Raw genomic sequence first — 57,671 nt, 5'->3', positions numbered from 1 at the left:
CTCCGGGCACCGCTCCGCGCGGCCTTCGCCGGTGGTGCCCTCTCCGAGGGCTGTTCCCCCCGCCGTAGCCTCTCGCGTCCCGCCGTCAGGAGCGCCCGCATGGTCCGCCCGTACCGGGGACCGTGTCTGGTCCCTATTCCCCGTCCGTGGCCCGGTCCGCGTCCGTGTGTCCTCCCGGGCGGGAGACGGATCGCTGCGGGGCTCGGGTTCGGCGAGCCAGCGGGGGCGGCGTCCGCCGGGGATGCCCATCACGTGCGCCCGCCAGAGCGCGTGGCGTCGGGCGGCGTCCTGCGCGCCCTGCTCGAACCAGGGCCGGAACACCTCCTGCGCCAGGCGGGCTGCGGCCTCGCTCTGTTCGGAGCCGGGATCGGGCAGATCGTGGAGGAGTTCCGCGAGCCGGAAGGCGTGGTCCAGCGCGAGGGACAGGCCGCGGCCGTGGAGGGGATCGGTGACGCAGGCTGCGTCACCGACCGGGAACAGGCCGCTGACCGGGTTGCCGCGGGGGCCGCGGGCCTGGCCGAGCAGCGTGTTGGGGGGCGTCACCATGGTCCGCAGCGCGCTGACGGGCTCGGCGACACCGGGCGCCGTCCAGGGCGCCACGAACGGCGAGAGCCGGGTCACCGCCTCGAACGCGCCCGGTGCCAGCAGTTCCCGGGTGCAGGGGTCGTCGGTGAGGAAGCCGAGGCTGACGGCGAAGGTGCGGTCCTCCGCAGGGTGCACCACGGCCGCGTAGTGCTCCCAGATGCCGCCGGCGGCGTTGCCGCGGTTGAGCGGGCCGGGGCGGGTGTCGCCGGCCAGCCGGTAGAAGCGGGTCAGGGCGCGCAGGCCGGTCGGGGCCGAACGGCGGGGGACCGGCGCCATCCCGGCGGCCGTCAGCCATCCGCGGGAGGCCGCCGCGCGCCCGGTGGCGTCCACCACTACCTGGGCGGGGATCCGCTCGCCGCGCGTGGTGACGACTCCGGTGACCCTGGCCGCCGCCGTTGTCGCCAGCAGCCCGCAGGCCGCCTGGCCGTGGTGCACCACCACGCGCGGGTGCGCGGTGACCGTGCGGTGCAGCACCCGCTCGAAGGTGGTGCGGCGTACCGCGAGTGCCACCAGTTCGTCGTCTGCCGGGATGCGGTGCAGGCCGGGTGGGGCCGCCTGGGTGAGGTCCAGCAGGTGGGCGCCGGTGTCGAGGGCCGCGGCCAGCACGGCGGGCGCGTGCTGGCGCAGGGCGCGCACCCCCAGCGAGGTCAGGGTGTGCGAGTGGCGGTTCTGCGGCACCGGACGCCGCTCCCAAGCGTCCGGGTCGTCGCCGGGCGCCGCGCAGTGCTCCAGCACCCGTACCTGGTAGCCGCGTTCGGCCAGCGCCCATGCCGCGGCCAGGCCCGCCACACTGCCGCCCGCGACCAGGGCGGTCGGTGCGGTCCGCGTGGTCATATCCGATGCCCGTGGACGAAGAACACCCGGCGCGCTGCGCGCACCGACCGGTCGGGGACCGGGTCCGGCCAGCGGCCGAAGTCGGCCCCGGGCTCTCCGGGTTGGGTGGCGGTCACCGCGAACCCGTGCCGGGCGAACAGCGCTTCGGGCTCGTCGGTGCCGAACAGCCAGGGGCAGCCCCAGCCGGCGAACACCTCCAGCAGGCCCCGCATGTCCGGCCGGGTCAGCGCGGCCGAGTTCACCAGGTCGGCGGCGATCACACTGCCGGGCGCGGCGATGGCCGCTACCCGGTCCAGGATGCTGTGGGCGTCCGCCTCGGGGACGTAGTAGAGCAGCCCCTCCAGCAGCCAGGCGGACGGCGCCGCCGCGTCGTAGCCGGCGGCCGCGAGGCGGTCCTCCCAGTGGTCGTCGGTCAGGTCCACCGGGACGGTGCGGTGTGTCACCGTCGGCCGGATGCCCTCCAGCCGGGCGGACTTGAAGGCCAGTACCGCTGGCCGGTCCACCTCGAAGTAGCGGATGCCCGACGGCCAGGACAGCCGGTACGCACGCGAGTCCATGCCGGCCGGGGCCAGCACGACCTGCCCGATCCGCGGTTTGGCCGCGGCCGCGAGCAGCAGGTCGTCGAAGAAGCGGGTGCGTATGGCGTTGTAGTCGGGTGTGCTGGGGAGGGTGCGCGGCCGGTCCGGGGGGAAGGTGGCCGCCCGTACCTCCGCCAGCAGTTCGGGACCGATCCCGCCCACGAGCTGTGCCGCGTACGGGTCTTCGTAGAGCCGGTCGGGCCGCTGTGTCTCGGCGGCCCGCAGGGCGGCGGTGAGCAGGGCTGTCCGTTCCACCGCGGTGGTCAGGTCGGTCATGCGCGTGCTCCGTTCTCGTCCAGGGATGCTGGGGAGGAGGCCGCGGTCGGGAAGGGTGGCGGAGCGTCGGGGCCGCCCGGACCGCCTGCGCCGCCCGCCGCGGCGGCCGCCTCGCGGGCGGCGTCGGCCAGGCGCTGCCAGCCGGCCGGATCCTGGCGGAACAGCCGGTCCTTGACCTGGGTGGGGCGCACTCCCGCGGCCACCGCGGCGTGCCAGTCGCGCTGGAAGGTGCCGGGGGCGACGGTCCGGGCGTCGGGCGGCCCCAGCCGGCCGGCGGCGCGGGCCGCCGAGTAGTCCTTGCTGTGGCGGTGCAGCGCGCGGTCGGTCTCGTCGGCGAACCTTCCGCACTCGGTCGCCGACCAGCGGCCGAGCGGTTCGGCCACGAGGCGGTAGCGGGGAGTGCCGTCGTCGCCGTCCTCCACCCGGCATGCGGCGTTGCGCACCGCGAGGCCGGTGGTCTCCAGCGACCGGCTCAGCGCCCGGATCAGCTGGGCGTCGCGCAGCCGTTCCCCGACGGCGTCGCTGCGGGTGCCGCGTCCGGCGTACGCCAGCCGCGGGCCGCCGCCGTGCCGGTCGACGACGCGCACCACGTCCCCCACCGCGTACCGGTAGAGGCCGCCGATGTGGCTGAAGACCACGTGGTAGTCCTGGCCGGTCTCCAGCTCGTGCGGCAGCAGCGTCGCGCTGTCGTCCGCCAGGTCCTGATCCGCGGGGAGGAACTCGTAGAGGCTCGCGGTCGGTACCAGGGTGCCGGCGCTGTGGTGCCGGTCCAGGGCGACCGCGACCGGGCCCTCGGAGGCGGCGGACGGCGCCGGGAGCGCGGCCACCCCCACACCGAACTCCTCGCGCAGCGCGGGCAGGTACAGCGTCGCCGCGCCGGTCGTCCAGCAGAACAGCGCGGCCAGCCGGGGCCACACATGGGCGGGGCGCAACCGCCCGAAATGGTTGCGCAGGCTCTCCAGTTCTGCGGCCCGGCGTGGATCGGGGGTGGCGCACCGCACCCCGCCGACTGTGCCGTCGCGGACCTCCTTGAGGATGCGCGGCAGCCAGGCGTCCAACTGGTACGGCACGGCCGCCACCATGGCGGGGTTGATGCCGATGACGCAGCGCACGTCGTGCTGCACGGCTAACCGCAGCCGCAGGTACATCTTCTCGATGTGGTCCTGCGGCGCCACCTCGACCGGCAGCGTCGTCCATGGCGCACCGGTGCCCAGCTCGGCGGCGAGCGGCTCGCCGAACTGCGCGCCGAAGTCGACCTGGCTGGCGCCGATGTGGGGGCGGCCGCCGGCGGGGGCCGGGCTCGTGGTGAGCGGGTCGTACTTGAGGTTCAGCACCGCGTCGGGCGCGTCGAGCACCTGCGGGAAGTGCTCCAGCAGTGGCGCCCATGCGGCGTAGTAGAACGGAAGGAAGGTGGTGCGCATGAAGGCGCGGGTGACCGGGATGCGCTTGTGCGCGCCGGTGGAACCGCTGCTGGTGAAGTACAGCACCGGGTCGTCGGTGGTCAGTACCTGCAGTTCGCCTGCGGTGACCCGGTCGATCCACGGTGACAGGCCGGTGAAGTCGCGGACCGGCACGGCCCGCCGGAAGTCGTCCACGGTACGCAGCCGGCCGAAGTCGTGCTCGCGGCCGAAGGCGGTGCCGGCGTTGTACTCCAACAGGTCGCGCAGCACCTGGCGTTGGGCTCCCGCCAGGTCGTTGGCCCGTTCGCGGAGGCGCTCGCGCTCGGCGAGGACCCGGTCGCGGTAGGCGTTGCCGTGCCCGGGGAGGGCCCATGGGGACGCGGGTGAGTGGTGGGTGGGGGCGGGGGATGGCAGGACCGGTCGGGTGGGTGACGTCATGACGCCAGCACCTCCCTGACGGCCTGCACGGTGCGCGTCACGCTCTCGTACTCCTCGATGTGGGTGACCGGCAGCGTCCGCACCTCTTCGAGCATCAGCTCGCGCAGTCGTGTCTGGTAGCCGCGGTAGCCGGGCCAGGTGGGTCGGGAGCCGTCGTACTCCAGGGGGTTGAGTCGTTCGCCGTTGCCGCTGCGGCGCCAGCCGGACCGCGGGCTGGTGTTGAGGAAGACCACCCGGCCGGGCTGCGGGAAGGACCGCCACCAGGCGAACATCGGGTTGTCCGGAACACCTGCCAGCCGGCATTTGGCGAGGATCTTGTAGTAGTAGGAGTCCATCAGCACCGGCTTGCCGTCGGGTCGGTCGGCGAGCTGGTCGCGCAGGTGGAGCACCGCTGTCTGGAGCAGCCCGGCAAGGAACTCCGCCGAGTAGGTCCGCCCGAGGGCGGGCAGCACGTCGTCCATGACGTGCCTGCGGAGCTGGGTGATCAGGCCGTGCTCGGGGGCCAGGAGCCCGGTGTCGGTGGAGAGTGTCCGCCAGGCCGTTTGGCTGCGGGCGATCTCGGCCATGACGGAGGACTTGCCTGTTCCGTCGGAACCGAGCAGGACCACGAAGTCGTGGGGCAAAGTGCTTCCCTCCGCTCTGGGGCGGCCGCGCCCAATGCGGGGGCAGCCCGGTGGAGACCGAGGACGAACGTGCGGGGAGAACGTGGGCGTGCGGGCGTGGCCCGCGGATGCGAGTGCGGGCAGCCTGTGCGGGAGACGGTGCACGGGGTGGCGCGGGAAATGGGCGGCGTAAGGGCACTTGGCGGACTCGCGGGCGAATCGCGTTCGGCCGAAACGGGGGAACTCGCCCGAGGAGCCGGGCTGCGCACGGGGGAGGGCGCAGCCCGGCTCGCGGCGCAAACCCTGCCGCCTTTCCAGGCTACGCACGGAGGTGACACCCGTTCAAGTGTTTGCGGGCGAAAACCGTAGAACAGCCGGGCGCTCATTGTTTGACGCGGGTCCAGATATGAGGCCGGCAGGTGCGCAGTCCAGTGAATATCCACCCGTCTCGAAATTTTCCGGAATCAGGCTTTCCTGAAAATTGTTGACGCCGGTTGCGCTGCTTGCGTGTTACGGCCCCGTATCGTGCGCCGATACTTTCAGAAATCTCTCGACACACGCGCGTTCGATGTTCTACGTTCTCCGCAAAACATATTCGCGGAGGTCCAGCACGGCGTGCCACTCATGGGAGTGCGACGCCCGGGCAATCCGACGACAAGGAGTCCCAGGTGCGCGGCATCATCCTCGCGGGCGGGTCCGGTACCCGCCTCCGACCGATCACGACCGTCTCGTCCAAGCAACTCCTGCCCGTCTACGACAAGCCGATGGTGTACTACCCCCTGTCGGTGCTCATGCTGGCCGGGATCCGGGAGATCCTGCTGATCAGCAACCCCGAACACCTCGACACCTACGAGCAGTTACTCGGTGACGGCAGCCGTCTGGGGCTGCGCATCGAGTACGCCGCGCAGGACAGGCCGCGCGGCCTCGCCGACGCGCTGCGCGTCGGCCGGGAGTTCATCGGGGACGAGCAGATCGCGCTCATCCTCGGCGACAACATCTTCTACGGCCACGCGCTGGCCGAACTGCTCGGCCGGGAGCGCGACCGGCTGGAGGGCTGCACGCTCTTCGGCTACCCCGTCGCCGACCCCGAGCGGTACGGCGTGGCCGTCACCGACGACGACGGCCGTATCGTCGAACTGGAGGAGAAGCCGGCCGCCCCGCGCTCCAACCTCGCGGTCACCGGCCTTTACCTCTACGACAACGAAGCGGTGGAGATCGCCACCCGGCTCAGGCCGTCGGCCCGCGGCGAGTTGGAGATTACCGACCTGAACAAGGAGTTCATGGCCCAGGGGCGGGCCCGGCTGGTCAACCTGGGCCGCGGAAGCGCCTGGTTCGACACCGGAACCCACGAAAGCCTTCTGGACGCCGCGATGTTCGTCCAGATCCTGGAGAAGCGGCAGGGAATCCGGCTGGCCTGTATCGAAGAGGTCGCCTACCGCATGGGGTTCATCGACACGGAGCGGCTGAACCTGCTTGGCAAGGAGATGTCCGCCTCCTCCGGGTCCGGGTACGGGCAGTACCTGATGGAGCTGACCCGCACCTGAGCGGGGTCGGCCGGCCGCCGCGACGGCTTCCGGGCCGGTACGGCGCCCGCCCGCGGGGCGCGTCCGGCGGGGGCGCCCGCGCCCACCGACTCCAGCAGCCCGGGCCACCGGGTGTGGATGTCGTCGTAGCGCAGCCCGACCCGCCTGCGGGTCTGCCGGACCTCGACGAAGAGCAGTCCAGCCTCCCGCAGCACTTTCACATGATGGGAAAGCGTGGATTTCGCCACCGGATAGCTGAGTTCGTGCCAACCTTTGGCGCCCTCGGCTGCGAGCCTGCGGACGATGTGCAGGCGGGTGGAGTCGGCGAGGGCACGCAGCACCTGCTCCAATTGCAGGGTCTCCCTGGACGGATGAAGGATCTGGCGCAAGAGGTACCTCCAGGCATTTCTGCCGTCATTCACTACCGATAAGCGTAGTGTCGGATTTCGTCCCGGTGCAAGAACCCGGCAGGAAGTAGTGCGGTTATTCGTGACTTTCGTTTATCGCGGACGCGCCTCGGGTGCGCCGCGGTGAAGCGGTTCACGTTCATAAGAGAAATTCAGGAGGAACGATGATCATCGACTGCCATCAGCATGTGGTGCTGCCAGTCGCCGACCAGTTGGCGCTCATGGACGAGGCCGGCATCGACAAGGCCGTCCTGCTGTCCACGCTGCCGCATGTCGAGCGGGCGACCGACCTGGAGTCGTTCCGGGCGGAGATGGCCGTGCTCGGCCGGGTGCTGGCCGGGGAATCCTCGGGGCGCCAGGTGCCGAGCCAGGAACTGGCCGCCTCGGTGGCCGCCGGCGGCGGGCGGTTCGTCGCCTTCGGCAAGGTCCCGGTCGGGCTCAGCCAGCAGGACACGGAGAAGGCCCTCCAGGAGGAGGTCATCGATCCCGGGTACGCCGGTGTCGGCGAGCTGACGTTCGCCGGCGACGGCGCGGCCGCCCTGGAGTCCGTCTTTCGTGCTGCCGCCGACGCGCCGGGCGGCCCCCTGCCGCTGCTGGTGCACGGATTCCTGCCGCAGACGCTCGCCGACCTGCGCACCACCGCCGACCTGGCCGCCCGCCACCCGCGGGTACCGGTGATCATCGGGGTACTGGGCGGCCTGCACTGGCTGGAGACGATCGACCTGCTCAAGGAGGTACCCAACCTGTATCTCGACCTCGGCTCGTCCTTCGTCAGCCTCGCACCGAGGCTCGCCGTCGCCGAGGTCCCGGAGCGGTGCCTGTTCGGCTCCAACACCCCGTTCGCGGACGCGTACACCAACCGCGTCCTGGTGGAGCGGGTGATCCCCGACGCCGGGGTCCGCCGGCGCGTGATGGGGGAGAACCTGGCGGAACTGCTCGGCATCGCCTGAGTCCCCGGCACCCTCCGACCGTCCCGGGCCGGGACCCGCGCCGATGTGCGGGTCCCGGCCCGGGACACGGGCCAGGCCGATGTACCGGACCCCGTCCGGGAGGCGAGCGGGGGGTGCCGGGCCCGGGAGGTGAGCCCGGCCGGCATCCGCGTAGCTACGCTTCGGCGGGGGAGAGCAGGTCGCCGTCGGCGCCGGCGGGTGCCCGCGCCAGATGGCCGTCCCCCGAGGCGGCCGCCCCGGCGCTGTCGCCGCGAGCGTGCCGTACCACCGCCTCGGCCGCGTCGGCGGTTGCGGCGCGCAAACGCGGCAGCCCGTCCGCTTCCTCACCCATGATCATCCGCCGCACCTGCGGCACCACCAGCGGCCAGCCGACCAGACCGGTCAGGATGAGCAGCAACGAGGGCCCGTCGAGCGGACCCGCCGCCTGGTCGGGCAGCCCGGCCGCGAGCCCCGCCGCCTTGTCGCCGTAGTGGCGCGCGCGGTTCTCCTCGTCCGGCACCGCGCGGTCAGTGAACTCCAGGGCCTCCCACATGAGCAGCCGCAGGACCTCGGGGTGCGCCAGGTGGTAGCCGAAGAGCCGGTCCACGTAGCCGGCGACGTCGTCCGTCTCGACCGGGACCGACTCGGCCAGCTCGCCCAGCGACCGTTCGAGCACCGTCGCGAAGAGTCGCTCCTTGTCGCCGAAGTACTGGTAGATCGCCTGCTTGTTGGCGCGCGCGGCCTGCGCTATGCGGTCGACGCGGGCGCCCGCCACCCCGTACCTGGCGAATTCCTGCAGAGCCGCCTGATAGATCCGGCCCCGCGTCGCCTCGGAGCTGTTGGACATCGTTCGGGCCTCCTGATCTTCGTTGTACCTGCCGAGGATGCCACATTCGATCAAATAAACCAACCGTTTGCTTAAACCAACTGGTTGGTGTAATCCTGGAGCCATGGCTGCTTCCGACAGCGATCCACCGGACACCCCCCTCCGTTCGCCCGGGTTGCCCACCCGCCGACTGGGCCGGGCCGGCCCCGAGCTCCCCGTACTGGGCCTGGGCACCTGGCGCCGCTTCGATCTCCCGCCGCGCCGCGAGCACCTCGCCCACCAGATCGTCGAGCACGCCCTCGACCTGGGGGTCCGCGCCTTCGACACGGCGCCGGTGTACGGCCGCGCCGAGCAGGTGCTGGCCAACGCGCTGCGCTCACGCCGCGCCGAGGCGTTCGTCGCCACCAAGATCTGGGCCGGCGACGCGGGGGAGGGCCGACGGCAACTCGACCGGCAGCTCCAGCTCTTCGGCGGCCGAGTCGACCTGCTCCAGATCCACCACCTGATCGGCTGGCGCAACCATCTGGACTGGCTTGCCGAGGCCCGCGAGCAGGGCCTCATCCGCCTGATCGGCGTCTCGTTCTGGCAGGACGGTGCCTTCGGCGGCGGCACCACCTCCGACCTCAGGGCGGCCATCCGCAGCGGCGTCATCGACGTGGTGCAGGTGCCGGTCAACCCACTGGAGCGGCGGATGGAGGACCGGGTGCTGCCGCTGGCCAAGGAGCACGGCACCGGCGTCATCGCCATGCGGCCGTTCGCCGAGGGAGCGCTGCTGCCCGGACCGCCCCCCGACCGGCTGGCGGAGACCGGCAGCCCCGACTACGCCCACGCACTGCTGCGCTGGACCCTCGGCGACCCCCGCGTACACCTGGCCATCCCCGCCACCCTCGACCCCGCCCATCTGGACGCCAACGCCGCGGCCGTCCGCGCCGCCCCGCTCACCGGCGAGCAGCGCCATGCGGTCGCCCGGCTGGCCCGGCGCTCGGGTTGACCAAGGGCGGCGGCCCCGCCCCAAGCCAGCGCCCCAACCCCCGCCCCACACGCAGCTTCACGGCGCAGCTCCCACCCCGTCCCCGCCACAGAAGGAATGTGCGATGTCCGAGACCTCACCCCCGCTGTCCGTCGCGACAGCCCCGGCGTCGGCGGCGCCACACCCCGTACGGCCACTGGTGTTCACCGCCATGGCGGTGTGCTCCGGTGCGACAGTCGCCAACGTCTACCTCGCGCAGCCGCTGCTCCAACTGCTCGCCGACTCCCTCGGCGTGTCCAAGTCGTCCGCGGGCGTCGTCGTCACCTGCGCCCAGTTCGGCTACGCGGCGGGCATCCTGCTGCTGGTGCCGCTGGGGGACTCCCGCCGCCGCCGGCCCCTGCTCACCGCGATGCTGGCCGTCACCACCGTCGCGCTGCTGTGCGCCGCCGCGGCCCCAGACCTGGCGCTCCTGGCCTCCGCAGTCGCCCTGGTCGGCGCCGCGACCGTGATCCCCCAGGTCCTGGTGCCGCTCGCCTCCGAACTGGCCCCGCCCGAGCGGCGAGCCGGTGTGGTCGCCAACGTGCAGATCGGCCTGATGACCGGCATCGTCGGCTCACGGGTCATCGGCGGCGCCCTCGGCCAGGCGCTCGGCTGGCGTTCCGTATACCTGCTGGCGGCCCTACTGACCGCCGCGACCGGCGCGTTCACCGTCGCCCTGCTGCCGAAGGAGCCTGCGCGCCCCCGGGTGCCCTACCTCCAACTGCTCGGCTCGCTGCCCCGCCTGCTCGGCAGTTCGGCGGCGCTGCGCCAGTCCTGCTTCGTGCACGGCGCGCTCTTCGGCGCATACAACGCCACCTGGACCACTCTGGTGCTGCTGCTCAGCGGCGACCACTACGGCTACGGCAGCGCGACCGCCGGACTCTTCGGCCTGGTCGGGCTGGCCGGCGCGTTCGCCGCGCCCTGGGCCGGGCGGTTCATCGACCGCCGCAGCCCGCTGCCGATCATCACCGGCGCCGTGGTGCTGATGCTGGCAGCCGCCGGTCTGTACGCGATCGGCGGCAGCGTGCTGGCCGCTGTCGTGGTGGCCATCGCGCTGGCCAACATCGCCGTCCAGTGGAGCCAGATCGCCAACCAGGCCCGGATCTTCGCCTTCCTGCCGGATTCCCGCAGCCGCGCCAACACGGTCTACATGGTCACCGTGTTCCTCAGCGGCGCCATCACGGCTGCTCTGGCCAGCGCCTGCTACGGCGCCTACGGCTGGCACGGCGTCTGCGCGCTCCAGGCCGCGCTGGCCACCGCCGCACTGCTCGGCCTTCCCTTCGCCCGGCGGCACGACCAGGGCGCCGCCGTCACCTAATGCCCCACACCCGCGTTGCCACCCGAGGAGCACGATGAACCGCAACCGCCGGAGCCACGTCCCGCACCCCGGAGACAGCACGAGCGCGCTGCCCAGTCCCAGCGCCGAGACGGAACGCCTGACCGGACTCCTCAAGGCACTCAGCGATCCCGTCCGGATGGGCATCGTGCGGGCGCTATCCCGCCACGAGAACCGCGAGGCGTGCGTGAGTGACCTGATCACCGCGTTCCCCCAGTCCGGACCCACCATCAGCCACCACCTGAAGGTGCTGCACACCGTCCGGCTCATCGACCGGCGCCGCGAGGGCACCTGGCTCTTCTATCGGCTCAGTGACGAGACGCTCAGCGAGGTCGCGTCCCTTCTCGGAGACATCGGCATCACGCGGGACCGTTCCGCTGTTCCCGATAGGGAATCCCGGCTCCAGCTCGCCGGACGGATATAGGAATCAATTTCAAGACCGGTCTATTTAGATGAATTCCGTTTTGACGGCGGAACCTGTTGTCGTAAATCATTCACGAGTCGGCCAGGAGGAATAACCGATGGCGAACGACATCCCGATAGGCCGGCGGTCCCTGCTGGGTGCGGGAGCGGCCGTGATGGCCGTCCCCCTCCTCGCGGGCACCGCCAGCGCACACTCCGGCGCGGTTCCCCCGCAGTCCGCGCCAGGCGCAGAACAGCGCCAGAGCCACGGCCACGAATCGGGCCACGACCACCACCACGAAACGAGGAGCACTGTGAGCTTTCCCGCCATGCCCAAGTCCGTCCTGCAGTTCTTCAACGCCTCCCAAGTCGCCGACGCCGACGCCTGGGCCGACGCCTTCGCCGCCGACGGCGTCTTCCACGACCCGGTCGGCCAGGCGCCGATGCAGGGCCGCGAGGAGATCCGCACCCGCATCAAGGCCGTGCTGACCGGATTCGACCCCTTCCTCGGGATCACCCCCGTGGAGGCATACACCGTCGGCGACCTCGTCGCCGTCTCATGGCGGGGCGCGGCCGTTCACACCAGCGGCAAGCCGGTCAACTGGTCGGGCATCAACGTCTACCAGCTCAATGACAAGGGCCTGATCAAGGAAGCGTGGGCGTACTTCAGCCTCGCCGCCTTCCAGGCGCAACTGGCCTGACGGGCTGCAGAAAGCCCCGGGAGGCGGAGGCGGCCCCGGACAGTCCACTCCGCCTCCCGGCACGAACCGTTGACGCCGTCGTGGGCAAGCCGGTCCGACCTGATGGCGATTCGCATTGTTCGGCGTGGTCTGCCGGGACATCGCGGGTCGTCAACAGTTAGGGACTGCCGAGCCAGTGGAGGAATTCGACGCGTTCCAGACGCACCTGGGCTTTGGGCGGTGGGGAGAGGTCCTTCTCCGACGACGTGGTGGCCGCCGCGATGATGGTCCACCACGCCGAGGTCCTAACCGGTGACTCCTCCCGGACCCGCCCGCGACGCGAGCTCCTGGCGAAGGAGAACCGCAGGAAGCGTAGTTGGTGGGCGGATGTCTTAAATTCCTCCCGCGTGGGTTGGCCTTCGGCCTAGGATTTCGTCGTGACTGATTCGCAGCCAGCGTCCGGCCCCCTGTTCACGCCGGCCCCTGCTGTCGCAGGAGGATTTGACGCTTCGTTCTCTGGCGTGCTCCTGCCAGACCTGTCCTGGGCGGCGGCCCGTCTCGGTCTCGTCCGGGAGCCGGACGGCTGGCTGCACACCGCAGTCATCGCGTATGTGACCGCAAGTGAGTATCTCGGCGTGTTCGAGGAGGTCCGCGGCGATGAGTTCGACCCCGGCGTCTGGCTCGACGCGCTGCTCCGCAGGCATCCGCGCGAGGCGTATGTCGAGATGTTGGCGTTCCTCAACCGCGCCGCGCCTTTCAAGGAAGCTGTCCTTGCGATCCAGCAGCGGTTCGTGGAGCGCTTGGGGGGGGTCCTTCGCAAGTTGGCGGAAGCGGCCCTCGCGGGCGCGACGGATGGCCAGCCGCGATGGTTCATAGCAAGGCAGCCAACGCTGCGCGCCATGCGCCTTGTGCTGACCACCCCGACCCCGCAGGGCGAGCCCGACCCATGGGTGGCCAGCTTCCTTGGTGACGTGGATCTTGAAACCGCCTCATTGCTACTGGTTCACCTTGTTGCCGCCACCCTTCGGAGAGAGCGACCAGAGCAGGAGGCGAAGTTCGGGGGCGTGGGCGAAAGCCTCGCCAAAGAAGTGGTCTGCAACCAGATCTTCAATGAGCCGAAGGATATCGGCAGTGCGATCGGCAGGACCTGGTCGCTGTGGACGCGCCATGCCTCGAACCTGAAGCGCGAGAAACTCGACACCGATCCCGTGGACCTGCTCGCGGCCGCGACCGGTCTGAACCTCGTGGAGCTCCTCGCTCCCGCCTTCGCATACTGGGTCAAAACGAATGAAGCGCGCGTTGCTGGCCCAGTGCGAGTACCGGCGTTCGCGTTGCTGAAGTTGCCGAGGGAGAAGGTCCAGAAGTTCCTGGCGCTCTACTCGACCACGTTCGATGACCTCGCGGCCGCGCTTGAAGCATGTGATCAGCCCTGGCAGATGCTCCCGCTCCAGAGCACCCCCCTCCTTCGATTCGGTGACACCGTCGTCGTCCTCGACGAGCCCTTCTTGTGGGAAGCGGTGGCCAGTGGCCTCTACTGGAGAGTGCGGGACCACGTCGCGACGACGGCAGGCGACAAGGCATGGCAGGCGTGGTCGCGCGCGTATGCAGAGATGATCGAACTGTTCGCCGAGGATCTCATCAAGGAGATCGCCCCGATCCTCTTCGACGGTTCCAGCTCGTTCTTCACCGAGGAAGACATCAAGGCGGCCTTCCCCGCGAGGAAAGGGGTGACGCCGCTGAACTGTGACACGGGCATCGACTTCGGCAACAGCGTCGTCCTGCTGGAGATCGTCAATAAGCCCATGACGCTGGACGCCCGATCGGGCGACCTGGACAAGTTCAAGATCGACACTGAGAAGGCTGTCGTTGAGAAGACCAAACAGTTGGACGGCACGGCGGAGCTTCTCCTCCGGTCACCGCAGCCCGGTGCATCCCCCCTGAGGGCATCGGCCGAGAAGGTGTTTCCGGTGGTGGTGTGCGGAAACGGCTTCCCGCTCAACCCAGTGACGAGAAATCACATCGAGGAGCGGCTGAAGGCTCAGGGCTGGCTGCAGCACCCCAGAGTCCAGCCTTTGGCGGTTGTGGACCTGGACGAACTGGAGACGTGCGCCTGCCTCGCCAAGACCGGGCGGCTCCTCCCGGAGGTGCTGTCCGGTTGGCTCAGCAGCCCCTATCGAAAGGGCTCGCTCACCATCCACGTGGTCGACACCTATGGGGGCCAGAACCTGAAGCGGCCGACCCGCGTCGCGTCGGATATGGGCGACGCGTTCAAGGCCATCGAAGGGGTGCTGAACATCCAGGACGACCCTCAAGCCGAGCCGGAGTCCGGCTGAGCAGGTGCGGCCAGAGCAGTTGCCCACCCACGGCCGCAGACTCTCCTCCACTGTGTCCGAAGCCGCTGGCTCTCACCGGACGCCTTGCAGCGACGTCCCAATGAAGTTACTCAGACTCGGTCGAGGATGACAATCGCGAATCTGCCCGTCTGGGTCGACGCCGCCGTCCACCTGGGCACCCTCCTGGAGCCCACAGGGGAGTTCCCCGTGACCTCCCCGAAGGCGGGCGGGCACCGTAGGCTGCGCAACGTGGAAGCCTACGCGTACCTGGCTCTCCTGCAGAAGGGCCAGGCGCCCGACGTCGCCCCGGAGTTGCTGCGCGCCGCGCTGGACTTGCTGGACAGGGTCGACCCGGTCGGCGAGGCGTTACGCGCCCGGACGGCTCTCACGTCCGAACTGGCCAGGGTCGCCCTCGACGCCTTCCACCGCCGCGGCGGCGCAGCGGAGCTCTCGGTGTCCGTCGACGCCGCTCACTCGGCGCTCTCCCGCGGGCCGACTGGTCCGGTGCGCTTCGCCACCTGGAATAACCTCGCGCTGGCCTTAAAAGCCGTCGCCGAGCGCACCGGCGAGCAGCGCGACCTGGAGGAGGCGATCGCCGCGGCAGGGGAGGCGGCCTGCGTCGTGCCGGAGGACGACCCCGACCGTTGCGCCGTGCTGCTCAACCACGCCGTGCTGCTGCACCGCCGCGGTCAGATGACCCGCCGCCGCGCTGACGGCGAGGCGGCGGTGGGCGCCGGCCGCGCGGCGCTCGCGGCAGCCCCGCCGGGCAGCCCGCACCTGGCGACGATACGGTCCACCCTCGCCGCCTTCGCCCGGGGGCTCACCGCAGGCTCCGTGCAGGGCGACGCCCACCTCGTCGAACTGCGCGCTGCCGTTGCGGAGTTGCCCGAGGGCCACCCCGACGGCGCACTCACGATGTGGCGGCTGGCCGCCGCGCTGGCGGACCGCCACCGCGAGCAGGGCGACGCCGCGGCCCTCCGCGAGGCCGTCGGGATCGTGGGCAGGGCGCTGCGGCTGCTCCCGGAGGACCACCGCGACCGCGCCCGAATCGCGTGCGAGGCGGCCGTGCTGTTGGTGGAGGCGCATCGGGCCGGCGGGCAGGACGCCTTCCTCGACGAGGCCGTCGTGCTGGTCGACGCGGCGACGAAGGCGGCGGCGGCCGATCCGGCGCTCTTCGGCGCGGTGGCGAATCTCGGCGCCGCCCTGCACGAGCGCTTCCGCCGCTACGGGCGGCGGGCCGATCTGGCCAAGGCCGGGGAGTGGTGCCGGGAGGCGGCCCGGCTGGTCCGTCCCGCCGACCCCGGCCGTGCTGCCGTGCTCGTCAACCTCGCGGCCGTCCTGGTCAGCGAGTCGGCGCTGGACGGCGGGACGGGGCGGCTGCGGGAGGCGACCGGCCACCTGCGGACCGCGGCCGCTACGGCCCCGTCCGACGCCGTGCGGGCCGAGGCGTACGCCGGGCTCGCCCTCGCTCTCCAGCGCACCCACATTGCGGAGGGCCGGCCGCGTGACCTCGCCGCCGCCCTGGTCGCCGCCCGCCGGGCGGTGCGCCTGACACCGGACGGGGCGCCGCGCCGGGCGCGCTTCCTCGGCATCCTCTGCTCGCTGCTGCGCACCCGCTATGAACGGGCCGGCTGCCGGGCCGACCTGGAGCGCGCTGTGGAGCTGGCGCGGGAGGCGCGGGCGGCGTCCCTGCCCGGCAGTCGGGAGGCGGCCCTGCACGCCTCGCTGCTGGGTCTGGCGCTGCTGCGCCAGTTCGACCGCACGGGCGATGAGGACGACCTTGCCAGCGCGGTCGCGCACGCCCGGGAGGCGGTCATCACGGCCCCGGCCGGGTCGGCCGCACGGCCTGCACTGCTGCACAACCTCGCCAACGCGCTGCGGGTGCGCTTCGAGTACGGTCGGGAACTCGCCGACCTCGACCAGGCAGTGGAGTTGGCCCGCGGTGTGGTGGCGGGGACCGGCACGGGCGACATGCGGGAGGCCGCGCGGCTGGCCAACCTGGGTGCCCTGCTCGTGCGCCGCTTCGAAGCCACAGGCGAGCGGCGCGACATCGATGAGGGGATCGGGGTCGGCCGGCGGGCGGTCGAGGCGGCGGGGGGCCGTCCGCTGGACCTGCCCGGCCACCTGACGAACCTGGCGCTCGGCCACTTCCGCCGCTACGAGGCGCTGGAGGACCCCCGCGACCTTGAGGCCGCTGTCGCCGTCGGCCGGGCCTGCCTGTCGGCTGCCGGCGACGCGGCGCCGGATCTCGAGGGCTTCCGCTCCAACATGGTCGCCCCGCTGCTCGCGCTGAACGAGGCGACCGGTGGGGCGGAGCACCTGGCCGAGGCGCTGCGCCATGGGCAGCAGGCGGTCGACGGCTTGCCCGAAGGCCACCCCGGCCGCGCGGGATTCCTGCTCAACCTGGCGCGGGCGCTGGACCGGGCGGCGGAGGGCGATGCCGGCGGCGAGGTGGCCGACCGGGCCGCGAGGGCCTACGCGCAGTGTGCGGCCACGCAGACGGCGACCGCGCTGTGGCGTGCGGCGGCGGCGCAGTCGCAGGCGGCGTGCGAGGTGCGCAGGGGCCGCTGGAAGGAGGCCGACCGGGCCCTGGCCGGGGCCGTCGCGCTGCTGCCGCAGGTGGCCCACCGCGCGTTGGCCCGCGCCAGCGGGCAGGCCCAGTTGCGGCGGCTGTCCGGTCTGGGCTCGGACGCCGCGGCCGTCGCTCTCGCGGTCGGCGACTCCGGCCGCGCCCTCGCCCTGCTGGAGCGGTCCCGCGGGGTGCTGCTCGGCCAGGGGCTCGACTACCGGGCGGCGCCCAGCTCCCGTCCCGACGTGCCGGCTGCCGAGTGGGAGCGGCTGCGGCGGATCCTGAGCATCGACGTGCCCGCGCTCCCCGGTCCCGCGGCGGAGGACGCCGCCTCGCCGGCCGCAGACCCGCTGGAGCGCCGCCGTGAGGCGGCGCGCGCGTGGGACGCCCTCACCGCCGACGGGCCGCCGGACGGCGCGCCGGTGGAAGTACCCGACGGCTGCGGGGTGCTGGTCGCCGTCAACGTCTCGCGGCACCGGTGCGACGCGCTCCTCGTGCGGGGCACGGACATCCGCCATCTCCCGCTGCCCCGCCTGACGTTCGCGAAGGCCGCGCGCTGGGCGGCGACGGTGACGGCGGCGGCACGCGACGACAGTTGGTCGTCGACCGGGCTGCTGCGCGAGGTGCTGGCGGGTCTGTGGGACGACGTGGCCGAGCCGGTGCTGCGCGCCCTCGGGCTGACCGGACCTCCGGCCGCCGGGGCGCCGTGGCCGCGCCTGACCTGGATGCCCACCGGCCCACTCGCGCTGCTGCCGCTGCACGCTGCTGGGCGGCCCGACGGCCCGCACAGTGCGGGGGGTTCGGTCCTGGACCGGGCGGTCTCGTCGTACACCCCCACCGTGCGGATCCTGCGCCACGCGGGCGGGCGGCACGCGGGGGCCAGGGGCAGGGTGCTCGCCGTCGGGGTCACCGAGGCCCAGGGCACAAGGCGGCTGGAGCACGCCTTGCCGGAGGCCAGGGGGGTCCACGCGCTGCTCGGCGGTGCGGGGCGCCCGCTGCTCGATGCGGACGCCACCCGGGAGGCGGTGCTGGCGGCGCTGCCCGGGGCGGTGTGGGCGCACTTCGCGTGCCACTCGGTGACCGACCCGGCCGATCCCTCGGCCGGCGGCCTGCTGCTGCACGACGGCTGTCTGCGCATCCGCGACCTCGCGGACGGCGACGCGGGCGGCGCGCACCTGGCGTACCTGTCGTCCTGCGGCAGCGCTTTTGGCGGCGCCGCCCTCCCCGACGAGTCCCTGCACATTGCAGGGGCCTTCCAACTCCTCGGCTTCCGGCACGTCGTCGGGACGCTGTGGCCGGTGGGGGACACGTTCGCGCTCGACGTGGCCGAGCGGCTGTACCGGCTGCTCGCCGACCGCGGCGCCGAGCCCGCCGAAGCCCTGCATGACGTGGTGCGCGAACTGCGGCTGTGCTATCCGGCGAACCCCCGACTCTGGGCGGCGCACGCGCACTTCGGCGCCTGAACGCGGGCCCGCGGCAGTCCCACCGCCCGCGCGTGGTCGTACGGACGCGCCCCGTACGACTCCGGACAATGCCGTACGGCTGTCCGTCTTGCCCGTGATCAGGGGGCTGAGCAGCATCGGGGGTGATCCACGGCGGCGTCCCCGCGACGCCGGCGACCGTCGTACTCCAGGGGGAGAACACGATGCTGCACCACGCTCCGGAACAGCCTGCCACCTCTAAACGGACCACCGCCCCCGACCCCACGGACCACCCGTCCGCCAGCAACGTCCTCGTGCTCGACGCCGGCGAGACCGCCGCGCTCGTCGAGGCGGCTCGCGCCCTCACCGCCGACCCCGCGACTGAGCCGGAGCGCTTCTGCCGGCAGGCGCGCCACGCCGCGTTCGCTGTGCCTACCCGCGTCCGGGACCGGCTCGCGTCCTTCTCCTGGGGCGAGGTGACGGACGGCCACCTGCTCATCGGCGGGCTGCCGCTGCCCGGGCACTTGCCCGCCACCCCTCAGGACAACCGCGGATGCGTGGCGGGGACCACCACGACCGGCCGCGCCCAGGCACTGCTCAACGAGTGCGTCGGCCACTCCCTGGCCTACGAGGCGGAGGGGTATGGCCGGATCTTCCAGGACATGGTGCCCAGCCGCGCGCTGGCGACGTCGCAGACCAGCCAGAGTTCGGCCGCGGAGCTGGAACTCCACACCGAGCAGGCGTTCAGCCCGCTGCGCCCGGATTGGATAAGCCTGGCTTGCATACGCGGCGCACCCGACGCGCTCACCTACCTGCTGCCGGCGCGGACGCTGTGCGCGGCCTTGGGCCCCGACGAGCGCGCGGCGCTGCGCGAGGAGAAGTGGACGACGACTGTGGACGAGTCGTTCCTGACCGGGGGCCACGCCCTCGCGCTCGGCGGTCGGCGCGGCCCGATGCCGATCCTGCACGGCAGCTCCGACGACCCGTTCGTCGTCTTCGACCACGACCTCATGCGCGGCACCACGCCGGCCGCCGAGGCCCTGCGCCGACGCATCCAGGAGATCTACCACTGCCGCCGCCTGGGCCTGGCGCTGCGGCCCGGCCAGATGTTGCTGGTGGACAACCACCGTGCGGTGCACGGCAGGTCGGTCTTCGCCGCGCGCTTCGACGGGACGGACCGCTTCGTCAGCCGCAGCTTCGTGACTGCCGACCCCGCCCGCACCCGCCACGCCCGGCCAGGCAACAGCCGTGTAGTGGCCGCCGCGTTCTCCTGACGCGGCGCAGGCGGGCCGCTCGGCCCGTCGGCGGCACGACCCGAACCCGCCCGACCCCCTCGCCTCAAGGAAACCGTGTCCTCCATGAACAGCTCCACCCGCATCCTCTTCCCCGCCCGCCGCACGGAGGCGACCGTCACCGTGCTCCACGTCCAGCGGATGCCACCGGCGCCCACCGACCCGGAGGCGTCAGCGCCGCGAGGCGCTCAGGAGCCGCGCCCCTGGCTCGTGATCACCGACCGGACGCCCTTCCACCCCCTGGACCACGCCTGGCCCGACCAGCCCGGCGACACCGGGCAGTTGCTGGCCAGCGCAGACACCTTGCCGGTGCTGGACTGCCTGACCGCCGCGCGCGCCGACGGCGGCCCGGTGCACGTGGACACTGCGATCCCGGTGCGCCGCGGCGCGGAGGGGCACTGCTGGTACGCCGCCCATGTGCTGGACGCGGCGCTGGACGAGGGGCGGGCTCACGCACTGGTGGGCACCCAGGTCGAGCTGCGGGTGAACGCCCGCCGGCGGCGTGCGCTGAGCGCCGCCCACAGCGCCTGCCACCTGGTCGGAATCGCCCTCAACGCGGCCCTGCGCGATCGGTGGCGCAAGCCGGTGGACACCGACGGACTGGGTCGGCCCAACTTCGACAGCCTGGCCATCTCCTCCTCGCGGCTGACGGAGTTCGGTAGCACCGACATCCACCGGCTGGGCTCCTCGCTGCGCCGTCGCGGCTTCGTCGCCGACGGCCTGGCCGAGCGTCTCCCGGCGATCCGCGAACAGGTCGCCGCCACCCTCGCAGGATGGCTGGCCCTCGACGCGCCCATCTCGCTGTACGCGCACGGCGACCGGCTGGAGGACCGCCGCAGCTGGGAGTGCACGCTTCCCGAGGGCACCCACCGCACCTGGTGCGGCGGCACCCACCCGGAGCGGACGGGCGAGGTCGCGGTCGACGCCGTCGCCCTGTCGCTCGCCGAGGACGGCCGCAGCCTCACCGTGACGACCAGCACCCGGCCGCGGAACGCGAAACCGTGACGATAGCCGACCCGGCGTGGGCCCGGGCGCGGGTGTGCTGCGCGCAGTGGCAGGAGCTGTACGAGTCGGCCTTCGCGCAGATGGAGGATACGCTGTCCGCCGCCCGGGTGCGGCTGCTGGCCGCGCAGCACGCGCACGACCTCGGGCGCACCGCCGCAGTGGTGGCACGGTGGCGGACGCTGTTGGAGGAGCAGATACAGGACCTGCCAGGGCACTTCCCGCGGGCACCGGCCGCCGGTTGCCCGGCCGACTGCGCCAACACCCTGTGCGACGGTGCCGGTTCCGCCACCGGAGCCACGAACACCACGGTCACAAGCACCGCTTCCGCGGCCGCCGCCCGGCAGTGCGCCGAAGCTCTGGAGTCGGCCACCGCCGGGTTGCCGCCGGAGGCGGCCGCGGACTGCTGGTACTGGACGCCAGCCAACGCCGAGTCCGTCCTCGTCGACGCCGGGGCGGGGGTCGTTGCGCACCGGCTCGGCGTCCGCGCACAGGTGTGCCGACGCCCCGGGGAGGCGGCGGACTGGTGGCGATGCGCCGCGGCGAGCCGCCACCCGTCGGCCGTCTTCGAACTAGCCGTGCGGGCCCGCGCCTGCAACCACCGCGGGGAGGCGCACCGCTGGTGGGAGCGGGCGGCAGCAGACGGCGCAGGTCCGCCCTTCTCGGTGGCGCCGGACGTACTGCGGCTGCCATGAGAGCGGGGTGAGCGCAGGGCCGCGCATTCCGGGCGCAGAGGGGGACAGGAACGGTCTATCCTGATGGACCCTTACAAACCCGTCTCCTTCGTACCGGCGGACCGTCATGACGACCTTCTCCCCCCTCCGCTGGCACCACCGGGCGGCCACCGCTCCCCGTGGACGCGCGGCGTGACGGCCGCGCAGGCGCCGGGCGGCCCCCTGCCACCGGATCCGCGCAGGATCGCCACACGGCAGGACTTCGGCCGGGAGCTGACGCTGCTGCGGCTGTCGGCCCGGTTGAGCGTGCGGCAACTGGCCAAAGCCAGCGGGATGCCGGCGAGCACACTGGGGGGCTACCTGTCCGGCACCAACCTCCCCGGCCTGACCCCTGAGGACCAGATGCAGCGCATCCTGCAGGCGGCGGGAGTCACGGGGGAGGGGAGGATACGCGCGTGGGAGGAGGCGTACTGGCGGGTGAAGGGCACCGTGGCGGGCCCCGTCGAGGGCGCGGGACAGCCGCCCGGCGGGCCCGGGGCCGTCGTCGCCGCCGGCGCCGCACGGTGGGGGGTGTCGACCCGGCCGCCCTTCGCCCGGCTGGACCGCGAGCCAACGCTGCGCGGACGGGAGGAGCTGGCCGCACGCCTGCGCTCCGCGGCGGTAGGCCCGCGCAGGCCCGCCGAGCCGGGCGTCCACGTGCTCCACGGGCTCGGCGGCTGCGGCAAGAGCTCGGTAGCGCTCAGCGCGGCCCGCGAGGCTGCGTCCCTGGGCTTGCGCACCTGGTGGGTGGCCGCGGACGACCCCGCCACGGTGACAGCGGGCATGATCGCGCTGGCCCTGGAACTGGGCGCCTCCTCGGACGAGTTACGCCTAGGCAGCCTTCCCGATGTGCTGGCCAGGCTGCTGGCGGCCGCCAGCGGGCAGTGGCTGCTCATCCTCGACAACGCCGACGACCCGCCCACCTCGCTAGCCCTGCCCGGGCACGGGGTCGCCGACGGCAACGGCTGGCTGACCGCGCCGCCGGACCACGGCACCGTCGTCGTCACCACCCGCGACGGCTCCCCCACCACGTGGGGCCGTCGCACGCCCCCCTGGCTACAGCTGCACCGGATGGCCGGCCTCGACGCGAAAGCGGGGGCGGCGGTACTGCACGAACTCGCCGGCCCCCGGGCCGGCACGCTCGCGGAGGCCGCAGCGCTCTCCCAGCGGCTCGGCGGGCTGCCCCTCGCGCTGGCCACCGCAGGGCGCTACCTGGCCGAGGCGCGAGAGATACCCGCCGGCCTCGCCACCCCCGGCCTGCCGCGCGACTTCGCCGCCTACCACGACGCGCTGACGCAGGAGCAGAGCGGCGACCTGCTCGCCGCGGCGCCCGACGAGGCCCCGTCCGCGCGCCGCCCACGCACCACCGTGGCCCGCACCTGGGAGCTGTCCCTGGATCTCCTCGAAGACCGCGGCCTCGTCCTGGCCCGGCCGATGCTGCGGCTGCTGGCCTGCTTCGGCCCCGGGCCCGTGCCCTACGGGCTACTGCTGCGCGCCGACCTGCTGGCCGCCTCGCCGCTGCTGACGGAAGCGCCGGTCCGCAGCGCATGGGACGCGGTGCGCGGGCTGGACGGGCTCGGGCTGGTCGACGTGGCGGGCGGTTCCGACCCGCCACTGCTCACGCTGCACTCCCTCGTCCGGGACACGACACGGCAGTCGGCCGCCTTCCGCAGCCAACTGGGCGAGCACCTCACGCTGACGACCGCGCTGCTGGAGGCCGCGGTGGCGACCGCCGACCCCAAATCCCCGTCCGACTGGGAGCAGTGGGCGCCGCTCGCCGACCACTGCGCGGCGCCGCTGGAACTACTCGGCGCCCCGGCAGCAGACCAGCAGGCGAAGCCGCGCGCCGCGGCGGCGCTGCACCTCGCCCGCCGGGCCGCGTCGTTCCTGCGGGCGGCCGGCCACCTTGCCCGCGCCGAATCGGCCTACCTGCGGGCGTTGGACGCCGCGGACGGGCGGCTGCCTGCCGACGGCCCGCTCGCCCTCGGGCTGCGGCACGACCTCGCACGGGTCCGCCTCGACCGGGGCCGGCTCGCCGACGCCGAGCGAGACTTCCGCGACGTCCTGCGCGACCGCCGCGCGAGCCTGGGGCCCGAGGCCCCCGACACCCTCACCTCCCAGCACTACCTGGCCCGCACCCTGCGCGAGGCAGGCCGCTTCGACGAGGCGGGCACCCTGTCACAGGCCACGCTAGAGGTGCGAGAGCGCATGCTCGGCGAGCTGCACCCCGACACGCTCACCAGCCGCAACGGCGTCGCAGACCAGCTACGGCGTACCGGCCAGCTACCACAGGCGCGGGCCGCGTACGAGCAGGTGCTCGCCCTGCGCACGCAGGTGCTCGGCGCGCGACACACCGCGGCGCTGGTCACCCGGCACCACCTGGCCGACGTACTGCGCGCGATGGAGGAGCCGGCGGCGGCGGAGCGGGAGTTGCGCCGGCTGGCGGTGCTCAGCGGGGAGATCCGCGGCGAGGAGCACCCAAGGACCCTGGCCGTACGCCACTCGCTTGTCGAGGTGCTGCACGACCTCGGCGCGCTCGGCGAGGCCGAGGAGCTGTGCCGGGCGCTGGTCGCCGCCCGCACCGTGGCCCTCGGCGCCGCACACGGCGCGACGCTGCTAAGCCGGCACCGGCTCGGGCTGGTCCTGCTGGACCGGGGCGCTGTGACGCAGGCGCAGGAGGAACTGGCGGCCGTCCTCGCGGACCGGACGCGCCTGCTCGGATCGGACCACCCGCAGACGATCCGGTCGCGGGAAACCCTGGAGGCGGTGCGCCGGCGTCGATCGGAGGGCCGCGGGAAGCAGAGGATCTCGGATGGCTGAGGGCTTGATCGACGAAGAGTTACGGAAAGGGCTTCCCCCAGCCGTCGCCACTGCGCTCGCGCACTGGGCGGCCGACAACGACCACCACTACGGCTTCGACCGCTGGCTCGTCAACGGCCGCAGCGGCGCCCAGGTCGCCCTCGTCCGCGAGAGCGACCGCCTCCGCGGCACCGTACGCCGACTGCTGATGAAAGTGGACTCCGCGAAGGAGGAGTCCTTCGGCCCGATCGAGTTCACGCGCCACCGCCGCGCCCGCGCCGACGCCGAGGACTTCGCGGCGCGGCACCTGTCGCATCCAGTCCACGGCCCAGTGCGCGTCGACGGCACGACATGGATCACCTTCCAGACCATCGCCGGCGAGACCTTCGACGACGTGCAGGTCCTGACCGTCCTGCTGCGCCGGATGCTGGACCAGGCACCCGCCGCACCGGGCCTGCCCGTCTACCCGCCCCGGGCCGTCACCGACTGCTGCGTGGAGGTCGTACGCGCGGTGCTCGCCGAGTGGGCCGTGCACCCCTGGCTAGATCCGGACGCGGAGCCGCTGAGCGTCGGGGGGTTCCTGGCGGAGTTCGTGCCCGGCCACCTCGCGCAGGGCGGCCGACTGCACGAGGCCGCCCGGCGGCACCAAGGCGAGCAGATCGTCCTGGACGACGAGCCAGGCCCGTTGCCTAACCCCTTCGCCGCCGCCCAGGGCGGCTGCTTCTCCGCCGCGCCGCTCATCCGGCCGCTGCGCGGCAGGTGCCACGGCGACCTGCACACCGACAACACGCTGGTGCGCGCCGCCCCGCTGCTCGACCTGGGCGATTTCTACCTGATCGACAACGCCCACTACCGCAAGGACGGCCTGCTGGCCCGCGATCCGGTGCACCTAGTCCTCTACGTCGTGGCCCGGACCCTCGACACCGTCTCGGCGGCAGGGAGGTCGGCACTGATCGACCTGCTGCTCGACCCGCGCGACGGCCCCGCAGCCCTCGTACCCGGCTGGCTCGGCGACCTCGTCACCGGCGTGGAACGCGTCGGCTCGGCATGGGTAGAGCCCTCCGGCCTGGTCCCGGAGTGGCGGCAGCAGACGCTGCTTTCGCTGGCCGGGTGCGCGCTGGTGTTCCTGGGCCGCGCCTCTGTGCCCGAGGCAGACAAACCCTGGTTCCTGCGGCTGGCCGCGCGGGCCCTCCAGCAGTTCGCGGAGCGCAACCCCGGCTCCCTGCGCAGCGGCGGACCCGCCCCCACAGATCCCGGCGTCGCCGCCACCGGGTGGATAGCCGCGCTATGCCTGGACCTGCCGGCGGCCGCGGCGGAGGCCGCGCGGCAGGGCGAGGCGCGGACGGCGGAACTGGAGGAACTACGCGACGCCGCGCTGAGCGGCCTGGACCGCACCGAGGCCTACCGGGAGTTCGTCCGCTCCCTCGGCGGCCCCGACCCGGACCCGCGCTACGGCACCCGGGGCACCGAGGGCCGGCCCGAGGCCCACGAGGCGTTCGTCTGCCCGCTCGGGGCGTGCGCACGGCGCGAGCGGCGCGAGCCCGGAGAGGCGCGGCCCTCGTGCCACCTGGGCCGCGACGGGGCCGAGCCGCTGCTCAGCACGCTCGGCTGACGCGGTGTGGGCCTACGGCGAGCAGTACGGCGGCTGGCGGGACTTCGCCGCACCAGAGCTGTTGCTGTGGACGGCGGCGGCCGTCTACGTGGTCGCCGTCCGGCACCCAATCGGCGGTTGGGGCCTGCCGGACGGCCCGGTGGGGTGGCTGCGGGCCGGGTGCCTGGTCGGCGGCACCGCGACGGCGGCGGTCCAGGCCCGGCGGATCCTCTCCCGGCACGTCGCCGCAGTCCTCCTAGGGCGACGTCACGAGCGCCTGCTGCGCCCGCTGCTGCGGCGGCGCCTGCGCCAATGGGAGGAGGCGCACCGGCTGGCCGGGCGGGAAGGGCCGGAGGGCGACCGCCACGCAGCCGAGCGCAACCGGATCGCCCTGGCCCGTCCGCGGTCGCCGACGTGGATGGGCGACCGGGTGCTCGCCGTCGAGAGCCGGGTGCGCGGCGAGTACGGCCTTGACCTGCCGTCCGCTTGGCCCCGGTTTTGGCTGCTGCTCCCGGACGGGACGCGAGCGGCCCTTCGGGCCGCCGAGCGCGACTGGCGGTCTGCGGTGGACGCAGCAGCCTGGGCGTTGTTGTTCGCGGTGCTCGCCTTAGCGTGGTGGCCGCTGTCAGCGCTGGCTGTGTTGGGCGCGGCGGCCGCCGCGGGCCGTGCCAGGGCGGCCGTCGAGACCGCCACCGACCTGGTGGAGGCTGCGGTCGATCTGTACGCGCGGGATCTCGCCCACGGCCTGGGCGTCGCCCCGGAGGCGGGCGAGGTCACCCCGGCGGTGGGGCGCCTGCTCAACACACGCTTCCGCAAGGGAGGTTGACACGGCGGCTGCCGGGCACGGTGCCGGCAGGCCGCCGCCTTTCCCCCGATGCGCGGCCTGCAGCAGCCCGGTTCGCAGGCTCCCGCCCGACGGGTCGGCCTCCACCAGCGCGCTGCTGCGCGGCGAGGCCAGGCGGGACACGCCCACCCCGCACAGATCTTGCCGACCCCGGCATGCATCCTGCACCTATCCTGCCGGCGTCAAATTGCAGTCCGCCGACCCGGCTGGGCACTTCTGCCTACTCCTGCGACGAGCCAGCCTGTTGCTTGTAGGCGCTCAGCGCGACAAGTCCGCCAGGCTAAGGAGCAGATGTGCTGACTCTGGGTAATTAATGTCCGAGTGAGCTCCAGCGAAGCTCAAACGGCCACGTCGAAAGAGCCAACTGGCGTCTACGTTTACTATCCGATGGTCGAGATCTTCCATTGCGTAGGCACGATTTAGCGGCAGCAATTGGATGCGGTGTACGTCGGTTGGAGCACGCCTGGCGCCTGCGAACCCGATTCCTGCACTGCCCTCAGCCTGCCGATGCCAGATGCCGGTCGCACGGTCATATCGTGAGTGCGTGAGCACGATGGGTCCGCATAGAGGAGCCCAGCGGTCACGCCCAGGTCCCGGGAGAAGAGCTGGAAATATCTCTTCAAGCGCGTCACGTGGCGCAGCCATCTGGAAGACAAGCAAGCTATCCACGGTAAACGGCCTTTGTGGGTCAGTTCCCACGCTCCAGCTGAGCAAATCAGCCGATTTCTGACTGGCAGCCCATTGAACAGCCTCGCATAGAAACCGACCACCGAAAGAATGGCCGCACAAGTGCAGGAACTGTCCGAAGCGGTTCTTGAGCAGGTGCGAACCGGGTGTAATACGGTTCTGATCCAGGTAACCGAGTAGATGACTGATAACGTACGCTGCCTGTCCTTGCCCCTCAGCCCCCATCTCATGAGCTCGATCCCGTATGCGCCGGTATCCAGACAGCGAGGAACGGCTAGAGGAAGGCCAGCGGACCGACACGAGCCACGGCCGGAAGCCGTCCCGCGACAGGTCCAAGTAATAGTCCGGGCGTGCCGCTCGTTGCTGCAATGCCTGGCCCAGCAGCAGCTGCGCCTGCCGCGTTGCTGCGTCAGGGAGAGTTCGCCACCCATGGACATGCACGTAGATGTCCGTCGCCCAATGAGGGATCGGGAGATTGTGGCGAAGGTATTCCGGAACGCGATTTCCAGAAACCGGTTGACCGCCCTCCTCGCTTAGAAGCATGCCACGCTCATTCAAGTCGACTGTCGCTGCCGGAACACCTTTCTCCATAACTAGATCCTCACTTCCCAGCGTGCAGCGACAATCGACTATCCAGCCCGCAGTGTAGAGAGTAGGTCAACGCCAGGGGATTTCGGTAAGTCTCGGCAAAGTGTCGGGCAAGCTCCCGGACAATCGCCCCTGCCGTGGACGAGCCCGCCAAATATCTGCCAATGAACTCATGGGCATAGTGGGCACCGAAGAGTTTAGGAATTTCAATTTGAGGACCGAGGACACCTTCCGCCCCACTCCGTATGAACACTCCACCAATATGCTCAAATTCCACTGAATCCGCAACCAGACCGGCAAAGCAAGCATTGAGCATCACAAAAGGACGAAAGATCCCTTGCTGTCCATCGGTACGGGCCTCGGTCCGCAACCTATTAACCAATTCCCCGTCAATTCCCATAGAATCGCTGAGCCGGATCACAAGGTGAGGCTGCGGTGCGCCTTCAAAACTCCCATGGCACCAAAAATACATTAGGTCTTCGTCGACATTAGGCGATTGCAAAGCTCTAATCAGTTCATCGCTCTGAGTGCGCTCTGTCAGATCCGTAGATAGGAGTAGCGTCCGCACTCTGGCAGCTCCTTCGACCGTGTTAAGCTGCATGTCTACATTCAGACTTGTGGCTGCTTGAGCGTGGGCGATAAGCACTGGCGCTACGCTTGGATAACAGTCGGCTGTCTGGTCGATCTGATGTCGATACCCGAGGAAACGGGCAAAATGGTCGTCAGTTTTCTCTGGGAAAGAGGCCAATGCCATCATCGGCCACGGTAGGTAGACGTCGGAATTGAACCTAACGCGCAAATTTTCATCCCGCAATGCTTCTATTAGATCCCGGCGGAGGATAGTCAAGCGTGGATGGTCCCCGTCAAGGAGTTGCTGTAGCAGATAGTTGCCTTCATCGGCGAGGTCTTTGATTACAGGGAGCAGCTCATCTTCGGGGTAGGCTGTCAGGTCCACCGATTTCTGGAAAGGGGTGACCTCCATCGGCATGCCGTCCTGGTATCGCTCATGATTCAAGAACCGCTCTTTCCAGATTTCGCGCAAGCGATTTGCTTTGCGATGAATTACTGTGCCAGAATTCTTCAATGGAGCCTGGTGTATGCCAGATTTCAAGGAAGGGACCTTCGGGCCGAACATACTGATGTTCATGGGGCCAGCCCCGGCGGTGATGTTGACTACTACATCCGGGTGGGCGTAAGAGGGGCCGGGCAGACTGGTATAACCGTTGCTCGGATCCTGGGGAACCTCCGGCGGAATCTCACGTGACATGACAGCTATTCTCCATCATTTTCATCCGTTGCTCTCACATCGAATGTCGCCTCAACCTCTTGAAGTACAACGCCAAACTCGCGCTCGTACACGGTGAATCGCAAACAGTGTCTGCCTGCTCGCTGGGTGATAAATGTGAATTCGGCGGCGCCTCCGGAGGGGGTAGCGTCATAAAGGAGCGCAGTAGGGGAAATGTTGCCGATATTCCGAGAGGATGCGATCAGTAGCAACCTGCCTGGTCCGTTATCTCCAGCCCAGGGGTGCCCTTCCGGCACATCAAGGTGGAAGTGGAATCGCGCGAGCTCTCCTGACAGCAGCTCATCGTCCAAGGAGATCACTTTCGCCACACATCGCGGAATCTCTGTGGGATCAGGCGCGTGGACACTTTGAGTCTCTTGCAGCGCTTCGGTGTGCGCCACGGACGGCTCGGTGACCGCCGGACGGCGATGGCCGTCGGACCCGCGACTGGTTGAAGGGCTTTCAGTTGCGCCGCTACCTTGCGTGCGGGCGCCTGCATGGGCTGGCAAACGGGTCTCACGTTGTACCGGCTTGCGACCGCGGCCGCCACGCTCGCCACCACGGCCACCACCACGGGCCGGACGGTCGCTGCTGCCACCGGCACCGCCACGGGCTGGGCGGTTATCCGCACGGGCAGCGGCGTTCTCGGCGCGGACCTCGGCGATGTTCTTGACGTCGCCCTTGTAGATCCAGACCTTCACACCGATACGGCCGAAGGTCGTCTTGGCCTCGAAGAAGCCGTAGTCCACGTTCGCGCGGAGCGTGTGCAGGGGCACACGGCCCTCGCGGTAGAACTCTGAGCGGGACATCTCGGCGCCGCCGAGACGGCCACCGCACTGGATCTTGATGCCCTTGGCGCCGGCCTTCATCGCCGACTGCATGCTCTTACGCATGGCCCGACGGAAGGAGACGCGGGAGGAGAGCTGCTCGGCGACGGCCTGGGCAACCAGCTGAGCGTCGGTCTCGGGGTTCTTGACCTCGAGGATGTTCAGCTGGACCTGCTTGCCCGTGAGCTTCTCGAGGTCACCGCGGATGCGGTCGGCCTCGGCGCCACGGCGGCCGATGACGATGCCCGGACGAGCGGTGTGGATGTCCACACGCACACGGTCACGGGTGCGCTCGATCTCCACCTTCGAGATGCCGGCGCGCTCCATGCCGGACGTCATCATCCGACGGATGGCGACGTCTTCCTTGACGTAGTCCTTGTACAGCTTGTCGGCGTACCAGCGGGACTTGAAGTCCGTGGTGATGCCGAGCCGGAACCCATGCGGGTTAACCTTCTGGCCCACTACCGGATCCCCTTCGTGGAGGCGACGATCACGGTCTTGCGGCTTCTGCTCACCGTCAGGGTGGCTCGCACAACCATTGTCCCTCGAAACGCCCCACCACGCCCGGCGAGACAGGGCCATCGGCGGGCGCGCCGGTAGCACTCCAATGCCCAGGTGGTCTGGCTCGACTGCGGCGGTTGCGGCCGGACCGACAGGTGCGCCGCGATCGGACGGGTGGCCTAACGAGCGCCAAAAGTTGGTCAGTTGCGGCACAAAGATCGCGGCCTGGCGGCCTGAGCTCCGACGTCACGGCCTTGGTTCCGGGAGCTGTCCGGGATTGATTTCGCTGATCTCTACCTCAGTGCATCCGGCGTCTTCGAGCTCCTTCTGGCGTCCGACGGCGCTGGGCTTGTCGTAGCTAACGGTGGAGGATCGATGGACGCCGTCGGGGGCGGTCCAGGTGAGGCCGAAGTTCTTCATGGTGATCGCTACGGGGGTCGTCCTTTTTGGCGGTGCTGACAACACGTCCGTAGAAAAGGCTCCCCGGCAGAATCCGTCATCGGCAGCCCAGGCCCGGTGGGCGACGCCGTCCCAGCTGTTGGGGTCGTGCTTCAAACGGGATGCAGCGGCGTCCAGGAGATATGCCCGCACTGCATCCTCGCCGGCGCGCTCCAGTTGGTCCTGAAGGCTTTGTTTGATGCTCTTCAGGGTTCGGTTGGCTTGCACGCTGTAGCGCTTGGCGAGCTCAAAGAGTGCAAAATGATGGTGGACCCGGGACGTGAGTGTTTCATCCCAGTCTGGTGGTGCCGCGACAAAGTACGTCAGTTGTCCCTGATGGTTCGGAACGATCTCGGCGTCGAGCCAGCCCTCGGTGTCGATCTGGTCGAGGTATGGGTGCAGCGGAGTGGTTTCAGCGCTGCTCGGGCTCACTTGGCCCTTGGCGTAGTTGCACCTTTCGCAGATCGGTACGAGGTTGAGCGGATCAACACATAAGGCCGGGAACTTAATCTTCGGCATGACGTGATCGAGTTGTGCTACTTCCCCGTGCCCGCACATGGGGCAGCGTTCGTCCTCGGGCGCGTCCATGATCTGGTCGTAGATGTCACGACCACCAGCCGAGCACATGCCGTTCTTGTACGCCCACTTCACGAAATCCCCGGGCGCGATTCCGGGTGTCCTAAAGGCGCCGGGATCAAGCTCGTGCAGCGTCCGGGTTTCAGCTGCCGTACGGAATCGCAGGCCAGCCTGCTCCACCTTGTCAGCCACCCCAAGCAAGAGCGCGCGCCGCTCTAGCATCTGCGTAACGGAAACCGATCGGACATACGAGTCCCGGGCAGTGATCACCGGTGGATCAAGATGCCACATCAGGCGTCGTCGCCCTCAGCTTCCTTTGTTGCAAGAAGGATCCGAACGAGTCCTCGCGCCTCGCCTCCGAGCTGATCATGGAAGCGAGCCAGGACTTCGTCGTAGCTGTCCAGGTCAGCAACAGCCTTTTCGATCTCAGCGTAGAAGCCAGACTCCATCACCTCGAGGCCGAAGATCTCATGGGTGAGGACGCCGACGTTCTCTCCGTAGGTCTCGATGCTGGGACGTCGGGCGCGCCGCCGTTCGCCGCTGCGGATCAGCTTGTAAACGCAGGCGCGCGGAACCTCCTGGAGGACCACTGGGGAATGGGTGGCGACCACGGCGACGCCATTGCGCTCAGACAGGAGATTGGACAACGCCCGTACGAACGCGGAGAGCAGCGGTGGGTGCAGATGAGCCTCGGGCTCATCGATAAGGACCAAGGACTGCTCGGCCACCATCTGCACGAGGCGCGCGAGAGTGAGGAGCACGATGGCGTGGCCTGCGCTCAGCTGTGAAAACTCGTGTGCCAGGTATTGTATTTTTCTCTCGTCGATCACCGCCGGGAATTTCGGGTCGCTGTCGACGAGATCGCTGGTGAGGAATTCCGGGAGGTGTCTGTCCTGGTGGAGCATGCTCACGCATTCACGCCAGCGGGCGAAGCGGCCTGCGGCGGCGATCTCCGACAGGCTGTCGAGGAACTCCTTGGTCAGCTGCCCCCGCTCCTTGGGACGGGGTCCCTCTGCGGTTTCATCGACGAGTCCTACGTAGGTGTACCCGGGGCCCGCTGACGTGAGGTCACGGAATGCATCGAAGGCGCTGAAGGAGACGGACAGCACGTTGACGAAGGGCTCCCCAGCAGGGGCCGTGCTCGTGGGTAGGTACTCGATGCGCCCAAATCCCTGCTGATCCTGGTGCTGCGGTCGTAGCGCGAGCCACGCGAGCTCCCTCAGCATCGAGGTCTTGCCAACACCGTTGCGTCCGATCAGGACATGGATGTTGCTGGGCGGTGCGGAGTTGGGCTCGACCTCGAAGGTGAGCGATTTCCGCGGGCGGTCGGCTGGCCCGGGCTGAGCGCTGGCTGTCGGAAAGTGATAGTGGAATCGGAACTCGGTCAGCCGGGCGCCCCCGGTGGCAATGCGGTGGTACTGGTTGCGTACGGTCTTCGGATCGATGCCGCGAAGGAGTGACGTTCTCACGACGTGGTGCTCCTGGGCCTCGGCGAAGCGGTCCAGACTGAAGGCGATGTCCCACAACCCGACGAGGATCTGTTCTCGCACCTCGTCACCGAGCTTCCGGATGCCCTCGTAGTAGAGGTCGTCCTGTCCCAGCGAATACCAATCGATCGCCCCGGCTCGGGGGATCTCGTCCTCGTACTCTCCCGGTGCCAGGGCGCTCGGCCCGGTCTCCTGGTCGCCGCGGGCAATCTTGAATCTGCCCAGCTTGTACGGTCGTAGTCCTTCCGGGCAATACCACAAGTCGTATGACGTGCGGTAGCCGTAGTCGTTCCAACTGTCGGGTACGAGCACAGCGCCGGGATGCTCTTGCGCCGACACGGATCTCCGGTCGGGCTGCACAATGAACCGCACACGAACTCCAAGATGCACTGACTGATCGGGTGTCGCCCCGAGGCGAGCAAGTGGACTGGGACCAGTATGAGGACCGGCCCGCAGAGGTTTGCAGATTCCCAGGTTCAAGGAGCCCGAGAACTCCGACGCACGAGACCCGCGATGAAGCTCAGCACCTCCGGCCGGAGGGGCGCGTCGAAGGCTGGGTGCCCCAGGCGCCCGGGCCGTCAGCCGCCGTTGTCGGCCACGTTTGGGTCGGGGGCGAGTATTGGGGGACGGATGGCGTGATCGCCGAGGCGGTGGCGGGCGCGGTCGGCGGCCGCCTCGACGGATCGGGCCCGCCCGTCGCCCGGGTCGAGGGTGAGTTGGTGGTAGGCGGTGTCGTCCGGCAAGAGCTGCTCGGCGCGCAGCATGTAGGACCGCACCCTGGCCCGTTCCAGCGCCAGTGCCTGGAGTATGTCGAGTGCCACAGCCGCCAGGGCGGGGGAGTGGGCGGTTGGTTCTGGCAGGGTCCGAGAGCGTGTGGAGGTGGAGCGGTCGGCGTACCGGACGGTGAGGTGAGGTGCCGGCAGACCTGGTGGGCGTCGCGCAGCCGCATCCCGATCTGCTCGGCGAGGGACAGCACGGCCCGGTGGTGGGCGGCCGGGTCGAGACAGTCTCGTTCGAGGAGGCAGTCGGCGGTGAGGCGCTCGGCGGGGGACGCGGGCGCCCACACCGTCTTCCACTCCGGGCTGCAGGCCGTAGCGTCTTCGAGGGTGACGAAGATGATGCGTTTGCCGCTGGCGATCGGCGGGGTCTGGGTCGAGGCGCGGACCCCTGCGACGAGGACCTGCTGCCCGGCGCGTAGACCGGACGGGTGGGCGGAGTCCGTTGCGCCGATCTCCCGCAGCAGTCGGTGGTGGTGCTCCATCAGGTGCACCGAGACGTCGATGCCCAGGGTGTCGAGCTCGGCGTTCAGAGCATCGCGGCCGGTCATGGCGGGCAGGCCGGATGGTTCGGTGCCGCCGATGGCGCCCGCGGCCAGCGGAAGTTGTCCGTCGGTGGTCCAGTGCGCCGATCTGGGCGAGCCGGTCGGCCAGCGGGCGGCTGGGGCGGGCGCGCTGCCAGAAGTCCGACAGGGAGTTGTAGGGCTGGGCGGCCTCGATGCGGGCGGCTTCGTCGCCGCTGATGCCGCGGACCCCGGCCAGGGCAAGGCGTACCCCCACTGGTCCCCGGCGGCCTTCTCCACAATTTGCGTGGAGCACGAAACGGCTGTCCTCCACCCGATCGCCCTCTGGCCGGCCTGGCAGGAGCTCACCAAACCCGAGACCTGCGGACTCACCGGGCCGAGCGCGTGGCACCGCGACCACCACGGACCCTGCATGAACGTACTGCGCAACGCGCGCGCCGTTTCGCCGTGCACGAAGGGAGAAGCGCCAGATCGACCACCGGCTCCCCAGCAGGGTGCGCAGCGCCTGGTAACAAACCGAGGGCGCTTGACCAGAGGCGATGACCGCAGTGCGAGGGGTCGGCGCCCCGACTGGCGTCAGCTCGCCGACGGGGAGGGCCATGCCAGCGGGTGACCGTGGACGCCGGTCAGGTGCGCGTGGTCCAGGTTCGCGTCGGTGAGGTTCGCGCCTGTGAGGTTTGCGTCGGTCAGGTCCGTGGCGACCAGGAACGCGCCGGTCAGGTCCGCGCCGAGCAGGAGTGCCCCGTTCAGGTCCGCCCCGGTCAGGTCCGCTCCGTGCAAATCCGCGCGAGTCAGGCTCGCGCCGCCCAGGTTCGCACGGTCCAGGTCCGCGCGGGTTAGGTTCGCGCCGGTCAGGTCCGCGTTGGCAAGCACTGCGTGCGTCAGGTCCGCGCCTACTAGGACCGCGCTGGGCAGGTCCGCACTGTGCAAGTCCGCTCCCGCCAAGTTCGTGCCGTGCAAGTCCACGACCACGCCCTTCGCCAACGGGACGGCGAGGATGCCCAAGGCGGCGGCGATGTCGTTCGCTGGGGAGGGGGATCCCTTCGTGGTGTGTCCCGTCTTGGGGGCGTGGCTGCGGATGTAGGCGGCGAGGACCTGCACCACGGTGGGGGCGTCACGGGGGGAGTCCTGGGCACTGCGTTGCAGCGCGTACATGCCGCTGATTCGTACCTCTTCGGCCGCGTCGCCCAGGTTCGTGACCGCAGCGGTGTAGCGGTCGGTGGCCTGCCCATCACGGGTGAGGTGCTGCTCACCACTGGCCTGCCGGACCGTCACCAGGGCTGCTCCGGCCGCCACCAGCGTGGAGACGCTCACCAGCAGCGCGACCGAGCGCTCCAGCCGTGTCCACCAACGGCTCCCTCCTGTCCCGCCCGCGGACCTCGGGGTGTCGGCCGTCGGCTGCGGGCTGGTCCCGCCCGCGGGAGCCGAGGTGGGGGGACTGGGCTGCGGTTGCGTGGACGCGCCCGGGGGCTGCAGGGTCGGGCCGGAACTGGGACCGGCTGCCGGGGCCGGAGCCGCGGCCGGGGCCGGTTGTTGACGCTGGCGGAGCCGGTCGGTGATGCGGCGTAATTGCGCGATGCGTGCCCCGCGCCCGGGGCTCTGCCTGGTCATGAGGGCACTCCAGCACCCGCGTGGTCGGCACGGGCCGGGTTCGGGCGATACGTGACGGCTTTGGGACGTAAAGCCCTCCACTTGCGGGTGCGGCCGCGCCCTTCGCGCAAGAGGCTGGAGATATGCCAGTGCTCGCGAACCAGGAGAGTGCCGACCATGCCCGGCCGTAGGAAGCAGCCCGTAGCGCCCCCCAGCGCCTTCGATGTCGATGCCGCCGTCGACGAGCTGTACGTCACCGATCCGGACGCTTTCGTGTCCCGGCGCAGCGAACTGGCGGGCGAGGCGAAGGCCGCCGGGGACGCGGCTGGCGCACGGCGGCTGCGCGGCCTGCGTCGGCCGACTCTGGCGGCGTGGGCAAGCAATCTCCTGGTCCGCGACGACCCCGACCAAGTCAGGCAATTTCGCGAGCTGGGGGAGTCACTCCGCGCAGCCCACCGCACCCTCGACAGGGAGCAGATGCGGGACCTGTCGACTCAGCAGGGCCGTGTGATCACCGCGCTTGCCGGGCAGGCCGCCCGCCTGGCCGCCGCGGCGGGCCACCGGATCAGCGACTCCGCCCAGCAAGAAGTCGCCACCACGCTGCGGGCGGCACAGCCGACCCGGACGTAGGCCGCCGAACAGTGGGCCACAGGCCGCCTGAGCGGTGCGCTCAGTGCCCCGACCGGGATCATCACCTCCCTCGCGTCCGCCACGCCCCCACCAGCAGCTCGGGACCGCAGCGAGCCCGCAGACCCCGGCGCGGAGAAGCGGCAGGCGCGCATCGAGCGTGCCCGGCAGGCGGTCGAGGATGCCGAACGCCTGCTGGATGAGCGCCGGGCGGACCAGGCCAGTGCCGCAGCAGAGGAGGACCAGCCGTCAGCCGAGGCGAGCGGGCCCGTCAGCGGGTCGAGGACGCCGAGCGAGAGCTGAAGGAGGCCCGCGAGGAGCGCAAGGCTGTAGACCGCGAGGTCAGGCAGGCGCAGTCCCGGCGCCGCGGCGCCGAGGAAGCCCTGGCGTCCGCTGAACGCGCGCACGCGAAGGCCGCCCGGCAGGTTGAACGGCTCGAAAACGAATCCGCTTAGCCCCGACACGCTCCGGCCGGCCAGGAAGGGCCGGGGGCCGCCTCGGTTCACCTGGTCAGCGCAGCCGCATTGCCTCGACCTGGGCGTGCCGGGTGGCGCCTGCCAGCACTTCGACCGTCACGCCGACTGGGGCCGTAGCGTAGGGCTCACCTGTATCCACCCTCACGGGCGAACCGGCCTTGACTGTCCGCAGGCGGTCGGCGACCTGCCGCGCCAATCCGGCGCCCAAGCCACGTGAGGACGGCGCTGCCGTCGGGCAGTCGGACCGCAATAGCCCGGGGCGGGCTGGCGGCCCCGCGTAGGGCACGGACCTGGGCGGGGTCTCCGTTCACTGTCGGGCTGCTGCAGCCTCACCGATCTTGTCCAGTACCAAATCGCGGATGGGGGGCGGCATCACTCCGGGCTCTGCGAGAAGGTTCCACTGGCAGCCGGGCATGAGGTTGTCGAGCATCACGAACGCCTGGCACTGAGAGGGCGGAATGAGAGATTAAGTCCATTCTGTCGTCGCCTGAACGTGTGGCCTTACTGCCTCCGGCAGGTCGCGGGGATGGCGCCGTGCTGAGGTGACTGCGTGAGTGACCGCAAGCCCTACAAGAGCGACTTATCCGACGAACGCTGGGCGCTGATCGAGCCGGTGATCACCTCGTGGAAGGTCCAGCATCCCTCGGTCAGCGGCCACGAGGGCCGCTACGAGATGCGGGAGATCGTCAACGCCCTGCTCTACCAGTCCCGGACCGGCTGCCAGTGGGACTACCTCCCGCACGACCTACCACCCGCCGGCGCGGTGAAGTACTACTTCTATACCTGGCGCAATGAGGGCACCGACCAGGTCATTCACGACTTGCTGCGCTGGCAGGTCCGCGAGAAGAGGGGCCGATTGGCCGACCCCAGCCTGGTGGTGCTCGACACCCAGAGTCTGCACGCGGCGGCCGGTGTGCCGGCCGAGACGACGGGACGCGACGCGGCGAAGAAAGTGCCCGGCCGCAAGCGGGGACTCGCCGTGGACGTGCTTGGCCTGGTGATCGCCGTGGTGGTGCTGGCCGCCTCCGTCCATGACAACGCCTTCGGCACCGCTCTGCTGGACAAGGTCGCAGCAGGCAGTGGGGGCACCGTGACGAAGGCACTGGTGGACCAGGGGTTCAAGAAGACCGTCGTGGACCACGGTCGGCAGGTGGGCATCGACGTCGAAGTCGTCGAGCGCAACCCGGCCGAGACCGGGTTCGTCCCGCAGCCGATCCGCTGGCGGGTGGAGCAGACGAACGGGACCTTGATGCTGCACCGGCGGCTGGTACGCGACTACGAGCACCGCCCCGCCTCGGCCGAGTCCCGGGTGTACTGGGCGATAAGCGATGTGATGGGCCGTCGGCTCACCGGTAGCGCGACGTCATGGCGCGGCGCATGACCAGCGGGGACCTGACCCTGGGGGCGGTGGTGGTACGTCTGGAGGAGCGAGAGCGGGAGATCGCCGCGCAGGCCGAAGAGACCCGCGAGCAGATCACGCGGCTCACCGCTGTGCTGGCCGAGCTCGGTCGGGCTGCCGAGGAGGTGCGGAGCACCCGCAAGACACTGCTGGAGCTGCCCGACCCGGCCCCGCCCGCGCCGTCGGCGTCCGCCGCCGAGCTGCCGGAAGGGGCGGCCTACCAGGAAATCATGGTGGTGTTCGCCCAGGCAGACGGTCCGCTGCGAGCGCGGGGCGTGTGCGAGGCGATGGACCTGGACCCGGCCCCGAACAACATCAACAACGTCCGTTTGAAGCTCAAGCGCCTGGCCGGGCGCAACATCCTGGCCGAGACCGAACCCGGCCTGTTCGCCCTGCCACGACCGTATCCGTCCGTCAAACAGCCCTGACCAGCTCGCCTACTCGAGGTCTGAGCTCGAATCGGCCGATGGCTCAAGGCCCGTAGCCTCGGACGACGTGGCCTTGATGCTCCCCGGAGCCCAGCCGAGGACTTCCTCGAACCTGCGGGCAACCGTCGGAGTGGGCAGGTCCCCACGGTCGCGTTCGAAGGTCCGAATGGTCGCGTGACTCAGCCAGGTACGTCGTGCGAGCTCGCGCTCCGAGATACCTTCGGCTTCACGGAACTCGACGAGGGCTCGCGCCAGCCGTGCCGATTCCTCACTCATGACGGCAGTATGCCGCTGAGTCCTGGCTGCGACAGCCTTCTGTCTCGATCCCAGGCCGCGAGAGCAGCGGGAGGCCCGCGGACTGCCCTGCTCTGCAGGTCAATCCCGCGACAGAGAGAAATCCGGCAAATCTGTACGTACCGCCCTCTGAAAGAGCAGCATCAGTGCCGAGAATGCGGTTTTCGTTGGCGGGGATACGGGGTCACGCACGGCATCGATGACGCTGAGGCCGGAGAGCAGAAGTCTTCCGCGTAGCCACTGCGTAACGGCCTCGCCGAGGTCGTTGGCATCCAGTTCCGCCTCAACTCGCCTGCACAAGTCCAGCGCCCACAGACGCGTTTCGTGTGCTGCGCGCCATCCCGCCGCAAGGTCGCTCAGCGGCATGGTGTCGGCCAGCGCAGTCAGCAGGTCCCGGGCGTCGCGGTCAGGCAGGATCTTCAGCGACATATCGTCGCCGAGGACCGTGTCGGAGAGTTCTGGTGCATCCTCGTGGGTGGTCTCCACCAGCGAGGCGAACGGGTGAGCCGTCATACCCGGACTCATGGCTCGCATGAGCGCGCCGATGTCCTGAAGCGGGATGGAGCCGCCGAGAGTAGCTGTTACGGCGGTCAAGGTGGCGTCCTGCGAGGTGAACCTTGGCGGGTCGTCGTTGCGGTCCAGCCCTGTTATCTCTGGGGGCAGGTTGCCGAGGATGCGAGCGATCCTGTCGTCGATGCGCCGGACGCGGGCGGGCACCAGGACAACGCGGTGGGTGGAGTCCGCCAGGGTGTTGGACAGCTCGTTCAGCCGGTCGTCCAGGTCAATGACGGTGCCTGTGGGAACCTCCTCGCCTGGGATGGGGCTGGTGTCCACGCTGCCGCGGAAGGCCGCCCGGACCGTTGTCTCCGGTACTGGGAGGCCCTGGGCGAACAAGAGCAGCGCCAGGTCCGACGGACGTTTGCCCCCGTGCGAGAGGGGCGAGAGCGACGACCAGCTCGAAGCTCTCGGGCGGCGCGGTGGATGTGCTGCCCCGGCCCCGGCCGAGGCCACCGCCGGGGATGTTCCCCGGAAGGAGACCAGCCCGCCGCCAGACCGTGAGCTGCTTGACGGTGACGGTGAAACCATGCCGTTCTGCGTAATCGATGAGCTGCTGGTCGGCTGCGCTGGGGGTCTTGCTGGAAGCCATGGCGAGACGTTACCGAAGCTGGCGAGCGGGGAGGCGGGTTTTAGAGGCCTCCCATCTTCGGCGGGTCGTGTCGGTAGGCGAGCGGTGAACTGGTGGAGAGGCGGCCGACAGGTGGCCGCCCTCCGGAGTCACGGTGGTGCTCTTGCGAAGTGGCCCTGAAAAGGCACCAGTTCGGCGTTGCGGCCAACGTGCTGCGGTCACAGTGACGCAGACCACCGGAGCCATGCTGCGGGGCCTACCGCCCCTGCTCTGCCTACAAGGAAGTTGCCTACATGTCCACGGATCCGACTCACCCGCAATCCAGCGACTCTTTGGACCTGCGGATGGCGGTGGTTCTGCTCGTCTTGGTGATGGGACTCTTGATCACCGGCGCTGCTATGTACCTCGCTCTGGTCCATCCGACTCTCGCTCAGCCTCTTGGCGTTGGCGCTGCCATTTCGAGTGCTCACGCCAGTCTCATCGGCCTCGTAGCCCGAGCTATCCGGCGATGAAGGAGTCGCAACCCTCTCGGGCAGGCCCCCATGGGCCAGCCGCCCCGGACCGGGCATTCCCCCTGTGCTGAGGCTGGGCGGCATGAACCGTGGCCGTTCCGGTAGCGTACGGTCGTCGGTCCAGAATGGAGTGGCCGACGAGCCCCCCGGGTTCTCTTCGAGAGAAGAAAACGGATTAACAGCCGGGGGGCGCCATCTGATCTGCCGGACTCCACCGCATAAATCCCGCCGCCTTCCAGCCCGGAACTTGCGTACGCTGGATACATGAGCGACAAGCACGACGTCCACTCCGCCGCGCGGATCAGCGCCACACTCAGAACTCTTCTGGCCGGATTCCGGCAAGGCGGAGACAAAGCTGTCCCGGTTCTTATCGCTGAACACGACGGCGGGGAGCCGACCGCTGTCCTGCTGCCCTACGACCTGTTCCAGCAGTTGATTCAGCATCTTGACGACGAAGAGGAACACGCCCTCGCAGAACTCGTCGATGAGCGGCTTCCTCAAGCCCCTGTCCCCGGCCAAGGGTTGGACACGGATGCTCTCGCGCGGATCGTGGAGGCCGGCCAGGCCGAAGCCTCCGTCAAACCGGCTCAGCCGGGCACCGACGCGCGAGAGCACTGACGAGAAGGCAAGGGGGGCCATGGCGCCGAACGATCGCTACCGGGGAGACCACCTGCCGCTCGTCGGTGCCGACATTCTCAACCTGCCAAGCCTGCAACTCCAGAAGATCGCGCTGACCCGCATCGCGCAGTTGGCGAGCGGCGAAATCAACGGCAAGCCGCTCACGCGGGACCTGCGCGGATGCTTCAAACTGTACTTCGATGAGCAGGAGAACGACGTCGGGCGCCGGTTGAACCGCCCGGCTCCCGGATACCGCATCGTCTACCGGCTCCTGCCGCCCGTCGAAGATCCTCCCGACCGTGATACCCGGCCACCTCTTCAGGTTCTCGCGGTCGGACCACGCGCCCGTCAGGACGCCTACGAGCGAGCTGCGGCGCGCATGGCCCGACCGGAAGTACAGCCGGAGGCCGAGCAGCCATCGCCAAGATCCACCGGACCGGATCAAAGGCGCGGTCGACCACAATCCGAGGCAGAGCAGCTCCGCCAGGCCCCGAGGCCCCAGCAACACCGTCCGCTCTGAGCACACGGGGCGTACCGGTCCGCTCACCCCAGCATCATCGGTGCGCCTTCCTGACTGGCCGCTCGAATCAGATCCTCTGTCGGCGACGGGTGAATCGTGAGCTGCTTCCGACGCTTGGGCCACCGGCCCACTTTTTTCAGGTTCTGGATCACTTTTCACCCGTCGCCGACGCCGCCCTCGGCCGGACGGTACGGCTCACCTCCGCTCGCGCGGAGAGGACCTCGCCATGTTCGTCAAGTGGGGCGGATTCTCCGGCTCACCTCCGCTCGCACGGAGAGAACAACGAAACCGACCTCGCCACCTGCCGCGGAATCGGCTCACCTCCGCTCGCGCGGAGAGGACCGTTTCCTGGCGCGTTGCTTCTTCCCGTGCTTCGGCTCACCTCCGCTCGCGCGGAGGTGAGCCGGACGGCGCTGACGGCAAGGACGGGGCCCCAGGGTGCTCTCCGCGCGAGCGGAGGTGAACCGTACCCGCGTGCACGGATGACGGCGGCGGCGTGCTCTTCGCGCGAGCGGAGGTGAACCGGTGCGGATGACCTGCGGGCGGGGCGGGGTGGTGCGCTCTTCGCGCGAGCGGAGGTGAACCGCGGCACGTCGCGGTTCGGTCGACGGGCGCGTGGTCCTCTCCGCGCGAGCGGAGGTGAACCGCCCTCGTACCAGTTCACGCCCACGATCAGCGGGGCCTCTCCGCGCGAGCGGAGGTGAACCGTGCCGTCCGGAGTCGAGGGTGTGGACCATGGCGTGCTCTCCGCGTGAGCGGAGGTGAACCGGTGACGTCGACCATGCGGGGCGTCCACGGGTGGTGTTCTCCGCGCGAGCGGAGGTGAACCGTGGCGGGACATGAAGAACGCCGCGAAGGCAAAGTGGTCTCCGCGCGAGCGGAGGTGAACCGGACCAGAGACAGCCTCCGGCGGGTCTGCGCGCGTGCTCTCCGCGCGAGCGGAGGTGAGCCGCACTCCCTGTGCGCGCTGGAGGTCAAGACCCGGTGCTCTCCGCGCGAACGGAGGTGAGCCGCACTTCTCGGACGAGGCGAAGCAGGCGAAGATGTGCTCTCCGCGCGAGCGGAGGTGAGCCGGACCGCAAGAGGCCCACATCGCTCAGTGCAGCGTGCTCTCTGCGCGAGCGGAGGTGAGCCGACCACCCGCGTGCCACGGCCCGATGACCTCGTGCTCTCCGCGTGAGCGGAGGTGAGCCGGCGAGTGGTGGAGGCTCGGAACTCACGGGGCAGTGCTCTCTCCGCGCGAGCGGAGGTGAGCCGATGGAGTCGGCTGGCCCGGACTGGTTGCGGAAGTGCTCTCCGCGCGAGCGGAGGTGAGCCGGTCATCCGCGATCTCTACGTAGCGCGGCTTCCGTGCTCTCCGCGCGAGCGGAGGTGAGCCGCGTGCCCGAACGACGGGGAACCGTGGCGGACGGTGCTCTCCGCGCGAGCGGAGGTGAGCCGCGTGCCCGAACGACGGGGAACCGTGGCGGACGGTGCTCTCCGCGCGAGCGGAGGTGAGCCGTTGCCGCTGCGTCGGCGCGCCACAACGGATGGGTGCTCTACGCGCGAGCGGAGGTGAGCCACCTCCGCCGATCAACCCGAACAGGCCGACGACGTGTGCTCTCCGCGCGAGCGGAGGTGAACCAACGAACCGGTTTCAGACCGTGCGGAACTGGCGTGTTCTCGGCGCGAGCGGAGGTGAACCGTCGGCGTAGACGAGGATCCGGTCGTCGGCCGCGTGCTCTCCGCGTGAGCGGAGGTGAACCGACCCACCGGACCGCGTGCAGCCCGGCCTGGGTGTGCTCTCCGCGCGAGCGGAGGTGAACCGACGGATGATGTTGAACCTCAGCCACAGGTGGAGTGCTCTCCGCGCGAGCGGAGGTGAACCGGACTCACGCATGACCGGCCGCCCGCCCCCTGGTGTGCTCTCCGTGCGAGCGGAGGTGAGCCGGCCGCCCGCCCGGCCGTGGACGCGCATTTCCCGTGCTCTCCGCGCGAGCGGCCATCTCGGATCGGTCCGCCGGTCTTCGGCGGACCGACTGGGCTACGCAGTTCTGGCTCGGTAGAGAATCCGGGACGCAGGCCTGCCAGGGGGCACGACCGTGGACGTGGCGCCAAAACTGCAGTTTGCGCTTGGAGATGGCGCTCGATGTACTACCGCACCTGGTGCTTGAAGCCCTGGACAACAAGCTGATCCATTTTGACCGGCCTCTTCGCCTCTGAGCGTGCGCCATGGTGGCGGCCGTTGGTCAGGCAATCACTGCCCCAGCGTGGTCTCCGGGTGGCACACTCCGCACGCCTCGGCGCCGTCCTGCTCCACGGCCGTGCGGGCTTGCGCCCAGTACACGCGCGTTCGCCTTCGGCCGCCGGCGCGGCATCTGGCGCGGTGGACGACCAGTTGGGGGCCGGTCTCCAGGGTGAGGCCGCGTTGTTCGATGACCCACCTCGGCGGCTCCCAGCGGCGTTCGGTGGGCACGCCCGCGTAGTCCTGGCCGGGGATGGGCTCGCAGACGGTGGTGGGCGCGTCGAACACCACGGGGGCGGGCTCGGCGGTGTACTTGCGGGCCCGTTCGACCTTGTCGTACAGCGGCAGCTCGACCACGCACCACCACGTGCGATCTTCCTCCTGGACTCGCAGGTGCATGACGGCGTTGACGGTCTGCCCGTCGGGGAGGGTGACCCGCACCAGCGGGCCGGGCTTCTCCTGGCTCACGGCTACCGCATGCTCGTGTCGGTCCACCACCGGCGGCCCACTTGCCGCGGGAGGCCCTTCTCCGCGCGGACGCTGATGCGGTGGGCGCGGCGGGTTTCGTAGGTGTAGCTGACCAGGATGATCCCGTGGCGCTCGATGCCGTTCAGGCGCAGGGTGATGCGCTGGCGGCCTGGGTGGAGCCAACCGTCCAGCACGATCCGATCGGGGCGCGGCAGTCGGCCGGCTGGCTCCGCATCCTCAATCAGTTCGTACATACATTCGACTATTTCATGGTGGGGTGCACCGGGCTACCTGGCGTGTCGTCGCGCGTGCGGCCGTCCCGCGGCTTGGTTTCGGCTAACGCCCTGGTGGAGTAGCCACAAGTGCGCCCGGCTCGCCCGGGGCGCAGGGTTGGATCATGCGCGCCCTGTGGTCGGGTCATGTCACCTGCGGTCTGGTCAGTGTTCCGGTGCGCCTGTATGCGGCGACGGAGGATCTGCGGCCGCAGCTTCATCAGGTGCACGCCGTTGACGGGTCCCGCATTCGGCACCGGCGCGTATGTGAGGCCGAAGATCGGGAAGTCACGGAGGCCGAGATCGCCAAGGGGTGGGAGGCTCCGGACGGGCGGGTGGTCGTGCTGGCCGATGAGGACCTGGAGCATCTGCCGTTGGCGACCCGCAAGATGATCGAGATCGCGGGATTCGTCGGCGTCGGCGACGTCGACCCGCTGATGTACGACCACGGCTATTACGCGGCCCCTGACGGACCGGCTGCGGGGCGGCCGTATGCCCTGCTTGTCGAGGCCCTTGCCCGCACCGGCCGTCTCGGGATCGCGAAGTTCGCCGTGCGCACCCGTGAGCGCCTGGTCGTACTGCGCCCCCGCCGCGGCGTCCTGGTCGTACACGGCCTGCACTGGCCGCAGGAGATCCGCGACCCGGGCGACATCGCCTCCCTCGCACCGGTCACCGAGCAAGAGCTGGGGCTCGCCGAAATGCTCATCGAGCAACTCGCCGGCGTCGACATCGCCAGCCTGCATGACCAGTACGGGGAAGCCCTGGACCAGGCCGTCACCGCGAAACTTCAAGGCCAGAGCTTGAGCGGGCCCCCCGAGCCGCAGCCCGTCGTAGACCTGATGCAGGCGTTGGAGGACAGCCTCCGACAAGCCCGGCGCGGCGACGGCTGGTAAGAGGTCCGGGCATCCGCCTGGTCATCGCCGATCGAGGCTATCCCCACGGCTCCGGCCTGGGCATCTTCCGCTACGTCGTCGAAAGAGCCATCGCCTGGATGCTGGCTTCCGCCGCCTACGCATCCGATGAGAACGACGCGAGGACATCCACGAGACATTCCTCGGCCGCGCCGCTCGCCTCATCACCTGTCAGACTAGTAGACTGTCGCGGCTTAATTTTGCTGTGTGGTGGGGTAGAGGTGGCGTAGTTTCACGCGTGCGTCGTCGGTGGTGAAGTGCCAGTCGACTTGGCGCTGGTCGCTGTTGGTGTACTGCTGCCAGGGAGTCGTCTCAAGCAGATGATGCTGCAAGCGAGTTGAAGGAGTGCGAGGTGGAGGTCTGCGCGTATCTCGTAGCGGATCCTGAGTCGCTTGAACTGGTGGAGCCAGGCGAACGTCCGCTCTACGACCCAACGAGACTTTCCCAGCCCGGAGCCATGGGTGGTGCCTTTGCGAGCGAACTTCGGTGTGATGCCGCGGGCCCGCAGAAGTCGGCGGTACTTGTCGTAGTCGTAGCCGCGGTCGGCGAACAGACGGCCTGGCCGGTGACGTGGCCGACCGCGCAGCCCGCGGATGCGGGGTATCGCGTCCAGCAGGGGCATCAACTGAGTGACGTCGTGACGATTCCCGCTGGTCAGCGAGACGGTCAGAGGAGTGCCATGCCTGTCGACGATCAAGTGGTGCTTGCTGCCGGGCCGGGCCCGGTCGACCGGCGAAGGTCCGGTGTGAGCCCCCCTTTCAGCGCTCGGACGTGCGAGCCGTCGATCGAGGCATCGTCCATGTCCAGCAGGCCCGCGGCCCGCAACTCGCCCAGCAGCACCTCGTGCAGTTGCGGCCAGACGCCGGCTTCGGTCCAGTCCCGCAGACGCCGCCAGGCCGTCACGCCGCTACATCCGACCTGTTCTGCGGGAACGTCCCGCCAGCTCACGCCCTTACACAGCACGTAGACGATGCCCCGAAGCGCAGCCCGGTCATCCGCCGGCAACCGCCCGGGATACCGATACCGCCTGGGCGGACGAGGAGGTAACGACGGGGCCACTCGTTCCCACAGGTCATCAGGCACAAGATCAGCGGACACCCAACCCATCCTGTCGACACACCACCCGACTGCCAAGCCCCACAACGAAGTTCATTCTGAAACGATCAGTTAGCCGCGACGGTCTACTAGGCACGTGGGCGGACAGCGAGTGAGCCATGAGACCCCTCGAAGCTCGCAGGTCGTGAAGTGGATCTCTCCGCGCGAGCTGAGGTGAGCCGTCGTGGGCGTCCCAATCGAACACCGCCGAGGGGTGCTCTCCGCGCGAGCGGGAGGTGAGCCGCCGTGATCTACCGGCTCGGCTACGGCACCGAGGTGCTCTCCGCGCGAGCGGAGGTGGGCCGTCCGTGCGCCTGCACACCGCCAACCATCTGCCTTCTCTCCGCGCGAGCGGAGGTGAGCCGTTGGTGATCGTGACGTTGCGCACGGAGACCGTGTGCTCTCCACGACAGCGGAGGTAAGCCAGTGCAGCGCGTCGGCGGCCACGGCGTCGGCGTCGAGTGCGGTGCCGCGCAGGAGGTCCCCGAGCACGTCGAAGGCGGCGACGGTCAGTGTCCTTCTTGCCTTTCAGCGGGCTGCCCACTGCGCCAGTCTCGTGTCGTCATCGAATATTTCAGGGTCCTGGTCATGCGTGAGCTCCTCGATCAGGGCCATGAGAGGGCCGTCGAGGTCACGCAAGCCGGTTGCCTCGATGATCAGCAGGGCTTCCTGCCGGCACGACACCGGCTGGCCTTGTGCCAGCAGCGGCGCGAGTTGCCCGGACAGACCGCAGTGGGCGAGCCCGGCGTATCCGGAACGGGCGCTCGTCATCGGTGCTGACCCCAGCCTGGCCAGCACGGCGGCAGCCAGCCGGGCCCGCTGGGATTCGGGCAGGGCCTGCAGGTCGGCCTGCATCGCCACCTGCGGATCGGCTGCGATCAGCCAGTCGCCCACGTCCGGGTGCAGCGTCGCCAGCGCCGCCGCTACGCCCGCCAGTTGCGGAAGCACCCGGCCAGGGTTCTGAGGATCGGTCAGCAGAGCGCGCACGCTGGGCAGTGGAAGGGGCTGGCACGCTTGCGCGGTCAGGAACTCCGCGACGCTGCGGTGCGTCCAGTGCCTGCCGGCCGGGCCGTCGGCCAGCAGGGCACTGTCCCAGACCGCCTGCAGGTCTTCCAACGACACCTGCTCCTCGCGGGCGACGAAGGTCAGGCCGGGGTGGACGGTCGGGGCGAGGTGGTCCAGGACGCGGTCGCCGGGGTTCTCCAGCTCGTAGGTGCACGCGGCGGAGGAGAGGGGAGGTAGGTGTCCAGCAAGGGGGCGGCGGCTGAAGGCCAGCGGAAGAAGACGCCCGCCCGATGAGCGGGTCTCCTCCCTCCTGTCGCACCTTGGCCGACACGATCCGAACTCCCTTTGTAGCCGCCGGCACTGACTCCACTCGTGGGCTCTGCTGCTCAAATCAACCACCCCGTCCCCGCCGATGTCGTCTTGCACGAAGAGGACGCCTACGGCTTCTGGCCGTTCCCTCAGTGCTGTTGGTCCTCTTCGAGCGTCTGGATCACTGTGTCCCATGCTGATTCAGCCGCTGGAGGCGTGGGTGTCCTGGTGGCCCCGTGTATGGATGGCGAAGTGGTACTTCGCAACTACAAGTCACCGATGGCCGGCTGCATGCTGAGTCTCTCGAAGGGAGCAGGGAGACCGGCCAGGCCGGGTGTCATGGCCGAGTGGGCGGCCGACGACCGTAGCCGGCAGCCCGATGGTACGGGCGAGCGTGCCCTGCCGGGATGAGATCCCGGCAGGGTGCCTGGGCGGTCATGACGCAGCGTGTCGGCGGCGACGGGCGACCGCGCTGGCCTGCGAGGCGATTCTCGGTTGAAGTCTGCGGTGGGGCCTGTGGTGCCCTCACGGACTGCTGTGAGGACACGCGGGCCGACATTTCGCGCGGGCCGCTATTCGTGGTGCAGCACGAGAACGACGAGCGCGGTGATGCCCCGTACGACTGCGGCGATGATCAGCTTCTGCCATGCGTTGGATACCCACTGGTGGCTGCGGTTGGATTGCATCTGGTGTTTCACCTCCTGACGTAGGACCCTCAACTGCCAGTCCTCACCGAGGGGTATGTCCTACTGGCGGAGAGTTCAGCCGCCCGTAGCGGCCCTCCCGTATGGGATAGCGGTGGGCTGGCATGCAGCCATGGTGCTCATGCCGTCTGTTTGGTACGCCGTGCCGCTGTTCTGACACTGCCCTGGTGCGGGCGGCTCCCGGGCCGTCAGGCTGAGGCTTATGAGCGACAAACCGAAGCGGGCTGCACGCTTCCTCAACGAGCGCTGGTGCCAGGAACTGCGTGCGGCCGCAGCGACCATGACGCGCGAGCAGTTAGCGGTGCGTGCCAACATGAGCAAGGCCAAGGTGCAGGAGATCCTCGGCGGCCACGTGAAGCCCACCATGGACGACACCGTACGTCTGGCTGAGGCCGTCAACTACCCCAAACTCAGGCTGCTCGATCTCGTCGGCTACCTCGACGGTCTGGCCAATTTACTGTCCTACCTCGACCAACTCGAGGAACAGGCGGAGCGCATAGAACACTCCGCCAAGCGGCTGCCGGGCGACCCGCTGTCGGGGGCAACCCGCATCGCCAACACCGCCCTGACCGAAGGGCACTTCGAAGTCGCGCTTCGCCCGGTCTACCTCGGCACCGGCACAGCACGCCGCCACTACAGCGACCAGGTCGTCTTACGCCCCTTGAACGGCGGCCCGGTCTCGAAATCTGCCCGGGCCCGCGTCGAAGCCGCCCTTTTCGACGAACTGGCCTGGTTCGGGGCGGGGTTTACCGAAGGGTGGCGCGAGGGCATGACAGCCCTGACGATCAACGTCCCCCGGTTCGTCGCCCTGCGCCGCGGCACCGGGAACCCAATGCGGGGCGTGCCCCGCTCTGTTGCCGTGATCGGAGGCCACTGGGCAGGCTCGGCCGACGTGGCTGTTGATTGCCACTCAGGATGAGCACATTGGGGGCTGGTTGTGCCACTGAGGATGAGCATGGCGAACTGATCGTTGCGGGTGGGTTGATCTTCGGGGTGCCGGGCGGCACCGTGATCACGTCCTGACATGGCAACGGCCCTCCCGTTGTCGTTTGGTCGCGAAGCCGGGAGGGCCGTCTGGGTGCGCCCGGAGGCGCTTTGATCACGGTAGAGCTGGACGCTGTCGTTGTCGAACGGAGTCTGGTGGCAGGTGAGTTGGCCTGCCCGGAGTGCGGTGGGGTCCTGGCCCGGTGGGGGTGGGGGCGGTCGCGGCGGCTGCGTGGGGCGGCGGGGGCGGTGGAGGTGCGTCCGCGCCGTACTCGGTGCGGGTCCTGCTCGGCCACGCACATCCTGCTTCCCGCGTCGTTGCTGGTCAGGCGGGCGGATGTGGTCGAGGTGGTCGGGGCTGGGCTGGAGCTGGCGGCGGTCGGCTGGGGGCACCGGCGGATCGCGGACCGGCTGGATCGGCCGGTCTCGACCGTCCGCGGGTGGCTGCGGTGCTGGTCGAGGCGGGCGGCCCGGGTCGCCCGTCCGCGGGTGGCTGCGGTGCTGGTCGAGGCGGGCGGCCCGGGTCGCTGGAGTCTTCACGTCCTGGCTGGTGGATCTGGCCGACGATCCGTCCTGGGTGCTGCCTGCGCCGACGGCGTCGGTGGCGGCGGACGCGGTCGCGGCGGTGGTGGGGTTCGCGCTGGCGGCCGGGATCAGGTTCGGCATGGTCACTGCGCCGACGTGGTCTCTGGCGTCGGCGGCCTGCCACGGCCGACTGCTGGCGCCGGGCTGGCCGCCGACGGTCAGGCGGTAGTCGATCAACACGAGTCGCCCCTGACGGGCGGTGGCAGGGCTGGTCCAGCCTGGCGGCGGCATGTCCACACCCCCTGTCGGGAGGTCCACTTCGATGGCGTTGGTCGATGAGGAGGAGCGACGGCGGGCCGAGCGGGCCCACCAGGTCGCTCTGTTCCGTTACCAGTTGATCCGTGAGGCGGCTGATGCTGCCCTGAGCCCGGCTCAGCGCGGGGCGATGGTCCGCGCGATCGCCGCGCGCACGCACACCGATCCGTTCGGCAAGCTGGTCAAGGTGACCCGCGGGACGCTGGACCGGTGGCTGAGGTCCTGGCGGGAGGGCGGCTTCGATGCTTTGCTGCCGCCCACGAGGCAAGTCACCCCGCGCACGCCAGAGGAGGTGCTGGACCTGGCGGCGGCGTTGAAGCGGGAGAACCCCTCGCGCTCGACCGCACAGGTGGTACGGATTCTCCAGCAGCACCTGGGGTGGGGCCCGTCCTACCGCACTGTCCACCGGCACTTCGAGCGCCTGGAACTGCTGACCCGTCCGGGCGGGTCAGCGCCGGCGGCGTTCGGCCGGTTCGAAGCCGACCGGCCCAACGAGCTCTGGGTCGGGGACGCACTCCACGGGCCGAAGATCGCAGGCCGGAAGGCGTATCTGTTCGCCTTCGTCGACGACCATTCACGAGCGGTGGTCGGACACCGCTGGGGCGGATCGGAGGACAGCGTCCGCCTCGCGGCCGCGCTCCGCCCGGCGCTGGCCGCCCGCGGCGTCCCCGAAGGGGTCTACGTCGACAACGGCTCCGCCTTCGTCGACTCCGCCCTGCTGCGAGCATGCGCGAGGCTCGGCATCAAGCTGATCCACTCCACCCCCGGCCGCCCCGAAGGACGCGGGAAAATTGAGCGCTTCTTTCGAACAGTCCGGGAACAGTTCCTCGTCGAGGTCGACACCGACAAGGTCGCCGACCTCGCCTCGCTGAACAGGCTCTTCACCGCGTGGGTCGAGCATGTGTATCACCGGCGGCTCCACTCCGAGACCGGCCAGCCGCCGATCGAACGCTGGCTGGCCGGGGCGCCGTTCCCGCAGCCGACCCCAGCCCAGCTGCGGGAAGCGTTCCGCTGGGCCGAGCACCGCACGGTCACCAAGACCGCGACGGTCTCGCTCCACTCCAACACCTACAACGTCGATCCCGCGCTGGTCGGCCGCAAGGTCGAGCTGGTCTTCGATCCCTTCGACCTCACCGAGATCGAGGTCCGGTTCAACAGCCGGCCCTTCGGCCTCGCCGTCCCGCACACTCTGGCCCGCCACGCGCACCCCAAGGCCAAGCCGGAGACCCCGGCCGCCGAGCCGGCCCCGGCCACCGGCATCGACTACCTCCGCCTGGTCGACACCGCCCGCACCGCCGAACTCGGCCGCCAGATCAACTACACCACCCTGCTGCCCGACCCGGCCGACACCGGCGGGCGAGCCCGACCCTGACGGCGAGGCCCCGTGACCGGCACGAACCCGGTCCAGGATCACATCGACGCGCTGGAAGCCGACGAAGAGGCGGCCCGCGGTCTGCTGGACCGAGCCCTGCACCTGGCCCGCCGCCAGAGCGACCGGCACCCCGCACCGCCGCTGCCCGAGTCGGCCGGGCGAACCCTCCGCCTGGCCGTCGGCTTCCACCGCAGGGCCGAGACCGCCGCGGCCGAGCTGGACGACTGCATCAACTACCTGAAGAGGAACGGACGTTGATAGACAAGATCCAAGGTTTCTACGGGTTCTCGAAGATGCCCTTCCGAAGGGATCTTGCTCCCGGGATGCTGCACCGGCACTCCTCCCACGCGCAGGCCGCCGCGAGGATCACGTGGTGCATCGCCGAACGCGCACTGGGCGTGATCACCGGCGAGGTCGGCGCCGGAAAGACGGTCGCGATCCGCGCGGCCCTTGCCGGCCTGGACCACCCCAGACACACCGTCATCTACCTCCCCAACCCCGCCGTCGGCGTCGCCGGGATCCACCACGCCATCGTCACCTCCCTCGGCGGCGTCCCCCGCCCGCACAAATCCACCCTGATCCCACAGGCCGCCGACTCCCTGGCCACCGAACACGCAGAGCGCGGACGCGTCCCCGTCCTGATCATCGACGAAGCCCACCTGCTCGACCACGAACAACTGGAAGCGGTGCGGATGCTGACCAACCACGACATGGACAGCACCAGCCCCATGGCCTGCCTGCTGATCGGACAGCCCACCCTGCGACGGAAGATCAAGCTCGGCATGCTCGCCGCCCTCGACCAGCGCATCGCGATCCGCTACAACATGCCCCCGATGACCAGCGAGGAGACCCCCTCCTACCTGACCCACCATCTCGCCCTGGCCGGACGCTCGGACACGCTGTTCACCGACGACGCGATCACCCTGATCCACGACACCTCACGCGGCTATCCCCGCGCGGTCAACAACCTCGCCGTCCAGTCCCTGCTGTCCGCCTACGCCGACGGAAAATCCATCGTCGACGAGACCAGCGCCAGAGCCGCCGTCGCCGAAGTCACCGCCGAATGACCAGCATCCCCACCCCAGTCAGGCGTCACCTTGGACACGCGCATGCAGATGCTCGTCATGCCAGCCGTCCGAGTGGAGCAGGGCGCTTCGCATCGTGCCTTCCAAAGCGAACCCCGCCTTCGTCGCCACCCGGCACGAAGCCGCGTTGGCGACGGAGTGGGTGATCCGCAGGCGATGCAAACCCAGGTCATCCAGCGCCCACCGACTGACACGGACAACGGCGTCGACCATGGCCCCGCGGCCCCGGCCGGCCGGAAGCAGCCAGTACAGGAACTCAGCGCCGCCGCCAGCAAGATCGAAGTCGGCCAGACCGATCAGGCCCACGGGGCTGCCGCCCCCGGGCTCCGCAATCGCCCAGATCGCAGCTTCCTCGGTCCGCCAGCGCTTCTCCCATCGCGCGATCCGGTCACGGGCGTCATCCAGGGACAGGTGTCCAGGCCGGTTCCAGTGCTGAACGTCCGGGTCCTGGCATGAGTCCGCGAGCACCTTGGCGTCATCGGGGGACCACGGGCGCAACTCAAGGCCGCTGGCCAGGACAAACACGGGCTGGTCGCTCTGGCTCATCCGGCCCGAGGGCACAACAGCAGGTATCGGAACGATCATCTCAACATCATGCCAAAACCTCGACGGGATGATCGGCACCCCGAGCATCCCAGTGACACGATGAAGATCGAATACCCCGCTGGAAGCCCACCGGCGGGGTTTCTTCACCCCCCACCATGCTCATCGTGAGTGGCAAGGCCGTGGTCATTTTCAGTGGCACTCAACACCCGTCCGTGGCAGGGCCGGGCAGGGATGCACGGCTCGTCCACGACGGGAAAGGTCCTCGCGACGATGACACTCTCCGGGGAACCCCCTTGGAATCTCTGAAGCCGGGCTAGAGATCTTCAATGGCTGAGGTTACGGCGGTCGGAAGTCGAGGCCGGTCTTGGCGATGAGGCCGGGCCGGTACTGCATCCGTTTGAGCCGGGTCTTCACCAGCGCGGTGAGCTGGTCGAGGCTGTGTTTGGTGAGGTTGGCCAGGGACCGTTTCAGGTGTGCCCAGACGCCCTCGACCGGGTTGAACTCGGGTGCGTACGGCGGCAGTTGGTAGACGGTCAGCCATAATCGGGCGTCGATCATCTGCCGCATTCTGCGGCTGACGTGTGTGTTCAAGTTGTCCCAGACCAGGACGATCGGGCCGTCGAGCTGTTGATGCGCGGCGTCGAGCAGACGCGCGTAGTCAGCCTCGGTGAAGCCCTTGCGCCGGCCTTTGGCGGGGCCGCGGTCGAGGTGGATGCGGTAGATCAGCCGGGGCCGGTGGCCCGGCCGGGTGCAGATCAGTGCCGCCATGGAGACGCGTTTGGTGCCCGCGGCGGTGACCCGCACGAGGGGCGTGTGGCCACGTCGGCCCCAGGTACGGCCTTTGGGCGGCCTCAGGCCCTGGCCGGCTTCGTCTTCGAAGCAAAGCCAGGCGCCCAGGTCCGCCGCCGTCTTTTTAGGACGGGCCACTGCTCGTCCTTCCAGGCGGCGATCTTCTCCTCATTCCGCTCGGTGGCCTTGCGGGAGGGGACCTGCACACTCCAGCCGATGCGGTGCAGCAGCAGGTCCAGCCCGGCAAGCGTGTACTCCACCCCGAACCGACGTCGCACGACCTCGGCGATCCTCGCCAAAGTCCAGCACTGGTCGGGCCAGCCGACGGCGGCGGGTCCGGCATCTAACACCGCCTCCAGCAAGCGTAGTTGACCTGCATCGAGCCTGCAGCGGGCACCGCCGGGGCCCTTGGAAGCCAGAGCTTGCCGACCGCCCGAGGCCAGCGCCCGCCGCCACCGGTTCGCCGACATCCGGGTAACTCTGAACCGCCGGGCCACCTCCCGGTCGCTGGCCCCGGCCTCGATCAGATCGGCGGCCGCCAACCGGACCCGCTCACGCCGCACCCGCTCCTCAGCCGTCAGCCCACCACCATCGGGGTACATCATCCCTCCGGCATAGCGCAGCCCACGACAGCCGTCACGACCCCACGTAACCCGCACCCTTAAAGATCTCTAGCTCTAGCGGACCGTTGTGTGAGCTGCCTCGGTTCGCGGACAAGGTGCCGCGGACAAACCCGCCGCCCCTTGGGGGCCATGCTGCTGGGGTATTCGTCCGTGCGGGTGTTCAGCGTGCCCACGTTCCAGGAAACCCAAGGTGCGTGTCAGGGGTGGCGGCCCTCGTTGCCAGCGAGCAGTGATCGTGCGGCTTCGACTGCGCTGATCCGGGTGAAGGCGGCTGCGGCTGTTTGCGGTGCTCCGGGCCACGAGATCGCCCAGTGCGAGGGCGTGAGTGTGTCGCCACGGTTCAGGTTGCTGAGTTGGCGCCGATCCAGATTGCTGTGCCGATGGCGATGGCCCGAAGAAACAGGAGGAGGAACACGGCACGGCCAGGTCGTCTTACCTGAATTTCAGCGGTCACCAGCACCCGCCGTGGCGCCACGGGACCCGCGAGTAGCGGTGGCTTTCCGCAATTGCCTGGTGCTGGGCAGACGGGGGTGCATAACGTGATCGCGGCGGCGACCGCCGCCGGATGAACGATCATGGAGCTCGGATGGTTCTGCCTGCTCGGCTCGCTTCTGCCCTCGGGCAGCACCCCGACGACCTCACCGAGGACGCTCTGCAGAACGCGATCGACAATCAGATACCCGAGGCGGCCGACCTCGACTGGAAGAAGGACTTCTACGGCGGCTCCGACGCGGGCAAGAAGGAGCTCGCCAAGGACGTCAGCGCGATGGCGAACACCGTCGGCGGCATGATCGTCATCGGGGTCGACGACGGGAAGAGGGACCACGCGCACGAACTCGCACCCGTCGACCTCGTCCAAGGGCGCGGTGAAGAGTGGATCCGCTCGGTGCTCGCGAACTGGGTTCAGCCCGTGGTACCGGGCGTCGGCGTGCGGATGCTGAAATCGCAGCGGCACGGCGACAAGATCTACTGGCTGCTCACCGTGCCCTCCAGTCCCCGGGCACCCCACGCAGTCGCGGCTCCCGGCAACGACTACAGCTTCCGCGTCCACGTCCGGCACGGCACCACCACCCGCACACTGTCCGAGTCGGAGATCGCCCAGCGCTACCGCGACCGCTTCCAGGCCGCCTCCGACGACGTCAACCGCCTCCACCAAGTGGCCGAGGACGGGACCGGGTACCTGTCGTCTTTCCTCACCAGGACCGTTGAAGACAGCACCCCAGCGCTCACCTACTACCCGGCCTGGCTCACCCTCAGCTCGGTGCCGGCCGTCCGCGGCCACTACCCCCTGACCACCCAGGCACAGCGGGCCGCGGGGTTCGACCGGTTCCGCGCACTGGCAGCGGGGGCGGTAACAACCAGCCTCATGCCGCAGCACCCCGTACTGGTCGGCCGTCGGCAGGTCCGCTTCGAGGGCACCTCCACCGGACAACTCCACCAGGACGGAAGCTTCTACGGGGCACGGCCCCTCAATCTTCGACCCGACCGGCGTCAAGGTCCCGATCAGCTGTCCCAGATCGGGATCGAACTCGATCTCGTGGCCCTCGTCCAGTCCGCCGCCCACTGGGCGGCGGAAACGGGCGCCACCGACGACCTGATGCTGTCGGCAGCGCTCCACCGCTTCGACGACAACGACGATCCGGTAAAGCTGATCGTCACCGATGACGTGTTCCAACACGGCCCCGTCGGCCGCCTTTCCCTCGCAGCCGCCGAGATCACTGCAGACCTGCGAGCCCTCGCCGACGACAAACACGAAGCGGTGATCGTGGCCTACTCCCTCGCCTCCGACCTGCTGGCCGACATGGGAGCCCACCAGCCGCACGTGCTCACACCTGACGGCGACATCCAGACGAACCGCCTGAGCAGCGATTGGAAGCGCATGCTCACCGGTTGGTAGGCACCCACCCGGCAGGCCCCGAACATGAAGGGATGGCTCTGTTCACGTCGCCGAGCAGCACTTCGACACTGGGCGGCAGTGCCGCCGGCCGCAGGGCGGCGAGTCCCGCTGCGCGCCCAGGAACGGCGGCACAATCCAAGCAGCCTTGGGCGGCAGTCGAACGCTAGAGCGGCTGGCTATGAGTTCGTCGAGCACCGAATCGGCCGGGATATCGGACCCCATGCCGAGCGATGCGGCTCCGGCCCAGGAAGCGCCTTCCACCGGTGGACAGAACGCGGCTCCGGCAGGATCTTCCGACGATGCGGCCACAGGGACTTCGAGCGGTTCCGGCGACGAGCGCCGGGTGGTCCTCATGGGCTTCGCCGTGGCCCTCGTCGGAGCCCTGATCGGCGGCGGATTCTCCTACCTCGGCGCCTGGCAGCAGACCAGAAGCCAGGAACACTCGCAAACCCTCCAGGACGCAGCAGACCGCAAAAAAGAGGACAGAGACAAGCGGGCCAGCACATACGACGAGTTCATCAACGCCGCCGACTCCTACGCCGTGCAGACCAACAAATCCCGGTGCCGCCGGAGTGACGCCGTGCCACTGTGGTGAGGCGACCCCGGTGGTGTGGACACTCTGAGAGCGTGGTGGTGAACCGGTCTGTAGCTCGATGACCAGCAGCTTTCAGGTGGTCGCGGTGTGGGGGTGGTCGATTGCGGGCAGCCAGCGGTGGGTTGGTCTGGTCGTGGAGGTGTGGTGTGCCGTCGGTGATCGCCTTGCTGGAGGTGCGGGAGGCGCGGGCCCGGGAGGACCTGGAGTCCTGGCTGGAGATGCTGCGGGAGGCCGAGGTGCAGGCGGAGGCGGCTCGGCTGCGGCTGGAGCATGCGCGGATCGCC

At 69.8% G+C, this 57,671-nt stretch carries 46 protein-coding genes and 5 pseudogenes (1 of these 51 running past the window's edge); 29 read left to right on the top strand and 22 right to left on the bottom strand.

The window, feature by feature from the left end:
• The 4 genes in view from AB0M29_RS35165 to AB0M29_RS35150 are tightly spaced (each overlapping or abutting the next) and all read right to left on the bottom strand, a layout consistent with a single transcriptional unit that may run on beyond the window.
• Positions 1-1,419, bottom strand: the 5' portion of a protein-coding gene (locus AB0M29_RS35165) for an FAD-dependent oxidoreductase (RefSeq protein ID WP_365390380.1). The gene continues 240 nt to the left of window position 1, outside the view; 1,419 of the gene's 1,659 nt are visible here — the first part of the coding sequence; it begins with the start codon at positions 1,417-1,419; its stop codon lies off the left edge, out of view.
• Complete coding sequence (locus tag AB0M29_RS35160) at positions 1,416-2,273, bottom strand: SAM-dependent methyltransferase (protein ID WP_365390377.1); 858 nt, start codon at positions 2,271-2,273, stop codon at positions 1,416-1,418. The genes AB0M29_RS35165 and AB0M29_RS35160 overlap by 4 nt, the downstream gene beginning before the upstream one ends.
• Positions 2,270-4,111: a GH3 auxin-responsive promoter family protein gene (locus AB0M29_RS35155; RefSeq protein WP_365390375.1), complete on the bottom strand. Its 1,842-nt coding sequence runs from the start codon at positions 4,109-4,111 to the stop codon at positions 2,270-2,272. Before AB0M29_RS35155 ends, AB0M29_RS35160 begins: the two co-directional genes overlap by 4 nt.
• Complete coding sequence (locus AB0M29_RS35150) at positions 4,108-4,734, bottom strand: hypothetical protein (protein WP_365390374.1); 627 nt, start codon at positions 4,732-4,734, stop codon at positions 4,108-4,110. The genes AB0M29_RS35155 and AB0M29_RS35150 overlap by 4 nt, the downstream gene beginning before the upstream one ends.
• 647 nt (positions 4,735-5,381) lie before the next feature.
• On the opposite strand from AB0M29_RS35150, the gene rfbA reads away from it, so the two are divergent.
• On the top strand, positions 5,382-6,257 hold the full coding sequence (gene rfbA, locus AB0M29_RS35145; RefSeq protein WP_365390373.1) for a glucose-1-phosphate thymidylyltransferase RfbA: 876 nt from the start codon (positions 5,382-5,384) through the stop codon (positions 6,255-6,257).
• Here rfbA and AB0M29_RS35140 read toward each other — a convergent pair.
• Positions 6,146-6,625 carry a hypothetical protein gene (locus AB0M29_RS35140; RefSeq protein WP_365390370.1) on the bottom strand — a complete coding sequence of 160 codons (480 nt, stop codon included), beginning with the start codon at positions 6,623-6,625 and terminating at the stop codon, positions 6,146-6,148. The genes rfbA and AB0M29_RS35140 overlap by 112 nt on opposite strands.
• 182 nt (positions 6,626-6,807) lie before the next feature.
• On the opposite strand from AB0M29_RS35140, the gene AB0M29_RS35135 reads away from it, so the two are divergent.
• Entirely contained in the window at positions 6,808-7,593 is a 786-nt protein-coding gene (locus AB0M29_RS35135) for an amidohydrolase family protein (RefSeq protein ID WP_365390369.1), read from the top strand.
• A gap of 154 nt (positions 7,594-7,747) precedes the next feature.
• Here AB0M29_RS35135 and AB0M29_RS35130 read toward each other — a convergent pair whose 3' ends face one another.
• Positions 7,748-8,419, bottom strand: a complete 672-nt coding sequence (locus tag AB0M29_RS35130; protein ID WP_365390366.1) for a TetR family transcriptional regulator — start codon at positions 8,417-8,419, stop codon at positions 7,748-7,750.
• Between the two features lie 103 nt (positions 8,420-8,522).
• On the opposite strand from AB0M29_RS35130, the gene AB0M29_RS35125 reads away from it, so the two are divergent.
• The 12 genes from AB0M29_RS35125 to AB0M29_RS35070 all read left to right on the top strand — a co-directional run bounded on the left by AB0M29_RS35125 (position 8,523) and on the right by AB0M29_RS35070 (position 26,371).
• Positions 8,523-9,389, top strand: coding sequence for an aldo/keto reductase (locus tag AB0M29_RS35125; protein ID WP_365390365.1), 867 nt, complete (start codon positions 8,523-8,525; stop codon positions 9,387-9,389).
• A gap of 103 nt (positions 9,390-9,492) precedes the next feature.
• Positions 9,493-10,725, top strand: coding sequence for an MFS transporter (locus tag AB0M29_RS35120; RefSeq protein ID WP_365390364.1), 1,233 nt, complete (start codon positions 9,493-9,495; stop codon positions 10,723-10,725).
• Between the two features lie 34 nt (positions 10,726-10,759).
• Positions 10,760-11,167, top strand: a complete 408-nt coding sequence (locus tag AB0M29_RS35115; RefSeq protein ID WP_365390362.1) for a metalloregulator ArsR/SmtB family transcription factor — start codon at positions 10,760-10,762, stop codon at positions 11,165-11,167.
• 97 nt (positions 11,168-11,264) lie between these two features.
• Complete coding sequence (locus tag AB0M29_RS35110) at positions 11,265-11,846, top strand: nuclear transport factor 2 family protein (RefSeq protein WP_365390361.1); 582 nt, start codon at positions 11,265-11,267, stop codon at positions 11,844-11,846.
• A gap of 416 nt (positions 11,847-12,262) precedes the next feature.
• The gene (locus AB0M29_RS35105) at positions 12,263-14,158 is read left to right on the top strand and encodes a hypothetical protein (protein WP_365390359.1); all 1,896 of its coding nucleotides are present in this window, start codon (positions 12,263-12,265) and stop codon (positions 14,156-14,158) included.
• 126 nt (positions 14,159-14,284) lie between these two features.
• Positions 14,285-18,190 (top strand): CHAT domain-containing protein, encoded by a 3,906-nt coding sequence (locus AB0M29_RS35100; RefSeq protein ID WP_365390357.1) that lies wholly within the window; start codon positions 14,285-14,287, stop codon positions 18,188-18,190.
• A gap of 182 nt (positions 18,191-18,372) precedes the next feature.
• Positions 18,373-19,422: a TauD/TfdA family dioxygenase gene (locus AB0M29_RS35095; protein WP_365390355.1), complete on the top strand. Its 1,050-nt coding sequence runs from the start codon at positions 18,373-18,375 to the stop codon at positions 19,420-19,422.
• A gap of 84 nt (positions 19,423-19,506) precedes the next feature.
• Positions 19,507-20,445: a metal-dependent hydrolase gene (locus AB0M29_RS35090; RefSeq protein ID WP_365390354.1), complete on the top strand. Its 939-nt coding sequence runs from the start codon at positions 19,507-19,509 to the stop codon at positions 20,443-20,445.
• Positions 20,442-21,137 (top strand): hypothetical protein, encoded by a 696-nt coding sequence (locus AB0M29_RS35085; RefSeq protein ID WP_365390353.1) that lies wholly within the window; start codon positions 20,442-20,444, stop codon positions 21,135-21,137. The genes AB0M29_RS35090 and AB0M29_RS35085 overlap by 4 nt, the downstream gene beginning before the upstream one ends.
• A 63-nt stretch (positions 21,138-21,200) precedes the next feature.
• Positions 21,201-23,975, top strand: a complete 2,775-nt coding sequence (locus AB0M29_RS35080) for a tetratricopeptide repeat protein (protein WP_365390352.1) — start codon at positions 21,201-21,203, stop codon at positions 23,973-23,975.
• Positions 23,968-25,566 (top strand): hypothetical protein, encoded by a 1,599-nt coding sequence (locus tag AB0M29_RS35075; RefSeq protein ID WP_365390349.1) that lies wholly within the window; start codon positions 23,968-23,970, stop codon positions 25,564-25,566. The genes AB0M29_RS35080 and AB0M29_RS35075 overlap by 8 nt, the downstream gene beginning before the upstream one ends.
• A gap of 4 nt (positions 25,567-25,570) precedes the next feature.
• A complete protein-coding gene (locus AB0M29_RS35070) occupies positions 25,571-26,371 on the top strand; it encodes a hypothetical protein (protein WP_365390347.1) in 801 nt (266 codons plus the stop codon).
• Positions 26,372-27,677: 1,306 nt separating this feature from the next.
• On the opposite strand, the gene AB0M29_RS35065 is transcribed toward AB0M29_RS35070, so the two are convergent.
• From AB0M29_RS35065 to AB0M29_RS35035, 7 genes and pseudogenes are all read right to left on the bottom strand, one after another.
• Positions 27,678-28,931 carry a CHAT domain-containing protein gene (locus AB0M29_RS35065; protein ID WP_365390345.1) on the bottom strand — a complete coding sequence of 418 codons (1,254 nt, stop codon included), beginning with the start codon at positions 28,929-28,931 and terminating at the stop codon, positions 27,678-27,680.
• 539 nt (positions 28,932-29,470) lie between these two features.
• Positions 29,471-30,238 (bottom strand): annotated as a pseudogene (rpsC, locus tag AB0M29_RS35060) (30S ribosomal protein S3); the annotation flags it as partial.
• 285 nt (positions 30,239-30,523) lie between these two features.
• Positions 30,524-31,483 (bottom strand): HNH endonuclease signature motif containing protein, encoded by a 960-nt coding sequence (locus AB0M29_RS35055; RefSeq protein WP_365390343.1) that lies wholly within the window; start codon positions 31,481-31,483, stop codon positions 30,524-30,526.
• Positions 31,484-31,581: 98 nt separating this feature from the next.
• On the bottom strand, positions 31,582-33,150 hold the full coding sequence (locus AB0M29_RS35050) for an AAA family ATPase (RefSeq protein WP_365390341.1): 1,569 nt from the start codon (positions 33,148-33,150) through the stop codon (positions 31,582-31,584).
• Between the two features lie 206 nt (positions 33,151-33,356).
• Positions 33,357-33,629: pseudogene (locus AB0M29_RS35045) on the bottom strand (hypothetical protein); the annotation flags it as partial.
• A 245-nt stretch (positions 33,630-33,874) separates the two neighbouring features.
• A pseudogene (locus AB0M29_RS35040) lies at positions 33,875-34,331 on the bottom strand (DNA polymerase III subunit alpha); the annotation flags it as partial.
• A 323-nt stretch (positions 34,332-34,654) separates the two neighbouring features.
• The gene (locus tag AB0M29_RS35035) at positions 34,655-35,689 is read right to left on the bottom strand and encodes a pentapeptide repeat-containing protein (protein ID WP_365390338.1); all 1,035 of its coding nucleotides are present in this window, start codon (positions 35,687-35,689) and stop codon (positions 34,655-34,657) included.
• Positions 35,690-35,845: 156 nt separating this feature from the next.
• Between AB0M29_RS35035 and AB0M29_RS35030 the strand changes: the two genes are divergently transcribed.
• From AB0M29_RS35030 to AB0M29_RS35020, 3 genes are all read left to right on the top strand, one after another.
• Positions 35,846-36,298 carry a hypothetical protein gene (locus tag AB0M29_RS35030; RefSeq protein ID WP_365390335.1) on the top strand — a complete coding sequence of 151 codons (453 nt, stop codon included), beginning with the start codon at positions 35,846-35,848 and terminating at the stop codon, positions 36,296-36,298.
• 1,023 nt (positions 36,299-37,321) lie between these two features.
• Positions 37,322-38,152, top strand: a complete 831-nt coding sequence (locus AB0M29_RS35025) for an IS5 family transposase (protein WP_365390334.1) — start codon at positions 37,322-37,324, stop codon at positions 38,150-38,152.
• Complete coding sequence (locus AB0M29_RS35020) at positions 38,137-38,598, top strand: hypothetical protein (RefSeq protein WP_365390332.1); 462 nt, start codon at positions 38,137-38,139, stop codon at positions 38,596-38,598. Before AB0M29_RS35025 ends, AB0M29_RS35020 begins: the two co-directional genes overlap by 16 nt.
• Before the next feature lie 9 nt (positions 38,599-38,607).
• On the opposite strand, the gene AB0M29_RS35015 is transcribed toward AB0M29_RS35020, so the two are convergent.
• Complete coding sequence (locus AB0M29_RS35015; RefSeq protein ID WP_365390329.1) at positions 38,608-38,874, bottom strand: helix-turn-helix transcriptional regulator; 267 nt, start codon at positions 38,872-38,874, stop codon at positions 38,608-38,610.
• Between the two features lie 99 nt (positions 38,875-38,973).
• Positions 38,974-39,726, bottom strand: coding sequence for a hypothetical protein (locus AB0M29_RS35010; RefSeq protein ID WP_365390327.1), 753 nt, complete (start codon positions 39,724-39,726; stop codon positions 38,974-38,976).
• A gap of 1,068 nt (positions 39,727-40,794) precedes the next feature.
• Here AB0M29_RS35010 and AB0M29_RS35005 point away from each other — a divergent pair.
• Together AB0M29_RS35005 and AB0M29_RS35000 are read left to right on the top strand one after the other, a co-directional pair.
• Entirely contained in the window at positions 40,795-41,148 is a 354-nt protein-coding gene (locus AB0M29_RS35005; protein ID WP_365390325.1) for a hypothetical protein, read from the top strand.
• A gap of 19 nt (positions 41,149-41,167) precedes the next feature.
• Positions 41,168-41,668, top strand: a complete 501-nt coding sequence (locus tag AB0M29_RS35000; protein WP_365390322.1) for a hypothetical protein — start codon at positions 41,168-41,170, stop codon at positions 41,666-41,668.
• Between the two features lie 2,236 nt (positions 41,669-43,904).
• Here the strand turns inward: AB0M29_RS35000 and AB0M29_RS34995 are convergent.
• Both AB0M29_RS34995 and AB0M29_RS34990 read right to left on the bottom strand, forming a co-directional pair.
• Positions 43,905-44,360 carry a DUF6233 domain-containing protein gene (locus AB0M29_RS34995; protein ID WP_365390320.1) on the bottom strand — a complete coding sequence of 152 codons (456 nt, stop codon included), beginning with the start codon at positions 44,358-44,360 and terminating at the stop codon, positions 43,905-43,907.
• A gap of 2 nt (positions 44,361-44,362) precedes the next feature.
• A complete protein-coding gene (locus AB0M29_RS34990) occupies positions 44,363-44,614 on the bottom strand; it encodes a hypothetical protein (protein ID WP_365390318.1) in 252 nt (83 codons plus the stop codon).
• Positions 44,615-44,757: 143 nt separating this feature from the next.
• Here AB0M29_RS34990 and AB0M29_RS34985 point away from each other — a divergent pair, with 143 nt between their 5' ends.
• Together AB0M29_RS34985 and AB0M29_RS34980 are read left to right on the top strand one after the other, a co-directional pair.
• Positions 44,758-45,525, top strand: coding sequence for a Ku protein (locus AB0M29_RS34985; protein WP_365390316.1), 768 nt, complete (start codon positions 44,758-44,760; stop codon positions 45,523-45,525).
• Positions 45,513-45,652, top strand: a pseudogene (locus AB0M29_RS34980) (IS5/IS1182 family transposase); the annotation flags it as partial. The gene AB0M29_RS34985 and the pseudogene AB0M29_RS34980, both read left to right, overlap by 13 nt.
• 123 nt (positions 45,653-45,775) lie before the next feature.
• Here AB0M29_RS34980 and AB0M29_RS34975 read toward each other — a convergent pair.
• Both AB0M29_RS34975 and AB0M29_RS34970 read right to left on the bottom strand, forming a co-directional pair.
• A protein-coding gene (locus AB0M29_RS34975) for an IS5 family transposase (protein ID WP_365390313.1) occupies positions 45,776-46,641 on the bottom strand; the annotation gives its coding sequence in 2 pieces (ribosomal slippage) (positions 45,776-46,302 and positions 46,302-46,641; 867 coding nt in all).
• Positions 46,642-47,166: 525 nt separating this feature from the next.
• A complete protein-coding gene (locus AB0M29_RS34970) occupies positions 47,167-47,754 on the bottom strand; it encodes a hypothetical protein (protein ID WP_365390311.1) in 588 nt (195 codons plus the stop codon).
• A gap of 1,104 nt (positions 47,755-48,858) precedes the next feature.
• On the opposite strand from AB0M29_RS34970, the gene AB0M29_RS34965 reads away from it, so the two are divergent.
• From AB0M29_RS34965 to AB0M29_RS34940, 6 genes and pseudogenes are all read left to right on the top strand, one after another.
• A complete protein-coding gene (locus AB0M29_RS34965) occupies positions 48,859-49,575 on the top strand; it encodes a helix-turn-helix transcriptional regulator (protein ID WP_365390309.1) in 717 nt (238 codons plus the stop codon).
• Positions 49,576-49,796: 221 nt separating this feature from the next.
• Positions 49,797-50,054, top strand: a pseudogene (locus AB0M29_RS34960) (DUF6431 domain-containing protein); the annotation flags it as partial.
• A 136-nt stretch (positions 50,055-50,190) separates the two neighbouring features.
• Complete coding sequence (locus AB0M29_RS34955; protein WP_365390395.1) at positions 50,191-50,394, top strand: hypothetical protein; 204 nt, start codon at positions 50,191-50,193, stop codon at positions 50,392-50,394.
• A gap of 93 nt (positions 50,395-50,487) precedes the next feature.
• Positions 50,488-51,852 (top strand): DDE-type integrase/transposase/recombinase, encoded by a 1,365-nt coding sequence (locus AB0M29_RS34950; protein ID WP_365390307.1) that lies wholly within the window; start codon positions 50,488-50,490, stop codon positions 51,850-51,852.
• A 12-nt stretch (positions 51,853-51,864) separates the two neighbouring features.
• A complete protein-coding gene (locus AB0M29_RS34945; protein WP_365390306.1) occupies positions 51,865-52,110 on the top strand; it encodes a hypothetical protein in 246 nt (81 codons plus the stop codon).
• A gap of 65 nt (positions 52,111-52,175) precedes the next feature.
• Complete coding sequence (locus tag AB0M29_RS34940; RefSeq protein WP_365390305.1) at positions 52,176-52,919, top strand: AAA family ATPase; 744 nt, start codon at positions 52,176-52,178, stop codon at positions 52,917-52,919.
• An 18-nt stretch (positions 52,920-52,937) separates the two neighbouring features.
• Here AB0M29_RS34940 and AB0M29_RS34935 read toward each other — a convergent pair whose 3' ends face one another.
• The 3 genes from AB0M29_RS34935 to AB0M29_RS34925 form a co-directional block, all read right to left on the bottom strand.
• Positions 52,938-53,522: a GNAT family N-acetyltransferase gene (locus AB0M29_RS34935; RefSeq protein WP_365390304.1), complete on the bottom strand. Its 585-nt coding sequence runs from the start codon at positions 53,520-53,522 to the stop codon at positions 52,938-52,940.
• 297 nt (positions 53,523-53,819) lie between these two features.
• On the bottom strand, positions 53,820-54,287 hold the full coding sequence (locus tag AB0M29_RS34930) for a transposase (RefSeq protein WP_365390303.1): 468 nt from the start codon (positions 54,285-54,287) through the stop codon (positions 53,820-53,822).
• A gap of 47 nt (positions 54,288-54,334) precedes the next feature.
• Positions 54,335-54,877 carry a winged helix-turn-helix domain-containing protein gene (locus tag AB0M29_RS34925; RefSeq protein ID WP_365390300.1) on the bottom strand — a complete coding sequence of 181 codons (543 nt, stop codon included), beginning with the start codon at positions 54,875-54,877 and terminating at the stop codon, positions 54,335-54,337.
• A gap of 604 nt (positions 54,878-55,481) precedes the next feature.
• Between AB0M29_RS34925 and AB0M29_RS34920 the strand changes: the two genes are divergently transcribed.
• Together AB0M29_RS34920 and AB0M29_RS34915 are read left to right on the top strand one after the other, a co-directional pair.
• Complete coding sequence (locus AB0M29_RS34920; protein WP_365390298.1) at positions 55,482-56,792, top strand: ATP-binding protein; 1,311 nt, start codon at positions 55,482-55,484, stop codon at positions 56,790-56,792.
• A 178-nt stretch (positions 56,793-56,970) separates the two neighbouring features.
• Positions 56,971-57,387 carry a hypothetical protein gene (locus tag AB0M29_RS34915; protein ID WP_365390297.1) on the top strand — a complete coding sequence of 139 codons (417 nt, stop codon included), beginning with the start codon at positions 56,971-56,973 and terminating at the stop codon, positions 57,385-57,387.
• Positions 57,388-57,671 lie beyond the last annotated feature (284 nt).

Source organism: Streptomyces sp. NPDC051976 (assembly GCF_040680795.1).
In the GTDB taxonomy this organism is placed as follows: Bacteria; Actinomycetota; Actinomycetes; order Streptomycetales; family Streptomycetaceae; genus Actinacidiphila.
The sequence above is the reverse complement of the archived record's forward strand: the minus strand, read 5'-3'. Positions and strand labels throughout refer to the sequence as shown.

Coding starts and splice junctions, on each gene's coding strand:
- AB0M29_RS35095 (WP_365390355.1), top strand. CDS start 18,373: ATGCTGCACCACGCTCCGGAACAGCCTGCCACCTCTAAACGGACCACC.
- AB0M29_RS35030 (WP_365390335.1), top strand. CDS start 35,846: ATGCCCGGCCGTAGGAAGCAGCCCGTAGCGCCCCCCAGCGCCTTCGAT.
- AB0M29_RS34985 (WP_365390316.1), top strand. CDS start 44,758: ATGCGCGCCCTGTGGTCGGGTCATGTCACCTGCGGTCTGGTCAGTGTT.
- AB0M29_RS35090 (WP_365390354.1), top strand. CDS start 19,507: ATGAACAGCTCCACCCGCATCCTCTTCCCCGCCCGCCGCACGGAGGCG.
- AB0M29_RS35110 (WP_365390361.1), top strand. CDS start 11,265: ATGGCGAACGACATCCCGATAGGCCGGCGGTCCCTGCTGGGTGCGGGA.
- AB0M29_RS35075 (WP_365390349.1), top strand. CDS start 23,968: ATGGCTGAGGGCTTGATCGACGAAGAGTTACGGAAAGGGCTTCCCCCA.
- AB0M29_RS35005 (WP_365390325.1), top strand. CDS start 40,795: ATGAGCGACAAGCACGACGTCCACTCCGCCGCGCGGATCAGCGCCACA.
- AB0M29_RS34915 (WP_365390297.1), top strand. CDS start 56,971: ATGAGTTCGTCGAGCACCGAATCGGCCGGGATATCGGACCCCATGCCG.
- AB0M29_RS35155 (WP_365390375.1), bottom strand. CDS start 4,111: ATGACGTCACCCACCCGACCGGTCCTGCCATCCCCCGCCCCCACCCAC.
- AB0M29_RS35160 (WP_365390377.1), bottom strand. CDS start 2,273: ATGACCGACCTGACCACCGCGGTGGAACGGACAGCCCTGCTCACCGCC.
- AB0M29_RS35015 (WP_365390329.1), bottom strand. CDS start 38,874: ATGAGTGAGGAATCGGCACGGCTGGCGCGAGCCCTCGTCGAGTTCCGT.
- AB0M29_RS34935 (WP_365390304.1), bottom strand. CDS start 53,522: ATGATCGTTCCGATACCTGCTGTTGTGCCCTCGGGCCGGATGAGCCAG.
- AB0M29_RS34950 (WP_365390307.1), top strand. CDS start 50,488: ATGGCGTTGGTCGATGAGGAGGAGCGACGGCGGGCCGAGCGGGCCCAC.
- AB0M29_RS35115 (WP_365390362.1), top strand. CDS start 10,760: ATGAACCGCAACCGCCGGAGCCACGTCCCGCACCCCGGAGACAGCACG.
- AB0M29_RS35120 (WP_365390364.1), top strand. CDS start 9,493: ATGTCCGAGACCTCACCCCCGCTGTCCGTCGCGACAGCCCCGGCGTCG.
- AB0M29_RS34920 (WP_365390298.1), top strand. CDS start 55,482: ATGGTTCTGCCTGCTCGGCTCGCTTCTGCCCTCGGGCAGCACCCCGAC.
- AB0M29_RS34940 (WP_365390305.1), top strand. CDS start 52,176: ATGCTGCACCGGCACTCCTCCCACGCGCAGGCCGCCGCGAGGATCACG.
- AB0M29_RS35130 (WP_365390366.1), bottom strand. CDS start 8,419: ATGTCCAACAGCTCCGAGGCGACGCGGGGCCGGATCTATCAGGCGGCT.
- AB0M29_RS35080 (WP_365390352.1), top strand. CDS start 21,201: ATGGACCCTTACAAACCCGTCTCCTTCGTACCGGCGGACCGTCATGAC.
- AB0M29_RS35000 (WP_365390322.1), top strand. CDS start 41,168: ATGGCGCCGAACGATCGCTACCGGGGAGACCACCTGCCGCTCGTCGGT.
- AB0M29_RS35065 (WP_365390345.1), bottom strand. CDS start 28,931: ATGTCACGTGAGATTCCGCCGGAGGTTCCCCAGGATCCGAGCAACGGT.
- AB0M29_RS34925 (WP_365390300.1), bottom strand. CDS start 54,877: ATGATGTACCCCGATGGTGGTGGGCTGACGGCTGAGGAGCGGGTGCGG.
- AB0M29_RS35020 (WP_365390332.1), top strand. CDS start 38,137: ATGGCGCGGCGCATGACCAGCGGGGACCTGACCCTGGGGGCGGTGGTG.
- AB0M29_RS34990 (WP_365390318.1), bottom strand. CDS start 44,614: ATGTACGAACTGATTGAGGATGCGGAGCCAGCCGGCCGACTGCCGCGC.
- AB0M29_RS35100 (WP_365390357.1), top strand. CDS start 14,285: ATGACAATCGCGAATCTGCCCGTCTGGGTCGACGCCGCCGTCCACCTG.
- AB0M29_RS35035 (WP_365390338.1), bottom strand. CDS start 35,689: ATGACCAGGCAGAGCCCCGGGCGCGGGGCACGCATCGCGCAATTACGC.
- AB0M29_RS35135 (WP_365390369.1), top strand. CDS start 6,808: ATGATCATCGACTGCCATCAGCATGTGGTGCTGCCAGTCGCCGACCAG.
- AB0M29_RS34965 (WP_365390309.1), top strand. CDS start 48,859: ATGAGCGACAAACCGAAGCGGGCTGCACGCTTCCTCAACGAGCGCTGG.
- AB0M29_RS35125 (WP_365390365.1), top strand. CDS start 8,523: ATGGCTGCTTCCGACAGCGATCCACCGGACACCCCCCTCCGTTCGCCC.